Annotated in this window: 50 protein-coding genes and 4 pseudogenes (2 of these 54 cut by a window edge); 1 reads left to right on the plus strand and 53 read right to left on the minus strand. The window is 30.3% G+C overall.

Annotation, left to right across the window (positions count from 1 at the left end; translation table 11 throughout):
* The 46 genes and pseudogenes from ASHG_RS03055 to ASHG_RS03275 all read right to left on the minus strand — a co-directional run.
* Positions 1-6,835: the 5' portion of an SNF2-related protein gene (locus ASHG_RS03055; protein WP_392389269.1), read on the minus strand. The gene continues 2,411 nt to the left of window position 1, outside the view; only the first 6,835 of its 9,246 coding nucleotides appear in the window; it begins with the start codon at positions 6,833-6,835; the stop codon falls past the left edge of the window.
* Positions 6,836-7,218: 383 nt separating this feature from the next.
* On the minus strand, positions 7,219-7,677 hold the full coding sequence (locus ASHG_RS09565) for a TnpV protein (RefSeq protein ID WP_202502798.1): 459 nt from the start codon (positions 7,675-7,677) through the stop codon (positions 7,219-7,221).
* 1,027 nt (positions 7,678-8,704) lie between these two features.
* Positions 8,705-9,031: a type III toxin-antitoxin system ToxN/AbiQ family toxin gene (locus tag ASHG_RS03060; RefSeq protein ID WP_084689275.1), complete on the minus strand. Its 327-nt coding sequence runs from the start codon at positions 9,029-9,031 to the stop codon at positions 8,705-8,707.
* 341 nt (positions 9,032-9,372) lie between these two features.
* Positions 9,373-11,079 carry a DNA topoisomerase 3 gene (locus ASHG_RS03065; RefSeq protein WP_040397454.1) on the minus strand — a complete coding sequence of 569 codons (1,707 nt, stop codon included), beginning with the start codon at positions 11,077-11,079 and terminating at the stop codon, positions 9,373-9,375.
* Positions 11,080-11,148: 69 nt separating this feature from the next.
* Positions 11,149-11,988 (minus strand): nucleotidyl transferase AbiEii/AbiGii toxin family protein, encoded by an 840-nt coding sequence (locus tag ASHG_RS03070; RefSeq protein ID WP_040397455.1) that lies wholly within the window; start codon positions 11,986-11,988, stop codon positions 11,149-11,151.
* Positions 11,981-12,574: a type IV toxin-antitoxin system AbiEi family antitoxin domain-containing protein gene (locus ASHG_RS03075; protein WP_040397456.1), complete on the minus strand. Its 594-nt coding sequence runs from the start codon at positions 12,572-12,574 to the stop codon at positions 11,981-11,983. Before ASHG_RS03075 ends, ASHG_RS03070 begins: the two co-directional genes overlap by 8 nt.
* Positions 12,575-12,887: 313 nt before the next feature.
* The gene (locus ASHG_RS03080; protein ID WP_040397458.1) at positions 12,888-13,766 is read right to left on the minus strand and encodes a CD1107 family mobile element protein; all 879 of its coding nucleotides are present in this window, start codon (positions 13,764-13,766) and stop codon (positions 12,888-12,890) included.
* 15 nt (positions 13,767-13,781) lie between these two features.
* Positions 13,782-16,136 carry a leucine-rich repeat protein gene (locus ASHG_RS03085; RefSeq protein ID WP_040397459.1) on the minus strand — a complete coding sequence of 785 codons (2,355 nt, stop codon included), beginning with the start codon at positions 16,134-16,136 and terminating at the stop codon, positions 13,782-13,784.
* Positions 16,133-16,390 (minus strand): hypothetical protein, encoded by a 258-nt coding sequence (locus tag ASHG_RS03090; RefSeq protein ID WP_040397461.1) that lies wholly within the window; start codon positions 16,388-16,390, stop codon positions 16,133-16,135. Before ASHG_RS03090 ends, ASHG_RS03085 begins: the two co-directional genes overlap by 4 nt.
* 19 nt (positions 16,391-16,409) lie before the next feature.
* A complete protein-coding gene (locus ASHG_RS03095; RefSeq protein WP_040397463.1) occupies positions 16,410-19,376 on the minus strand; it encodes a C40 family peptidase in 2,967 nt (988 codons plus the stop codon).
* Positions 19,377-19,385: 9 nt separating this feature from the next.
* The gene (locus tag ASHG_RS03100) at positions 19,386-20,351 is read right to left on the minus strand and encodes a DNA-methyltransferase (RefSeq protein ID WP_040397465.1); all 966 of its coding nucleotides are present in this window, start codon (positions 20,349-20,351) and stop codon (positions 19,386-19,388) included.
* Positions 20,323-22,818 carry a VirB4-like conjugal transfer ATPase, CD1110 family gene (locus tag ASHG_RS03105; protein ID WP_019132982.1) on the minus strand — a complete coding sequence of 832 codons (2,496 nt, stop codon included), beginning with the start codon at positions 22,816-22,818 and terminating at the stop codon, positions 20,323-20,325. The genes ASHG_RS03100 and ASHG_RS03105 overlap by 29 nt, the downstream gene beginning before the upstream one ends.
* Entirely contained in the window at positions 22,815-23,153 is a 339-nt protein-coding gene (locus ASHG_RS03110; RefSeq protein WP_002838958.1) for a PrgI family protein, read from the minus strand. Before ASHG_RS03110 ends, ASHG_RS03105 begins: the two co-directional genes overlap by 4 nt.
* Positions 23,153-23,410 carry a hypothetical protein gene (locus ASHG_RS03115; RefSeq protein WP_019107263.1) on the minus strand — a complete coding sequence of 86 codons (258 nt, stop codon included), beginning with the start codon at positions 23,408-23,410 and terminating at the stop codon, positions 23,153-23,155. The genes ASHG_RS03110 and ASHG_RS03115 overlap by 1 nt, the downstream gene beginning before the upstream one ends.
* A gap of 17 nt (positions 23,411-23,427) precedes the next feature.
* Positions 23,428-24,291, minus strand: a complete 864-nt coding sequence (locus ASHG_RS03120; RefSeq protein WP_004838430.1) for a VirB6/TrbL-like conjugal transfer protein, CD1112 family — start codon at positions 24,289-24,291, stop codon at positions 23,428-23,430.
* Position 24,292: 1 nt separating this feature from the next.
* A complete protein-coding gene (locus tag ASHG_RS03125; protein WP_002838961.1) occupies positions 24,293-24,508 on the minus strand; it encodes a Maff2 family mobile element protein in 216 nt (71 codons plus the stop codon).
* Positions 24,509-24,832, minus strand: a complete 324-nt coding sequence (locus ASHG_RS03130) for a single-stranded DNA-binding protein (RefSeq protein ID WP_040397468.1) — start codon at positions 24,830-24,832, stop codon at positions 24,509-24,511.
* Positions 24,833-25,023: 191 nt separating this feature from the next.
* Positions 25,024-25,887 carry an Abi family protein gene (locus tag ASHG_RS03135; RefSeq protein WP_040397469.1) on the minus strand — a complete coding sequence of 288 codons (864 nt, stop codon included), beginning with the start codon at positions 25,885-25,887 and terminating at the stop codon, positions 25,024-25,026.
* Positions 25,888-26,038: 151 nt separating this feature from the next.
* Positions 26,039-26,854, minus strand: a pseudogene (locus ASHG_RS03140) (VirD4-like conjugal transfer protein, CD1115 family); the annotation flags it as partial.
* Between the two features lie 11 nt (positions 26,855-26,865).
* Positions 26,866-27,051 (minus strand): transposon-encoded TnpW family protein, encoded by a 186-nt coding sequence (locus ASHG_RS08975; RefSeq protein ID WP_040397470.1) that lies wholly within the window; start codon positions 27,049-27,051, stop codon positions 26,866-26,868.
* Positions 27,052-27,209: 158 nt separating this feature from the next.
* Positions 27,210-27,911 carry a hypothetical protein gene (locus ASHG_RS03150; RefSeq protein WP_040397472.1) on the minus strand — a complete coding sequence of 234 codons (702 nt, stop codon included), beginning with the start codon at positions 27,909-27,911 and terminating at the stop codon, positions 27,210-27,212.
* A 71-nt stretch (positions 27,912-27,982) separates the two neighbouring features.
* Positions 27,983-29,056, minus strand: coding sequence for a PDDEXK nuclease domain-containing protein (locus ASHG_RS03155; RefSeq protein WP_040397474.1), 1,074 nt, complete (start codon positions 29,054-29,056; stop codon positions 27,983-27,985).
* Between the two features lie 430 nt (positions 29,057-29,486).
* Positions 29,487-30,014, minus strand: a complete 528-nt coding sequence (locus ASHG_RS03160) for a PcfB family protein (protein ID WP_040397475.1) — start codon at positions 30,012-30,014, stop codon at positions 29,487-29,489.
* 183 nt (positions 30,015-30,197) lie between these two features.
* The gene (locus tag ASHG_RS09100) at positions 30,198-30,371 is read right to left on the minus strand and encodes a hypothetical protein (RefSeq protein WP_040397477.1); all 174 of its coding nucleotides are present in this window, start codon (positions 30,369-30,371) and stop codon (positions 30,198-30,200) included.
* A 73-nt stretch (positions 30,372-30,444) separates the two neighbouring features.
* Positions 30,445-32,079, minus strand: coding sequence for a MobQ family relaxase (gene mobQ, locus ASHG_RS03170; protein ID WP_040397479.1), 1,635 nt, complete (start codon positions 32,077-32,079; stop codon positions 30,445-30,447).
* Positions 32,080-32,413: 334 nt separating this feature from the next.
* Positions 32,414-32,704: a DUF3847 domain-containing protein gene (locus ASHG_RS03175; protein ID WP_040397481.1), complete on the minus strand. Its 291-nt coding sequence runs from the start codon at positions 32,702-32,704 to the stop codon at positions 32,414-32,416.
* Positions 32,705-32,783: 79 nt separating this feature from the next.
* Complete coding sequence (locus ASHG_RS03180; protein ID WP_040397482.1) at positions 32,784-33,860, minus strand: HAMP domain-containing sensor histidine kinase; 1,077 nt, start codon at positions 33,858-33,860, stop codon at positions 32,784-32,786.
* Positions 33,850-34,530: a response regulator transcription factor gene (locus tag ASHG_RS03185; protein WP_040397483.1), complete on the minus strand. Its 681-nt coding sequence runs from the start codon at positions 34,528-34,530 to the stop codon at positions 33,850-33,852. Before ASHG_RS03185 ends, ASHG_RS03180 begins: the two co-directional genes overlap by 11 nt.
* Positions 34,531-34,541: 11 nt before the next feature.
* Positions 34,542-35,309 carry an ABC transporter permease gene (locus ASHG_RS03190; RefSeq protein WP_040397484.1) on the minus strand — a complete coding sequence of 256 codons (768 nt, stop codon included), beginning with the start codon at positions 35,307-35,309 and terminating at the stop codon, positions 34,542-34,544.
* Positions 35,310-35,317: 8 nt separating this feature from the next.
* The gene (locus ASHG_RS03195; RefSeq protein WP_002839700.1) at positions 35,318-36,043 is read right to left on the minus strand and encodes an ABC transporter permease; all 726 of its coding nucleotides are present in this window, start codon (positions 36,041-36,043) and stop codon (positions 35,318-35,320) included.
* Positions 36,024-36,767 (minus strand): ABC transporter ATP-binding protein, encoded by a 744-nt coding sequence (locus ASHG_RS03200; RefSeq protein ID WP_040397486.1) that lies wholly within the window; start codon positions 36,765-36,767, stop codon positions 36,024-36,026. Before ASHG_RS03200 ends, ASHG_RS03195 begins: the two co-directional genes overlap by 20 nt.
* 241 nt (positions 36,768-37,008) lie before the next feature.
* Positions 37,009-37,299: a DUF3847 domain-containing protein gene (locus tag ASHG_RS03205; RefSeq protein WP_040397488.1), complete on the minus strand. Its 291-nt coding sequence runs from the start codon at positions 37,297-37,299 to the stop codon at positions 37,009-37,011.
* Positions 37,300-37,558: 259 nt separating this feature from the next.
* A complete protein-coding gene (locus ASHG_RS03210) occupies positions 37,559-38,983 on the minus strand; it encodes a sensor histidine kinase (RefSeq protein WP_040397489.1) in 1,425 nt (474 codons plus the stop codon).
* Complete coding sequence (locus ASHG_RS03215; RefSeq protein WP_040397490.1) at positions 38,974-39,636, minus strand: response regulator transcription factor; 663 nt, start codon at positions 39,634-39,636, stop codon at positions 38,974-38,976. Before ASHG_RS03215 ends, ASHG_RS03210 begins: the two co-directional genes overlap by 10 nt.
* Positions 39,637-39,760: 124 nt before the next feature.
* Positions 39,761-40,501 (minus strand): lantibiotic immunity ABC transporter MutG family permease subunit, encoded by a 741-nt coding sequence (locus ASHG_RS03220; protein WP_016648566.1) that lies wholly within the window; start codon positions 40,499-40,501, stop codon positions 39,761-39,763.
* A 5-nt stretch (positions 40,502-40,506) separates the two neighbouring features.
* Entirely contained in the window at positions 40,507-41,256 is a 750-nt protein-coding gene (locus ASHG_RS03225; RefSeq protein WP_040397492.1) for a lantibiotic immunity ABC transporter MutE/EpiE family permease subunit, read from the minus strand.
* Positions 41,249-41,959 carry a lantibiotic protection ABC transporter ATP-binding protein gene (locus ASHG_RS03230; RefSeq protein WP_040397493.1) on the minus strand — a complete coding sequence of 237 codons (711 nt, stop codon included), beginning with the start codon at positions 41,957-41,959 and terminating at the stop codon, positions 41,249-41,251. The genes ASHG_RS03225 and ASHG_RS03230 overlap by 8 nt, the downstream gene beginning before the upstream one ends.
* A gap of 199 nt (positions 41,960-42,158) precedes the next feature.
* Positions 42,159-43,948, minus strand: a pseudogene (locus ASHG_RS03235) (DUF4368 domain-containing protein).
* A 96-nt stretch (positions 43,949-44,044) separates the two neighbouring features.
* Positions 44,045-45,046: pseudogene (locus ASHG_RS03240) on the minus strand (VirD4-like conjugal transfer protein, CD1115 family); the annotation flags it as partial.
* A gap of 44 nt (positions 45,047-45,090) precedes the next feature.
* Positions 45,091-45,297, minus strand: coding sequence for a hypothetical protein (locus ASHG_RS03245; RefSeq protein WP_022620867.1), 207 nt, complete (start codon positions 45,295-45,297; stop codon positions 45,091-45,093).
* Between the two features lie 196 nt (positions 45,298-45,493).
* Positions 45,494-45,985, minus strand: coding sequence for a PcfB family protein (locus ASHG_RS03250; RefSeq protein WP_002838927.1), 492 nt, complete (start codon positions 45,983-45,985; stop codon positions 45,494-45,496).
* Between the two features lie 14 nt (positions 45,986-45,999).
* Entirely contained in the window at positions 46,000-46,857 is an 858-nt protein-coding gene (locus ASHG_RS03255; RefSeq protein WP_002838954.1) for an ATP-binding protein, read from the minus strand.
* Between the two features lie 14 nt (positions 46,858-46,871).
* Complete coding sequence (locus ASHG_RS03260) at positions 46,872-47,849, minus strand: replication initiator protein A (protein WP_002838936.1); 978 nt, start codon at positions 47,847-47,849, stop codon at positions 46,872-46,874.
* Positions 47,850-47,935: 86 nt separating this feature from the next.
* Positions 47,936-48,226: a CD1845 family protein gene (locus tag ASHG_RS03265; protein WP_000583243.1), complete on the minus strand. Its 291-nt coding sequence runs from the start codon at positions 48,224-48,226 to the stop codon at positions 47,936-47,938.
* 148 nt (positions 48,227-48,374) lie between these two features.
* Positions 48,375-49,493: pseudogene (locus tag ASHG_RS03270) on the minus strand (ABC transporter transmembrane domain-containing protein); the annotation flags it as partial.
* A complete protein-coding gene (locus ASHG_RS03275; protein ID WP_040397497.1) occupies positions 49,477-51,231 on the minus strand; it encodes an ABC transporter ATP-binding protein in 1,755 nt (584 codons plus the stop codon). The pseudogene ASHG_RS03270 and the gene ASHG_RS03275, both read right to left, overlap by 17 nt.
* 160 nt (positions 51,232-51,391) lie before the next feature.
* Between ASHG_RS03275 and ASHG_RS03280 the strand changes: the two genes are divergently transcribed.
* On the plus strand, positions 51,392-52,384 hold the full coding sequence (locus ASHG_RS03280) for a helix-turn-helix domain-containing protein (protein WP_040397498.1): 993 nt from the start codon (positions 51,392-51,394) through the stop codon (positions 52,382-52,384).
* A gap of 561 nt (positions 52,385-52,945) precedes the next feature.
* Here the strand turns inward: ASHG_RS03280 and ureC are convergent.
* The 7 genes in view from ureC to ASHG_RS03315 are tightly spaced (at most 9 nt apart) and all read right to left on the minus strand, a layout consistent with a single transcriptional unit that may run on beyond the window.
* A complete protein-coding gene (gene ureC, locus ASHG_RS03285; protein WP_040397499.1) occupies positions 52,946-54,667 on the minus strand; it encodes an urease subunit alpha in 1,722 nt (573 codons plus the stop codon).
* The gene (gene ureB / locus ASHG_RS03290; protein ID WP_040397500.1) at positions 54,668-55,051 is read right to left on the minus strand and encodes an urease subunit beta; all 384 of its coding nucleotides are present in this window, start codon (positions 55,049-55,051) and stop codon (positions 54,668-54,670) included.
* Positions 55,052-55,060: 9 nt separating this feature from the next.
* Positions 55,061-55,363, minus strand: coding sequence for an urease subunit gamma (locus tag ASHG_RS03295; RefSeq protein ID WP_015777661.1), 303 nt, complete (start codon positions 55,361-55,363; stop codon positions 55,061-55,063).
* Entirely contained in the window at positions 55,354-56,169 is an 816-nt protein-coding gene (locus ASHG_RS03300) for an urease accessory protein UreD (RefSeq protein ID WP_040397503.1), read from the minus strand. Before ASHG_RS03300 ends, ASHG_RS03295 begins: the two co-directional genes overlap by 10 nt.
* Positions 56,169-56,780 (minus strand): urease accessory protein UreG, encoded by a 612-nt coding sequence (ureG, locus tag ASHG_RS03305; protein WP_040397505.1) that lies wholly within the window; start codon positions 56,778-56,780, stop codon positions 56,169-56,171. Before ureG ends, ASHG_RS03300 begins: the two co-directional genes overlap by 1 nt.
* Before the next feature lie 8 nt (positions 56,781-56,788).
* Positions 56,789-57,493, minus strand: coding sequence for an urease accessory protein UreF (locus tag ASHG_RS03310; RefSeq protein ID WP_040397507.1), 705 nt, complete (start codon positions 57,491-57,493; stop codon positions 56,789-56,791).
* A protein-coding gene (locus ASHG_RS03315) for an urease accessory protein UreE (protein ID WP_040397508.1) crosses the window boundary here: on the minus strand, positions 57,486-57,671 show its end. 339 nt of this gene lie beyond the right edge of the window; only the last 186 of its 525 coding nucleotides appear in the window; its start codon lies off the right edge, out of view — the gene reads right to left on this strand; its stop codon occupies positions 57,486-57,488. Before ASHG_RS03315 ends, ASHG_RS03310 begins: the two co-directional genes overlap by 8 nt.

A 57,671-nucleotide genomic window follows, 5' to 3' on the forward strand; every position in this document is an offset into this window, starting at 1 on the left:
CTGCTACATTCCTCATTTTAGAAAATAGATAGAGGTTTTTGTATGCGTGGGCTTCATCTACAAATAACTTATCTACTCCCAGTTCCTCAAAGGTTACAACGTCATCTTTCTTATAATCAGCATTTAGTTTTTCTAACTTTGTCTCTAATTTTTTCTTTGTTTTTTCTAATTGCTTTACAGTAAATCTTTGATCCCTTTCTCTTTTATATTCATCTATATAGTCAATGATTTCATCAATTTGACCTTGCAATTCATATTCTTGTCTTTCTTTTGATATAGGAATTTTTTCAAATTGACTGTGCCCTATAATAACAGCATCAAAACTTCCTGTAGCAATACGACTACAAAATCTTTTTCTTCTATCTGGTGTAAAATCTTTTTCTGTAGCACATAATACATTAGCTCCTGGATAAAGTTCATTAAATTCTCTTCCAAATTGCTCTACAATGTGGTTAGGAACAACAAACATTGACTTATTACTCATTCCAAGTCTTTTTGACTCCATGGCTATACCTATCATTTCAAAGGTTTTTCCTGCTCCTACTTCATGGGCAAGTAAAGTATTTCCACCAAACAAACCTCTTGCTATGGCATCTTTTTGATGTGCTCTTAATTCTATTTCAGGATTCATTCCCTCAAAAGTAAGATTAGATCCATCATATTCCCTTTGTCTTATGGAATTGAATCTTTCGTTATAATCTTCTACTAATCTATTTCTTCTTTCCACATCATCAAATATCCAGCTTTTAAATTCTTCTTTTATCATCTCTTGCTTACTTCTTGCAAGCATTGTTTCTTTTTGATTAAGCACAGATTTTTTCTTTCCATCACTGTCTTCTACTTGGTCAAATACCTTAGTATCTCTTAAATTTAAAGTATCTTCTATCAATTTATAGGCATTTACCCTATTTGTACCATAGGTAAAAGAAGCAAGGTCATTGTCCCTATCAGAGCTTTTTCCTTCAACTCTATACTCTCCTGTAAAGTCAGAATACTTAATATCTATATTCCACCTTGATGAAACTGGTGTTTTCAACAAGTCAAACATAAATTTTTTGTAATCTTGTTCCGGTATCCATGTTGCGCCCATTCTAACTGTAATTTCACTTGCATCTAGTGCTTTAGGCATAACTTCCATTAGTTTTGCTTTTTGAAAATGTAACTTTTTTAACTCTTCTTCTAACACCTCTCTATCTGCTGAATTTTCTTCCTTTTCTAATTCTCTTTCAATATTTTTAATATAAGAGTCTACAACTTTAATTTTATCTCTTATATTTCCTGACAAGTATTCATCAGCACTTACGTAAGGTCTTGAAAAATCTCCTAGCTCATTAGCAGACTTAAATGGATTTATATCATTAGGTTCAAAGGAATCTAAATTTAAAAATATTTCTCCCTTTAATTCTTCTATTAATTTATCTCTTGTTTTTCCTGTCAATTCTTCCATATAATCAAAATTTATTTTACCTTTTTGACTAATAGAGAGTACCAGAGCATCTATTGCCCTATCTGTATGATCTATTATTACAGCTTTTTTTATAGTTCTCTTGTTAAAGATATCAGATTTTCCTATAAAGTTGCCTTCTTTATCTAATTTCTCCAAAGTTGAAATTAAAGAAAAATTGGCATCTTCTCTAAATAACTTTTTATTGGTTTTTGAATTTAGTCTTCCATGTTTGCTATTGAAATCATCGTAGAATTTATTTAGATTTTCTTGTTCTTTTTTTATATCTTCATCTGAATAGTCTTCTCTTTGATAGGTTATAACTTTCCTTAAACTTTCATTTAATCTTAAATATTCTTTTACCTTATCTTTATCCTTTTCGTTTAAAGATATTTTTTGCATAATTGAATTTTCTCTAAAATATATTTCATCATCCACTAAAGCAAAAGAATAGTTTTTAACACTATCATCAGCTGGTATTGTTTCTTCTCCTAAATCATCATTTATTTGAGCTTCTTCATACATACCTTGGATATTTTTAATGGCTTTTTTTAGTCCTTCTTCTAAAGAAATATCTTTATTTTCAATACATGCAAGGCTTGTCCCAAATCTTGACGGTATTTCTTCCATAGTCCCTATTACCATCTGAGGATTATCTACAAAGTATTTATTATATATTAGTCCTTTTTCGTTTTCATCTAGCTTTACCCAGTCTTCATCTAGCTTTAATAGCCTATCTCTCTTTTTTAAAAAGATTATATCTGAAGTTACTTCTGTACCTGCTACTCCTTTAAATGTTCTATTAGGTAGTCGTATTGCTCCTAAGAACTCCGCCCTTTCTGATATATATCTTCTAACATCTTCACTTTTTTTATCCATTGTTCCTGAAGATGTTATAAATGCAATGATGCCGCCATCTCTAACCTTATCTAAAGTTTTAGCAAAAAAATAATCGTGAATTAGAAAGTTATTTCTTTCATACTCACGATCTGCTACTTTAAATTCTCCAAAAGGAATATTTCCTATGGCCACATCAAATAGGTTATTAGAAAATTTGGTTTCTTCAAATCCTTTTATTTGTATATTGGCATTAGGGTAAAGTTCTTTAGCAATTTGTCCACTAATCCTATCTAATTCAACTCCATAAAAGTTTGACTCTTTCATTTCTTCAGGTAGATTTCCTATAAATCTCCCTGTCCCAGCACTTGGTTCTAATAAATTTCCTTTTTCAAAGCCAAGATTAGAAAGACTTTCATAGATAGAGTCTATAACTACTTTCGGCGTATAAAAAGCTGTTAGGGTTGATTCTCTTGCCCTATTATATTCTTCCCCAGTTAGATTTTCTTTTAAAAAGTTTCTTGCATCAAGCCATTGACCTTCCTTTTCTTCATCAAATACATCAGAAAGTCCTCCCCAGCCGATATATTTTGCCAAAATTTCCTGTTCATCTTTTCTTGCACTTCTATTTTCTTTTTCTAAAACCTTTAAGACATTTATAGCTTCAATGTTGTTTTTTAATCTCTGTGAAGGTGGTAGGTTTTCTTCTTCATTAATAATTTTATAGTTTTCTAAAGAAACTTCAGAAACCCCTTCTATATTTTCTCTATCAGTCCTTATTAAATCATTATTTTCTTTCCATTCCTTATATTCTTCTAACTTCTTATCAATAGTTTCTTTTCTATGAGTGGTTAATTTTAATGAATTACCATCTCCGTCAATTTTGTCAATTCCTTTGAGGTAAGAAAAAGGTAGAGTAAATTCCCTATAATTTTTTGGATTAGACGAACTATATACTAAAAATTCTTCCTTTTCATTATCTACTCTTACTATAAACTGATCAGCAACAAGAGAAGATTTATTATTTATTACATCAAGGCTTTTATGTAAAAGCCTTGAATTGTCTTTTTTAACTTTTTCTTCGTTATTATTGTCAATATCTTCAAAGCTAATTTGTTCTACTAATTCCTCTTTATTGATAGATTGTTTTTTACTTAATATATCTTTTTCACTAGATTTATATTCTTCTAAATCTTCCTTTCTTACAAAAATATTAGAAACAGGTCTTTCTCTACTATATATTACTTCAGTAATACCACTCTTATCTATTGTACTTAAAGCTAATCTACCCATTCCAGCTTCATTAAATTCATTTTCTTTAATTAAATATTCCTTGTTTCTAAATTGAACTGGTAAGCCTAAAAGACTATAATCTTCTATTTCTAACGGAATTAATTCCTCTTTTTTTATAACTTCCAAATCAAGATCTTTGTAGTCATTAAAAAGAATTATTTCGCTTCCGGTAATAAAACCATTCATTAGTCCTGTGCTATCTTCTAGTTCTATAGTTTTAGGACTTGTAGTATCGTTAATGGCAGTTATAGTGTATTCTTTTCCTTTGTATCTAACATTCATACCTTCTTTAAATGGATTTTCTTCTTGTCTTGTTCTATCATTTTCAATTTGCTGATTTAAATATCCATTTAAAAGCACTTCTCTATGTTTATCATCAAGTAAATAAGGTAAGTTACTTAATATGTCCTTATAACTTTTATATTTTATAGCTTGATTAGAATTTAAAATATACCCATTGTATCGTAAATTTTGTTTAAGAGATTTCCCCTTAACATCTAAGATTAGCTCTACCTTATACCCTTCTTTTCCATCTATAATATTTTCTGGTTTTTTTAATAATCCATCTTCTATTTTCTTTGATAGTAGTAAGTATTCTTCATTTTGAGGATCAAAATAGTATTCTCTTTTTTCTTTGATATCCTTATCTATTAACTTGGAAATAACTTCTTTTTTATCTCTTATTTCTTCAATTTTGGATTTTTCTTCTTGCGATAAATTTATATTAAAAGTAATTTTATTTTCTTCATTTATATGTGCTAAATTTTGATATGCTCCATTGATTTCAAGATTTTTATTAAAAACATATATATCATTATAATAATCTGGAAATTGCTGATTAAAGCTTTGAACATCTATATCATAGCCTTCCTCAAATTTTGTAACTTTATCATCAGTAATTTCAAATAAACCTTCCCTTTCCAATTCTAATACATCATTTAAATTTGTAAGGTTTGCTTCTTTCATTTTGGCAGTAATTTCATCAAACAAACTGTCTATTTTTTTGCTATCTTCAAAAGATTTCCCTTTATATAAAGTATAGATCTTTCCTTGTGAGTTTTCCTTTCTTGGATAAACTCTAATTCCTGTCTCTTCTAGTTCTATATCCTTTGTTTTCTCTTTATCTACTAAAGCGTAATAAATTCCTACTTTTACTGCTATTTTATCTTCTACTATCTCTTTTGTTAATTTTTCTTCTACTTCATTTCTTAATACTTCTAAAGCTTTTAAATCCCTTTCTTTAAAGGAATGTGAGAATAGTTTTAAGTCCTTATCAAAATAGGCATCATATGAATAATATGTTATTTGATTATGGTTATTATCATATCCACTGGAAATATTTTTTATTTTTAAATATTTATTATCCTCTGTTTTAACTATATCTCCCACTTTTATAGAGAGTATCTCCTTATCATCTTCTATATTGTTTTCAAGTGAATTATTTAAATATTCTCTATATCTATGTTCTATTCTAATGCCTAATTCTTTAACCTTATCTATTGACTTCATATCATCTGGAAGATTTCCCTGCTTATCGGCAACTTCTCTCATGATTTTCGCATATTCTCTTTGAAATACAGAATTAAAACTTGCTAAGGTATTATTTCCTAAGTTATCTCTTGCCTTTATAATTTCATTTTCTAAAACTTTATCCTTAACTAATACATCGAAAAGTATATCTTCAATTTGGTCTATGGAAATTATTTTTTCATCTATCTTATTTTCTTCTATAGTTTGATTAAGTTCTATCTGATTTTTTCCTATTTGTTCATAAAGAAATTCAAAGTCTCTTTGGTTGATCTCGTTCACATCACCTATGTCCATCTTATAGTGATCAACTATTTCTCCATCTACTATATGGTTAAAATAGAATTTGGAATACCCCTCCCACTTATCAGTCATCTGACCATACTCATCTTCTCCTAAGGTCTTATTATGAAGTCTTATCTTTTCATCTATTTCCCTTATTTCATCTAATAGTTCTTTAGTCAGCCTTTGTCCTGCATAATCTTTTTCTATTAGACTTGAACCCTCTTTAAACTCAATTATCCAATAATCATCTTTTATATGGCTATCTAAATCAAAACCTATATTCTCTTTATTTTTATTAGTATAAAATTCCTTAAATTCTTCAAACCCATTTACTATATCATCATCTATAACTTCTTTGTTAGAATTAACTACAATATTTGGAATATCATCATATCGACTTTGACTTTCTAAAAGGTAATATTCTCTTCCTTCTATTTCTTCCTTTTCTTTAATATAAAAAGTGTCATGTATTCCCTCAAGAATAATTCCATCGTCTAACTGGTCTAATGGTATATCTAATTGTTTTTCAAAGGCTATGGAATATATATCTTCTTTTAAAAAGTTTGGTATAAATTCATCATAAATGATAAGTTTTCCATCATCACCTATACTTGCTACAGACTGTCCTTGATAATAATATATAGAACTATTATTTGTTCTTTCTATATATACATCATTATCAGTTGGAGGCAAATCATCTTGATAATTTATATACTCCTGGCTTTCTTTTTCTGTTTTATTGATTTCCTGATCTGTTTTTTTCTCCCTATTTTCTTCAAAACTTTCTTCATCTATATATCTATTCTTTTTAATAAGGTCATTAATTCTTCTTGAAACATTAGACCAAGATAGTAGTATTTCTTTTGCATTACCTTTATTATATTTTATTCCCTTCGCATCGTGCCACTCACTACTTTCTCTTGCAGCAGATAGTGCATGAGAACTTCCACCTACGCCATATTCATTTTTCAAGAAGTCTGCTTGTTCTTTCAAATCATGCTTTTTAGTGAAAAATTCATATATTCTTTTCTTTCCATCAGAAAACCCACTTCCTCTTTTTAAGTTTTCATCTATCTCATCTTGTGTTATGAAACTCTGAATAGGTGCAATATCCTTTAAATTTGACCTATATAATTTTCTTTCTATTTCTAGATCATTGATATCATTGTAGATTCTAGATAATTTATAATGATGAAATCTTAAAATATCAGGATTAATCTTATATTCTTCTAAAAATACCTCGTATTCTTTTCTGAGTTTATTTATAAAATTTTTATCTTCAAGTTTTTTCCCGAGATTTTCTTTTTCATCTGGGAAGCCTCTTCCTTTTATATCATTAAGAATCGCTAAATATCTGTCCTTAGTTTCATCAGAAAGATCTCTCTTTAAATACAATAATTTTTCTGCTATTTTTTCTCTTTCATATGTGGCACTTTCTATAACCTCCACGTTGCTAGCAAATTCTCCTCTATTTAATAAATCATTAATATTATTAGCTAAATGTTTCCAAGAAACTATTTGCCCTTCTCTATATCTTGCCTCATCTCCATCTTTAAAAATTGCTCCTTCCTTTCCAAACCATGCAGATATCTTTCTTCCTTCAATTTCAAGACCATTGGCTCCCCTATATATTTCTTTCAAAAAGTTTGCCTGTTCTTCTAAAGATTTACCCTTAGAAAATTCTGCTATTACTGCCAATCTTCCATCTTCATGATTTCCTCCATGAATTAAAAATGTATCTATTTCTCTTTGACTTATTGGATTTGAGAAGGATATTTGCTCTCCCTGATTTTTAGCAGAAAAAAAGGAAGTAGACTCTACTTCCTCTTTTTTTAGATTAAGATTATCTCCTTTTCCCCTATTTCTTGTAGGGTCATATCCATGTTCTTCTTCAATCTCAGATATTTCAGATAGTCCTCTTCTTTCAGTTCTTCTGTCAGACCCCAAGTTTCCATCATTTTGACTTCTTCCCTCGTTATAAAGTCCTCTATCTCTTTTTCCTTTGATAGAAGATGATCCATCAATGTCCCTTGCAAATACATTATCTGATAATCCTCTTCTTTGTTCTCCTTGAGAAAGTTCAATCTCATCCTTCCCCATCTGTTGAGTTTCTTTAAATCTATTTCCTTGGGAATTGCCATATTGGGTATTAGGACTTCCATGCCTTCCTCCAATTCTTCCATCTTGTATGTCCCTCCCTGTCTCTCGAAGGAATTCTCCTTGACGATTGGTGTGTAAATCCCCTCCTCCATGAGGTATTCCTTGCCTGCCAATGTTAATTTCTCTTTCATCTTCCAAGCCTCCTTTAAAATTTATTTCACCGTTTATATCAGAACTTAATTTATTATAACGCTCCTTAAGCTCTTTTGTCTGCTCCAAATCTTTTCTTTCTTGAATTTTCTCTAAAATTTCTAACCTTTTTATTTCACTTCCCAAATCAAGTAAGATATTTTTACTTATATTAGAGCTTATACTCAATACTTTGTCTATGTCCGAACTTGATATTTTAGACAGTAAAGATAAGTTTTCTTCTTTTAGCTGATATGAGACCTCCATTCTCTCGCTTATGGAAATTTTTACGGATTCTTTTAACAAATTAAAAAGGTCTACCTTTTGAATACTTTTTAAACTTTCATCAGATAGACTTTCTAAAATTTTATTGAATTTTCCTCTAACATTACTCTCTACTAAGGCATCAATTTTATCTTCTTGGCTTAATAGAAGCTTACTATCTTTTTCTTTAAACTTATCTATCAGTTCATCTAGTAAGTTTAAATGCTTTTTGCTATCATATTTCCATAACTTTACCTCAGAAATATTATGATTAATACTTACTGTTTGTCTTATGTCGAAGATATATTTTATCCTTCCGCTATCTATATCTAAAAGTGGTATTCCTTTTTCGCCTCTTTTAACGCTTCTACCTATACTTTTCCAATAATCAAATTCTGCACAGGCTGTTGCTTTTGGATCCATATTGTATATAGATATTTGATGTATATATGGATACTTATAGTTATTGCCTGATACCTTTAAATATTCCTCATATTTTTTTATATCTTTCTTAAATTCTTCTTTTGCAAGATAGATTGTTCTGCTTAAATCTACTATATCATATCTTGGCATTTTATCCCTCCTCATTATAGTGATAAAAATGAACTAAATTTTTATATATTTATTTATTAAACTTTATTTCTTTCTATTTTTTTAATTTCTGTAAGCAAAGGATAACTTTAAATGTCATTTACGCTATCTTGCTATTGCAATAAAAAAACGATTAGATTTTTTACTTTTCTAATCGCTTTAACTTCCTTTATCCTATTGTTTCCAATCCAACATTGCTTTTTCTAACTTTGAAAAATTGCAATTTGCTCTTCTTATAATTCCTGTTTTCTTTTGATTTTTGTATATTTTTTCTACCTTTATCAAGATCTTTGTTTTTATTTTTAAACAAAAAGCATATTCTTTTTGAAATAAGTCTTTATATCTGATATCTTCAAGTTCGTTAAAATCAATTCTTTCATAACAATCAGTCGGTACAGGAATCATTTTCTTAATATCCAATATAGATAATATGTGCATTTTTTCTTTATCAGAATAATATCTGTAAATATCTCCATCTATAGTAATACTATCATCGATCACTTCATAAATTAAAAAATGCTCATCAGAAACATTCTTTCATTTTTTGCGTTTTCCTTTGCAGAAGAAATTGGAATAAAAAAATAGAAAGGTTTTAACCTCTCTGTTTGCTTTAATATTTTACCTTTGGGATGTAGGTAGTGATACACCTTCTTTAATGCTCCACCTTTAACGGTAGCGGGACACCATCTTTATCTGATAAGAGTATAACGTATATTTATAGTAATGTCAAATAAGCAAATTTCCTAATGCCTACTCTTTTATCACTTATATTATACCCTATTTCTTTCATAAATCATTCCTTTCTTCATTCCTATAATTATATTCAAGTTTTTATAATCAATTTACTTATAATATTTACCTATAGTATTTTCTATTTCTTCTTCAATTTCTTTTAAAAAATTCTCTTTATATTCCTTACCCTTTGCTATATCACTTAATCTCATTTCCCATTTTGCTGTTGTCTTTGGAGATTTAAACTCATCTATAACTATAGTCACTAGGTTTAATCCCTTTCTAGTTGATATTAGATTTTTCTTTTCTCTTTTTATATAACCTTTGTATATCAAATTTTCTATTATTCCCGCTCTTGTAGCAGGAGTACCAAGTCCTTTTCTCTCAACTTCAACATCCTTAACTAATTCATCATTCCCAGCTATTTCCATTGCTTTTAAGAGTGTGTCTTCAGTGAAGTGTTTAGGTGGATTTGTATACTTCTCTTTTATATCTTTATTTTCAATATATAAAAAATCTCCTATTTTTACATCAGGAAGTTGTATATCTTCTTTCTTCTTTGATTTATATTCTTCTAAATATTTTGTAAATCCTTCTTCAGCAATTATTTTATAAGTGTTTATAAATTCAAACCCGTCAAATTCAGCCACTATCTTTGTTGTATTTTCTACAAGAGGATATCCAAAACTTGCATAGAGTTTATTTGTTATAAGTCTATATACTTTGGCTTCACTTTCCGGGAGATTTGAAATATCCTTATTTAATGAACTTATCGTTGGAATTATTGCATGATGATCTGTAACTTTTTCAGAATTAAAAACTACCTTAATTCTTTCTGTGTCAAAATCATTTTTCCCTATAATATTATTTACAGTGCTTTCTATCATGTCTACTGTCAAATATCTTGAATCTGTTCGTGGATAGGTAATATACTTCTTTTCATACAGGCTTTGGGCATAATCTAGGGTTTGTTTTGCACTGTATCCAAAATACTTATTACATTCTCTTTGAAGTGTTGTTAGGTCAAGGGGCAGATTAGGCTTTGTAATCTTTTCTTTTTTAATTACATCGGTTATTTCAATTTTTTCTCCGATTAAATTTTTAAGCTGCTCTGCCACTATCTTGTCATCAATTCTATCTGTCGACAGTGTAAATCCATTCATGGAAATCTCCACTGTATAATATTTTTCTTTTTTAAAACTATTTATCTCATCATCTCTATTCACAATCATTGATAAAGTTGGTGTTTGTACTCTGCCTACACTATAATTTTCATTATATAGACAGGAGTAAAGTCTACTTATGTTCATTCCAACAAGCCAATCAGCTATGGCACGAGCCTTAGCTGAATCAAAAAGATTATCATAATTACTTCCATCTTTTAAGTTGCTAAATCCTTCTTTTATGGAAGAGTCTTCCATTGAGGAAATCCAAAGACGTTTCATTTTCTTCTTACAATTTGCCATCATATATACAAGTCTAAAGATAGCTTCTCCTTCTCTACCAGCATCACAAGCATTAATAATGGTGTCAACTTCATTACTATTCATTAGTCTTTTAAGAATATTAAACTGTTTTTTAGTTGTCTTCGTTACCTCATACTTGTATTCTTTTGGGATAATAGGTAAATCTTCAATTCTCCACTTCTTATATCTTTCATCATACACATCAGGATTTGCCATTTGTACTAAATGCCCAACACACCATGAAACAATGTATCCATTCCCCTCATAATATCCATTATTTCTATTTTTTGCTCCTATAACTTTTGCTATTGATGCTGCAACACTTGGTTTTTCTGCGATTACTAATTTCATTTTTCCTCCTTTAATTTTTTAATAAAAAAATGAGAGATTAAATTTTCAATCCCTCATCTTTTTATAGCTCTACTGATTTTTTATTTTTTCTATAATATTTATTCCATTATCTATTACATCTTCAAACTTTATGTCTCTAACATAAAGATTTTTCTTCGAATAAGAATTCCATCTGTATAAAAAAGCTTGATCCGTTTTTAGCATTCTCATTAAACTTATGATTTTATCTATATCAAATTCCGTTTTTCTATAATCAAAAGTTCTAATACATGCTTCTTTTAATATCTTGGTATCAATTTCTTTATCTTTTAATTTATAAATTATATAAAGATCATAGTAATCCTTACTTCTACTATTTAAAAACCCCCTAGAGTATATTGTTTGAATTTTTTCTGCCACAATTGTTTCAATAGGATAGGCTTTAATTAAAATATCTTCTTGCCCAAAAGCACTTATATATTTATAATCTATGGGATGTGGTGTGATAACATCACCTGTTGCAATATCAAGAGGTACAATTTGTCTTATATTCTCCATCCTACAAAGTATACTTACACGAAACCCTCCATACTGGTCATCTTCCTTGATTGTACTTATTCCATGTACTTTATAGGATATATCATCTGAATGACTTGCTTCTAGTAATTCTTGTATTATTTTTAATACATTTTCTTCTGATAAATGCATATTTCTTAAAAGAAGATCTATATCTACTGTGCTTCTTGAATCTATGCCTACTACATTAGATAAAAGAAAACCTCCTTTAAAAATAAATTTTTCATGATACTTACTCTGTGCTAATTTTTTTAATATGCTTTCCAAAAAATAATATAACATTACTGAATTAAATGGGAGTCCTGATTCTTTACTTATATTATGACAAATGGCGGTTAACTTTGCTTTATTCATATACCACCTCCATAACTTCCCTTACTTTATCTTCTATTCCCATTTTTCTTGCTATTTCATATAGAGAATGTATATCCTTATCCTTATATTTAAAATAGGAACGAATGAGTTTTATATAAACTTCAGTATCCATTTTTTCTTTGTTGGAAATAAAATCACAAAGTATTCTTTCGTAGGAGTAAACATTCACAGTGTTTCCAAACATTGTCTTTTTCTGTATAATTCCTAGATTATAAATAGATTTTTTTACATAATTGATATTAAGTGTATCTTGCTTCTCATTAAATTTATATCCATTGTATACTGTAACATCTATTCTCCATGGAATTTTGTCCGTTACCCCAAGTAGAAACAAAGCTGTCTCATAGGAAAATATCGCCTTTCTATACTGATATTGGAAAAAATAATACTCATCGAAATCACCATCTTCAATAATATATATTCCTTTTTGAACTCTAAACAATTTCCCCTCTTTTGCTAGTCTACTTAAATATACTGTAGGTATGTTATTTTCTCTGCAATAAGCAGATGTTATAATACCACCTGATTTTTTTAGATGTATTTCAATTTGCTTTCTATAATTCATTATATTCATCCCCTTGTTGTGTTTACACTTATATTATATATTTTTATAAGTGTAATTGCAACAAAGCTTTGAATTTCTATCCCAATTTGTTTCAAAAATTATCAAGAAATTTCATATCATCAAATTCTTAATTATACAATCAATCATTTCTACTTAGCTTTCCTTTTATATTAAGTTTGGGCTGTCGTTTTGTTCATCGTTTTTTATTAAAGTTCCAGAATTCTAATTGTACTTTTCTATCGTATGTTTATAAATTTGCACGATAATTAAGTTTATTGTTGTCCTTAATCTACTGCTTAAATCATTGAGAAGATTAAAATTCATCTTCATCTGGAATAATTTCTGTATCTTCCTTATCTTCAAGATCATAATCCTCCCCTTCAGATTCATAATCATCTTCTAATTCATTATAATCTTGCTCATCTTCAAAACTTGCTTCTTCATTTTTTTTATAGATTTTGAAGTAATATCCTGCACCCATTACACCAACAATAATTAAACCCATAAATAAATAAAGTCCTATCCCTGATTTCTTTTCTTCTTTCTCCTCTTTCTTCGGTTTTTCCTCCACCGGTTCTTCTTTTTTCACTACTTCTTCTTTTGGCTTTACTTCACTTTCTCCTTCAATCATATTTAGTAGATCTTGTTCTCCAACTTCTGTTAGTAATTGTACATTTTCTTGATTTTCGGAATGATCTACAATGAGGTGCATAGTTTTTCCACTCTTTGTTTGAAAGGTTAAAAATTGTCTGACATCTATTGGATTTTCCTTCTTTTCATCTCTTGATGTTTGATCTTCTACTTTCGGTGTAATATCCTGTCCATTTTTATCTACATTTTCTATAACTGTTCCTCTTGCCTTATTTTCTTCTGTGGCTAATGGATTAATTGCTTTAGTATTGCCACCTTTAACAAGCTTAGATGGCTTTTCTTTTTTATCTACTTGCTCATTTTTTATGTTATTTTCTTGTATTTTCGGCACTTCCTGATAAGGAATTTTTTGACTCTCATTAGATGGTTCATATATAGCTTCATCAAATAAGCTTTCTAATTCTTTACTTTTTTCTGGCAAATAAATATCATTTGACTGATTTTTTATTTCATTATCATTGCTCTTAGCTATGGATATGCTTGGCATACTTAATAGTAAAAGGAGTAGCACTAAGGCTACCCCTAATCTTTTTTTCTTCATAGTTATCTCCTTTTCTTACTTTATATTCTTAAAGACATAAACTGCCTTTCTGCTATTATCCCATTCTATACTTTGATCTTTTTCATCTCTTATATCCCCACAGCTTGCATTAAAAGCTTTAGCTATATTGGAAATAGATGCGTGAATTCTTCCATTTATAATTACAGGTTTAGTGTCAGAATGATAAATGTTTCCTTGACTATCTTTCATAACACCAGTATCTATATTTAATCTTAGAGTTTTTTTAGGTAAGGCTGTATTTTCTTTATTTGAAAAGATAGCCTCTCTCTTACTATCATCATATTCTACATTAAACCCAAGAGTATAGGCTGCATATCTAACAGGTAGCATAATGCGATTATCCTTAATATATGCTTTTACATCCATATACACAGTAGTTTTCTTTCCATCTTTTATAATGTTATAAAAGTTTTTGTCTACTTGAAAAACTGCAAATTCTTTTTCATCTTTAACTTGTTTTTTACCTTGTTGTTCCTCTTGCTTTTTCATCTTGTTAAGATCAATTTGATTTAGAATGTTCTTGTCATCAGCTTTCAAAAGCTCGTCCAACTTCTTATCTTGAGATTTCTTATCTTCTTTCTTCTCTTTGTTTTCTTTTTGGAGTTTTAAAAGTTCATCTAATTTCTTAGATAAGTCTTGGTTTAGATTTTTATCTTTTTCATCTTTAGCTTGTTTTTCAAGTTCTTCTTTTGCTTTTTTATTTGCTTCCTCGATTAACTTTTTTGCTTCTTCAATTTTCTTATCTAACTCTTCTTTTAGCTTTTTAATTTCTTCTTCAGAAACTTTTTGTTTTTCTTCTAGTTCTTTAATCTTATCTTCTAATTCCTTTTTTGTATTTTCAGAAGATTCTTTTAAGCTATCAATAGCCTTTTGAAGCTCTTCAATTTTTTTACAGCATTCTGACTTAGAATTTTCTATTTCTTTCTTCTTAGACTCTAGTTCTTTTATCTTAGTATCTTTTTCATCAAGCGCTTTTTCTAAGTCCTTAATTTTATTATCTTTATCCTCTATTTCTTTAGTCTTCTTTGCAAGTTCCTCTTCTAAAGACTCGAGCTTTCCTTGCATTTCTTTGATTTTATTTTCGTTTTTATCTGTCTTTTCTTTCTCAGCCTCTAGCTCCCATTTTGTAGATGAATAATCTTCTTTTAGTTTTGCATTTTCATCTTGTAATCTTTTTAATTCATCTTTAAGCTGAGTAATTTCTGCTATTAGTTCATCATTATTAGAGTTTTTAAGATTCTCAATTTCTTTATTCAATTGAGCAATCTTATTGTCTTTATCTCTAATCTCTTCTTCTAGCTTAGCTTTTTCTTGCTTTAGTTTCTCTCCATTATCTTTGCAAGATTCTAACTTTTCCTTTAATTCATCTATCTTTGATTGGTCTTCTTGTTTCTTATCATTTAAGTCTTTGATCTGATTTTCTAAATCCTTAATGTTTTTAGTTAAATCATCAATCTTATTGTCCTTTTCATCAATATCTTGCCCTGTTAAATCTGTTTGAGTGTCAATGGAATATTTATTTGGATTGTATATAGTCATCTTTCCTTGATACATATCATTGTTATAATCAAATTCAAGTTCTACACTATCTACATTCTTATCAAAGATAAACTCTCCATTTTCAAACCTTAATCCATTAGGAATAGATTTGAATCCTTGATTTCCGTTGAAACCAAAATGATTTTCGTAAAATGGATTTTGTTTTGGTCTATATTCAACTTTTTGATTGTGGAATACTCCCTTACTGTTAATATTTGGATTGCCTAAAACTTTTACAGTGTGCAGTTTATTTCTTGAAAAAGCATACTGTTCAATTGTTTTCACAGACCTCGGTATAGTTATTTCTTGAAGGTTATTTCTTTCAAAAGCATTATGTTCAATATTTACCAAAGTATCAGGTAAAGTCACTTCTCTAAGTCCACAATTGAAAAATGCTAAACCACCAAGATAAGTTAGACTATTTGATAGTTTTACCTCGTCTATACTTGCATCGTAAAAGGCAGCATAACCTAAATGCTTAACAGAATCAGGAATAATTACTTTATCCCAATGTTTGCCACGTCCAAATTCTCTTTTATATCTAAGTTCATCGTTTGAATGACTTAAAGAATAATTTCCATTTATAGATTTCGTTCCTTCAGGAAATACTAGAATATTTGTCTTTTCTTTCTTTTCTAAGCCCTTATCACTAAAGGCAATTATATTACCCTCAGAGGAATACATAAAATCATCTTCCGTCCACTCTACCTTATAATCTGTACTTGCATATACAGGGCTTACAGCCACTATATTCACTAAACTTACAAGTAGCATTATCACAGCTAAAATTCCACTGGTTATTTTTTTCATAAATTTTCCTCACTTTCATTTGTATCTTCTCTTTTAAGTTCTTGTCTTTCTCTATTTTCTTCTTCCTTATTTTTTCTAACAATAAATAAAAATTCATCAAGAGATATTTTTCGACTTCGAAATTCCTTGATGACCTCTAAATTTTCTATTTCTTCTTGTTCCTCTACTAATAACTGAAGTTCTATTTCAATTTCTTCTTTTTTCTTTCTTAAATTCTTCTGTTTTTCTATGTTTCTGATTAATTTTTTATTCATAGATTTTTACTCCTTCCCCTTATTTTGGTCTACCAAAGGAATAAAAGTGATTTTTCCAATACCTTGAGTTTATACTGGCATATTGGATAGGATCTCCTGCATGGAGCATCATTCCATTTCCGGCATATATCCCTACGTGAGAAATTGGCGTACCGGAATTATATGTGCCTTTAAAGAAAATAATATCCCCAGGTTTTGCCTCGCTTGGAGATATTGGATTACAATAGTTTTTATAAATAAGCCAAGCTGTAGTTCTTGGCATTCTCTTTACACCAGACTTTGTAAATGACCAACATACAAAACCTGAACAGTCAAAGTTAGATGGTCCACTTGCTCCAAACACATATCTTTTGCCTATGTGTTTTTCTGCTTCATTAAATAAGGCTTTGGCAGTTTCAGAATCAAAAGCAAGACCGGGATTTCCAAAGTTTGGATTGTCTATAATCTCTCCCAAGTTCCCATAGCTTGATCCAAAATATCCACTCATATTTCCCTGACTATCAAGTAATGCTAAATAATGAGCCATATTTGTTTCATAGTTTGCAAATTCTTCTCTTGCTATTTCATCAATACTTTTCTTTTTTATAGTTAATGTTAGAATTCTATAGGTATATGGATTTCCTTCACTGTCATATTTTGTAATAGACTTTGAAGTATATTTTTTCTCATACATTTGATTAAATAGTTTTTTTAATTCCTTTTGTATCTCTTCAGCTGACTTAATCTCTCCATATCTTGCTGTTAAATAGCTAAAAAGCTTGTGTAGATCATGACCAACAGAATCTCCTTTTATATGATATTCATCATAATTTGGATAATTTTCTTTAATACTATCTATTTCATCTTGTAATGCATATTCATAACTTGTAAATTCATTATTAATATCCATTAAAACTTCTTCTTTTGATAGATAGCTTGTAGCTATAACATTACTTGTTAATCCTGAAGTAAGACTGCCAACATTGCTAATTCCTTGAAATAGCATAAAAAAAAGTCCTAAAATACAAAGGGCAATTAAAATTTGCTTATATCCTTTGTTTTTTAAAACTTCCAATGTTTTCTTTCCAATATTAGCGAAAGATTTCTTTATTCTATTTACTAAACCTTCCCCGTGTTTCTTCCTAAAATCTCTCTGAAACTTCTTTTTCATAAAAAATCGATTCAATTTATTAGAGTTTTGATAAGCTTTAGTCTTCTTCAATTCTTCAAAATTTCTTTGAAAGATGAGTTTACTTTCTTTCTTATAAATTTTTCCTTCTAAAGATTTTATTTTTCTTTGAGTTTTTAAAGGTTTTTTTCTTCTAAAATAGCTAATTTCTCTACCTACAACTTCGGTAGTTCTACTAAGCTTATAAGCAGCGTTAACACCTGCATTATCATCTTTCCCACTATATAGATAGTTTGCCGTCATAGCACTTGCAAAAGTAATCGGTTTTTCTAAACCCGCTTTTTTCGACTTTTTCTTATCCTTAATTAACTCTTTTTCCTTTTTATTCTTTTTCTCATATAGTTTTGATATTTTATCTTCCTTTTTATAAAACTTATCTTTTTCACTTTTGTTATCTTTTTTAGAATGGAATTTAGTTTTATTTTTTGTATCTACCTTATTTTTTTCAGATACATTTTTAGAATCCTGTACTTCTTTTTTTGTCCTGGTGTATTCTTTCTTTGGATCAAAGTTGCTTTTCTTTATAATATTATCAAAAGCGTCTTTTATTTGTCTTTTCTTTCCCTTGTTTTTATTAGAAATTCCACTATGATTTAAATCAAGTTCATCTACTTCAAGATTCTCATTTTTTATTACGTTTTTTTCCTGTTTGAAGATTTCTTTTTTCGTGCCTATTTTTTCTTGATTCTTTTTATTTATATTATATTTATCTTTATTTTTTTCAGATTCACTTTTAAATACTTCAGATAGGCTATCCTGTCTAAATTTCCCACTAGAAACCCTCCCCATTAGCATATTTTTTTCTTCTAAATTTCTAACTTTGCCTTTGAAATATTTGCTATTTTGTTTTTTATTAGTATTCAGATCTTGAATTATTTTTTTATCTTCTTCATTTGCCTTATATGATAAGTCTTTTCTTCTAAACTTCCCATTTAAAGATTTTAATTCTGCTTTTTCCCCTTTGTCCTTAAACTGACTTTGAGATTGATAAAGTTTTTTTAAGGTGTTTTTTTGAAAGCTTTCTTTCCCTTTATTACCAAGAATAGAAGAACCATCCCAATTTTTTCTTTGCACATCAGAAGATGGTAAATACTTATAGTCATCTCTTGTGTCCCTATATGATACATTGCTATCACTAAAGTTCATGTCATAGCGATCTATGACACCATCATTATCTGAGTCCTGCGATAAGGGATCATATGTTGAACTTACCTCTATATTAAAATTCTTATCTTCTTCTTTTCTAAATCTCCTTATTTTTTTCTCTGGCACATCATTAAAACTTTCACTCTCAACGTTTTTCTTCCATTTTAAATTACTATTCCCCTTGCAATTTTTTTGAGGAGAAATGCTACTTTTTATATTAGAGTTAGTTGAAATTACTCCACCATTAAAATCTTCTTTAAAATTACTTAGCCTATATTCTCTTTCTTGCCCGTGATATTCACCATATCTACTTTCCTCATTTTCTTCCATTTTTCTATGCTGCCGTTGCGAATATTCCGGCTGATATTCATTATGATATGAGGCTTCTGCAAGTTTTTCCTCATGGATTTTTCTTTGTCTTCTTTCTCTATTTGGCTTTTCTTTTTCTTTGAATAAATCCTGACTATTTTCTTGCAAATGATCTGAGTAATATTTAGAGTTTTCAACATTATTGTCTATGTTGTTCCTGCTTTTTACTTTATTTATTTCTTTTTTTGAAAAATCTGATGGTCTCTCTGTATTACTGAATTTTTCATTACTTTCTTCTTTCTTTTCTGATATAAGCTTGGTCTTTGGTACATCTCTTGGGTTTACTTTCCCTTTCTTTTTCATATACACCTCCTATTTCATGTTTTTCTCAATCCTTTCTTTAGCTATTTGACAGTAGTCTTTGTTTATGTCAATTCCAATATATTCTCTGTCCATCCTAATAGCTACCATTCCAACAGTTCCTGAACCCATAAAGGGATCAAGAATTAAGCCTTTTTTAGGACATCCTGCTTTTATACAAAGTTCTACCAGTTTTGGTGGAAATACCGCATAGTGTTTTCCTTTAAACGCACTGGTGTTAATAGTCCAAATATCTCTATTGTTTCTAAACTTAGGGACATTATCTCCTATATATTCTCCATACTCTCTTGCTTCATTTATGCTCTGTCTTTTAGCTCCTGTGCCTTCTTGTAAATACTTATTATCTTTTCCTCTTGCCCTCATATATCTTTTCTTGCTTATTTCTTTTATTGGTTCTTTCATAGCGTCAAAGTTATAGAAATACTTTCTTGCTTTTGATAGTAGGAAGATATGTTCATAAGACCTTGATGGTCTATCCCTACAAGACTCAGGCATGGCATTTTCCTTATGCCAAATAATATCGCTTCTTAAATACCAACCATCCTCTCTTAATTTTAAAGCTAGTTGCCAAGGTATCCCCATTAAGTCTTTTGCCTTGTAGCCACTGAGTTTTTCTGTAATAGACTCTTTTTGACCACTTCTTCCTTCTATGTTTTTAGGATCTTTATATTTTTTTTTGCTTCTTGTCCCTGCATAAGAATCTCCAATAACTACCCAAAGTGTTCCTTCTTTTTTTAATACTCTTTTTACTTCTCTAAAGACTTCAATTAATTTATTTAAATATTCCTCCGGACTTTCTTCTCTTCCAATTTGTCCTTCTGCTTTATAATCTCTAAGTCCATAATATGGAGGAGATGTAATACAGCAATCAAATGTTTTATCTGGAAATTCCTTTAGAGCAGAAATTGCATCTAAATTAATAATATAGTTAGTTTTTAACTTCTCTCTGTCTATCAATTTCTATCCCTTCCTTTAATTCTTCTGGTTTAGTTGTCATTAACTTATACAATTTTGTATCTTTAGGAAATCTATCTACAAAAGGTACTATTGTGTTTCCGTAGAATAGTAATCCCTCTCCCTCATTGGAATTTGTGACGTAGGATAACTGATAAAGAGATATATTTAACTTGTTAGCTAAAATTTCCCTATCACCACTAGCTTGATTAAGCATTAAGATAAAATCAGTGTTATCAAATATATTTTCTATTTCAGGACTGGCTAAAAGGTCCTTTACATTTTGTGTTAATCCTGTTGGAATTCCTCCCCATTTTCTAAATCTCTTCCAAATTTCTATGGAATATGAGGCTGTTTGTTCTTCTCTTAAAAGCAAATGGAATTCGTCACAGTAATATCTGGTTTCCTTCTTATTTCTATTAATAGTTACTCTATTCCACACTTGATCTTGAACAATTAACATACCTATTTTTCTAAGTTGCTTTCCTAATTCCTTAATGTCATAACAAAGAATTCTATTTCCTGTATCTACATTAGTCCTATGGTTAAATACATTAAGACTACCTTTGACATAAATTTCCATTTCTACCGCTAATTTTTTCCCTACATTTTCTTCTTGTTTTAAAAGTAAATTATATAAATCTTCTAAAATTGGCATATTTTCAGGAATGGGATTGTCGAAGTAATCCTTATATAATATCGGAAGACATCTATCAATTACTGAAGTTTCTTCTGCACTTAATCCTTCCTTTCCTACTACAAGTTCAAACAGTGAAAGAATAAAGTCAGACTTTAAAGATAAGGGATTGTCTTCATCGGCATAGTCTACATTTATATCCAACGGGTTTATATAATCCTTACTTGTTGGCGATATTTTTATAACTTCTCCACCTAGTGCCTTAGTTAAATTTCCATACTCACCTTCCGGATCACAGATAATGATGTCATCTTGTGTAATTAAAAAAGCATTGGTAATTTCTCTTTTAGCCGAAAAAGATTTACCACTACCAGGCGTTCCAAGTATTAAACCGTTTGGATTCTTTAAAAGCTTTCTATCTGTCATAATGATGTTACGACTTAAAGCATTTAATCCGTAGTATAAGCTCTCTCCTTCTAAGCACAACTCTTCTGTTGTAAAAGGAATAAAGACTGCTGTAGAGCTAGTTGTAAGTCCTCTTTTTATTTCGATTTCATTTTTCCCAAGTGGTAGGGAGGAAATTAGTCCTTGTTCCTGTCTATAGTTAAGATTTTTCAATACACAATTATGCCTACCTGCTATTGAATTTAGTTGAAAGATTATATTACTCAATTTCTTTCTACTTTTTTCCATATTTGTAAACAAAATAGTTATGACAAACATTCTCTCATTATGATTTTGAAGTTCTACCAATAGTTTCTTAGCATCATTACCATAGGTAATTAAATCGCTTGGAAGAATATCAATATCATATCCTGATCTTATAGCCTTCTTATTTTCTTCAATTTTCATTTTATCCAAGTCCGTTATTTTTCTTTTAATCATCTTTATAGCTTCTGTTTGATCAATGGAATTTATGTGAAATGTTACAATCATATTTTCTTCAACCCCTAAAAATTCTGATAATAATCTATCTGATAATTCAGGTGCTAGAATTTGCAGAAAGTTTACTTCTCCAAAGTATTCTCCAATTTTAAATTGATTGTGAGATGAAAAGTTAAATGATGCTGGTACTATATAATCCTTAGTAGATAGTCCACTATATTTTAGGTCTTCAAAGGAAAAAACAAAATTCTTATTCGGATTTAAGATATCGTGAATAACCTTTAACCTTTCATATCCACTTAATACATAAGCTTTTACTCCCATCTGCTTAAAGTTATTTAATATATCCATTTCCATTCTTTCAAGTCTTGTAGTTGCCTCTTTTAAATCTTGTGCTTGTAAGCTAAAGGTGATATACATATATTTAGTAAGTCCATTATTTCCTTTTTGACTCTGGTTTTTTAGCATTTCCCTGTACTCTTTTCGTATTTCATTATATGAATCGTTTCTATCCGGAACATTGATATTTTTTTCTACTTCTTCATTTTTTCCTATACGATTAATATATGAAAGTTCTATATCAACACTTGGATCAAAATAGTTTAAAAAACTTGAAAATTCATTAAATATACTTTCCTTATCTTCTTCTGTTGAAAGCTGGTAGTTAATATCTAAAAAACGTATCATTTTATTAAATTTGTTCTTCTCAACTTGGCAAATCCCATTTCTCAACATTCTTAAATAAGGGATTGTTTCCTGAACGCTCTTTTTCTTCTTCCCACCAAAAAAGGAAAGCTTCTTTTTGGGCTTTCCTTTTTCTTTAGAAATATTTGCTTTTTTCATCTTTTTTTGACTTATACTAATGCTTTTTAAATCTTCTTTTTGTTTTTTTAAATTTCTTTTTTCTTGATTTAATTTTTTCTGTTGTTTTTTCTGTATTTGATTCATTTACTCCTTTCCTTTCTTTGTTTCTTTATATCATAAATACATTCTGTCTTGTATATCCTTATACTTGTCTGTCTTTTCTTATCTATAATATACTTTAAATATTTTTCAAAATAGATCCCGTCCTTTTCATAAAGAGTTGCAAATATTATAGGAAAAGACACACCTATCATAATTAACATAGATAGGTCATTAGGCAGCACTTTTTTTACCATTAAATATACTGGAAAGCCTATTAGACCTGCAATTGTAAAGCCAATTAATTGTCTTTTTGTTAGATTTAGAGCTACCTTTGTTTTTACTTTTGTTAAGTCCTTTGGGACATTTACATAAGCCATTATTCTAAACCCTCTAAGTAAAAGCCATATATATCTTCTCTGTTCAGATCTTCTAATGATTTTCCCATATTCACTGCTATTTCTAATACTTTTTCATTCGTTTCTTCTCTATTATCTAAAACTTCCGATGTTTTTCTTATAATCATTCTATTTTGTATTTCTCTTGTAATATATCCCCCTATTAAAAGTATTGGGAGTCCTATTGTTCCAAGTGTTTTTAAATTAATTTTTTTGTCCTTTTTTCTTCTAATTTTCATCATCTTCTCCTTTTTTATTAATGAGCATTTAAAATTGATTTTGCAATACTTCCTGATTTCATCATAGTTATACCAAGTATTAAGGTGTATCCTAGTAATTCAAAAATACTTTTGTGTATGTCTGATATATTTAAAGTCTTAACAAGTACGGCATAAATTCCTACGCATATAAGTAGGAATAAACCTTGCAAGCCAAGTGCGAAGAGCCCTCTTATATAGTTTGTTCCAATACTTCCCCATTCTTTATTGCCCATTGTGGCAAAAGGTATGGCGCAAACTGAAGTATAAATATATATTTCTATCATCCTGCCGTATAGAATAACTGTAATTAGTATTGATATCCCTTGAATTATCATCTTTACAATTGATGTCTCTAGTACTATAGTCATTAATTTTCCTATTGACTCTCCTTTTAGGCTATCTACCATATTAGCTATATCACCTGGAGAAACTTTTGCACTAGCATTTGCCACACCTGCTGCCTTTCCTATTAAATTCTGTGCCACATCAAATACTGCCATAGAAAAGTCAAAAGCATGAGATACAAGCCATACTGCTATCCACATTTTTATCATATATTTAAAAAAATCAAAGGTATCTGTGTCATGCATATTATTTTTGTTCATTACCATTTGAATTAATTCAATACATAGTACAGCCGTTATGATAAGACCTGCTATGGGAAGTATAACATTTTCTGAAATAGACTTTATGAAGTGGAAAACCTCCGAGTTCCATCCACTCGGAGTCTTTCCTACCTCATTTGCTATCGTTGATACTTTGTCATTTATATCAAGGAGCATTCCGCTTAAATTTTCCTTGATCATATCAATAAGTATCTCCGAAAAAAACTCTTTGATCTTATCTACTATATTAAACATTTTATTTTAACACGTTTGCTAATAGCGGTATTAGTTTTAAACCTATGAGTACAATTCCCCCTCCAGCCATAAGCTGCTTAATACCTTGAGATTTAGCACCAGGGTTGTCATTCCCATAACCTTCCATCAGGTTGATAACACCCCATGCTCCAAGCCCTGCACCAATTGCTGTAACTAATATTTTTAATACATTTACTGCTTGTGTAAAAAATTCCATTTATATTTCCTCCTCTTTTTCTTCTTTTTTAATTTTATTTATGTGCTTTACGATAAAATTTTTAAATGTCTTGTCTTCTTTTTTTGTTTCCTTAAAATATCCAAAAATATGGATGTATTCTCCACTTTTAAATTCCTTCACACTTTTTGCCTTTTCACCGTAGAGATTACAGTAGATATATTCTTTTTTAACCTTTCCTTCTTCTTTGTTCTTTCTAACTATTGTGAAGTTAGCTACCTCTTTTTCTCCTTCCTTTGTATCTATTGCAGTTATTTTTATTTCTCCTACTAGATTTCCATTAATATTTAGCATGTCTCTTTCCATTTGTTCTATCTCCTTTATTCCATAAAAAAAGCGATAGTTTTCTCTATCGCTTCTACTTCTAATTCATTAATATTTCATTTTTCTCTGTATCTTATTTTTTCGGCTCATCTCTTATATATTTCATTCTTCCTCCTTTGGGCATAAAAAAACACCGAAATGTTTTTTTTCGGTGTAAATTTCTCTATTTAATTTTATGGTTTTAGTAATTCTTTCCAGTTTTCTATAAAACCAACATGTCTTAATTCAATATTTTCATATCTTGCTATTAGTTCCGTTAGATCATGATAAAATTTTTTGTAATTTTCTTCTTCAGAAACTATTTTAAGATTTACTAATGTAGCAAATATTGTGTTGTTTGAAATATTCTTTTTTAAATAATCTTTATATAGCTTTGGTGATTTTGTAAGCTTTGCTCCATATAGCCTGCCATAATGGGCACATATATTTCTTATATAGGCAAAATTTTCTATCCAAGATTCAAAGTAATGGTAGTCTGTATGAAAGACTTTTGCAATTTTACTTTTATCTTCATTTTTCATATTCTTATACATTTTAGATAAAGTTCCAAAACTTGCTACTTCTATCACTGCATAGAGTGGAATTTCTCCACCTTCATAATTGTCTTTAAAGTTTTTTATAAATGGTGAGCGTCTATTTCTTTTAACTTCCCTTGCTAATTCTTCTAGTACCCTTTCTTGTTCCTTTTGTTTCTCAAAATTATTCATATCTTTATATGAAAAGTTCCCATATCTTAAAGAAAAATAGTTTGTGATAACTGCTCTTAAAGAAACCTCAATATGCTCTATTGTTTCAAATATAAGCTGTCTAAGTTCTCTATCAAATTTATATAAACTTACAATATCTTCAAAACTTATTCCTGATATATATCTTCCATCTTTTTTTAATGTGATACTATAAGCTTTAATCAGCCTGTAATAGGATATTCTTCCAAGAATTTTCTTAGCATAAGTTTTATCTTCTACTAAAAGTCCTAAGTCTATTAAGTTTTTTACTTGATTTTCTATACTAATCGGTTCTTGATGAATTTTTTTCATTTTTTCTCCTAAAATCAAATGACCCGACTTGGTCCGCATTGTTAAGAGGCGTGTCGGGTACTGTTGACATTATTATATGTTATAAAATATTTTTTGTCAAGTATTTCCTTTTAATCTTTCCTAAATAGCTATCTTACTTCTAATTTTAAATTTATTCATCTAATATTTCAACTACCATACTCTCTTTTAACTTAACCTCATCTTTTCTCTGCAGGTATTTCTCTATGTCAAATATATTTCTCTTATCATAATCTTCAAGGAACTTATAATTCTTATGTTTGGTTATGTCAAATTTATCTGAAAGAAATGGTCTAACTCCTCTTAATTGGTAGATACATTTCCCACCATCCATTACAGTTATTTCATCTTGACTCATTAATTCTTTTCCAGTTTTTTGATAGTTTAAACCAAAACTCTTTTGATTTGATCTTGTTTCTGATGTGTTATATAGGTCTATGGTTTCTTTGCCTAGGCTTTCAGATAATTCTTTTAATGTTGTTCTTTCTTTGCCTCCTAAAAATAACGTCGAATCACAATTGCCAACTATGGTATCTGCATTATCTTTATAGATACTTTTTAGTTGTGATTGTGCTTGTAATATTATACAAGCTGATATTTCTCTACTTCTAATAGTTGCTATCAGCTTTTCAAATTTAGGAATTAAGCCGATATTTGCGAATTCATCAAGTAGGCATCTCACATGAACAGGAAGTCTTCCGCCATATTCATCATCTGCTTTATCACATAATAGATTAAATAATTGTGAGTACATTATTGATACTACAAAGTTAAATGTATCATCTGTATCCGATATTATTACGAATAAAGCTGTTTTCTTTTCTCCAAGTGTATCAAGCTCCAGTTCATCTTCTTTCATTAAGTCCCTAAGTTCCTGAATATCAAATGGAGCAAGCCTTGCTCCACAGGATATAAGGATTGATTTGGCAGTTTTTCCTGTAACAACTTGTCAAGGACTTTTTAATCATTTTTTATCGCTTTTTGATGTTTTTCTCTATCCATTTCTCTAAGAATTATGCGTTTTAATTTGTCTTGCATTGTTTCCGTTGCATTTTCATTAAAGTGAACAACAACCTCATAGGTTGCTTTACCAATTTTCTTTATAGTTTTTGTTCCTGTATTCTGTTCATTTTTATTTTCGTGCATATATTTTTCCTCCTGTTTGTTTCGATAAAAAAGACGATTAGATTTTTAATTTTCTAATCGCCTTTTAAGTGTCATATTTACATTTTTATTATCTCTGGCATACTTTTATACCTTTTCATACTTAAAGTCTTTAATAGTGGCTTTCCACCTCTTTTTATCTATAAAGATTCTCCTACATCATAGTTCATTTTTTTATTTCCTCCTTGATGTCTTAGTTTTTCTTTATCTTCTTCATACCATTTTAAGATTGTTGCATAGTGGTTTTGATAGGTCTTGCCACTACTTTTCATGTATCTTGATAGTTTATTTATCATTATTTCTGTGTGTGAGTTTAATTTTTCTTTAAGGTTCTTGTATTCTTCTTTGCTTAACCTTACATTTTTGAATTCTCCATAAAAGATGGGGGTGGACTGTTCTTCTCTCCCCTTATCTATACTAACCTTATCTAATCTACCCTTATCTATACTGGGTTGACCACTTGACAACCTTTGGTTAACCAGATGACAACCAACTTTTTCTTCTGAAATATATGCTCCATTTTCCGTCTGATAAAGCTGTTGTTTCTGCTCTATATACATTGTTGGCTTATATCTGTCTTTTCTAATATAGTTATTTATCTTCCAATGAGTAATGACGATAATTCCCTGATCAAAGACTATCACAAAGCCTTTGGCAATAAGTATTTTTAGGTCATCTTCATTAGCTCCGATAATTTTGATGATTTTCTTAGGATTATTTACAAAACCGTCATCATCTGCCCTCATTGATAAATGAAAATACAGGCATTGACTACTTAGTGGCATATCCAAAAATAAGTCGCTATCCACTATCTTTAGTGAAAACATTCTTTTATCTGCCATGCTATCCTACCTTTCTTCAAATAAAAAAAGACGATAGTTTTTACTTCTACCGCCTTTTGTTAGTTCATATTTTATTTTTCTGAATCTAATTCTTTTATAGACTCTTCTATTTCTTCAATAGATGGTAAGCTACTTTTATATTCCTGCTCAAGTAATTTGCTAATTTCATACTTACTTATTCCTATAGGCTGTGAGATATTTTCAAGCGAATATTCAGCGACTACATTATCTTTATCTCTGCAAATTAGTATTCCTATAGTTTGATTATCACTATTTGATTTCATATTCTTATTTACAGCTGTTACATAAAAATTGAGTTGACCTGCAAATTCCGGCTTAAATTTTTCTGTCTTTAATTCTACTACAACATAGGAGTGTAGTTTAACATGATAGAAAAGTAAGTCCATATAAAAATCACTTTCTCCAACCTTGATATGGACTTGCCTACCCATGTAAGAAAATCCTGTCCCAAGTTCCAAAAGAAAAGAAGTTATTTGATTTACTAATGCTTCTTCCAACTCTCTTTCATCATATTTATCCCTTATTGTTAGAAAATCAAAGTTGTATGGATCTTTTATTGTTTGCTTAGCTAATTCAGATTGGACAGCCGGTAATCTATTATCAAAATTAGTAACTGCATTCCCAACCCTTTTATATAAATCTCCATCAATCTGATGTTCCAAAACCGTCCTGCTCCATCCATTTTCAATAGTCTTATCTATATAAAACAAAGCCTCTTTGACATCTTTACACTTATACATAATCCTTTGATTATGTCCCCAAGGAATACTTTTTATTCTTCTTTCAATATCCGATAATTGGGTTACAGCTTGTAACCCAATTAGGTAATCATTATAAAAGTTATACCAATATCTTATGTGTTTTAAGTTTACGGCTGAAAATCCTCCCATGTCTGGAAATTCTTTTCTTAAATCACTACTCAATAATTTTAGAAAACTATCACCCCAAGAATATTGCTTTTGTTTTTCAACAATTTCTTTACCTAAGTTCCAATACAAATCAAGCAACTCATAATTAACTTTTACTGCTGCTTTTAATTGACTGCGTCTAACTTTTTCCTTCAAATCTGAAAGTAATTTTTTATATTCACTATCTCCTATAATAGCTACATCTTTTTTATCCATTCTAATCACTCCAATCTGATTCTTTATTTTATTCTGTTTCTAACGCCAATGGTGGGAGTTTTAATATTTTTATCACAATCAGCTTACGGTAAACAAGCTCATTTTATCATTACACATTTAGTTTAATTAATGTGATTATACCAAAAATGTTAAATCTTTTCTATCTCTCCCTCTCTCTCTTTATCTATCTCTTTATCTATCTCTATATCTTTCTCTATCTCTTGTCGGACATGGGTTGGACTCATTAAGGACAATGTCCTCTGTTTATTTTATCTGTGAAAAATTCCTCTTTTAATTTTATCCAATAATATCTTTTGTTTGTTGCCATATCTGCTCCTCTCTTGATTTTCGATAATCGAAATTCTTGATTTCCGATTTTCGGAAGTCTTGTTATTGTGGTTATTTAAGGGTGTAACTTTTCGTTACTCCCTTAGATTTCTCTGGTCATATCTTTTTTGTTTGGTTTTACTTTTTCTTTTACTTTCCTTTTGACTTTCTCTTTTGTCTTATCCTTGTTCTTGGATAGGTCTTTGTATTTCTTTATTTGTTTTAGGATACTTTCTTTTTCTTTTTTATTTTCTTTGGCTATGACTTGTTTAAAGGCATATTCCATTACTTTTATGTCTTTGGCTTGGAAGAATACTTCATAGTTTTGGGTTTCTTTGTTTTTAATTACTGAAAAGCTTACTCCAAGTTTGTTTAGTTCTTTTTTTAAGTCTTTGAGGTCGCTTTGATCTATGCTTATATTTTCTAGTTGTCCTTTCTTGTATAGGTCTTTTATTTTTATTTCATCGCCCATAAGTCTTTTTAAGTTTCCGTTTGCTTTTTCTAAAGTTTCATTCATCTTTTTTCTTATTTCTTTGTCTAAGTTGATTGATTCTTTTGCTGCCTTTATTGTGTATGTTATTATGGTTTGTGCTGCTTGCCCTGCTTCTTTACTTATTTCTTCGTTTATCATGTTTTATCTCCTTTGTTTGAATTTAAAAAAGGGAAGTATAGGTTTTAATTTTTCTATACTTCCCTTTGATTGTTTTTATTTGATTGTTTGTGGTGGTGGAATGCTTTATTTTGATGTTTTTATATATTTCTTAGGTCTTTGTACCTTTTATACTTTTAAATAGCTTACAATACCTTTCCACCTTTAGTAGTTTGTGTGTGTTCTTTTGTCTGATAGATAGTTTTTCATGTTGGAATATATAATCTGTATTTCTTCATTGCTCATCGCTTTTATTTCTTCTGTGCTTTTATATGTTTTGTATGTTCCATCTTGATCTGCTTTTATGAGTTCATCTATTAGCTCTTGCCTTTTATTCATCTCTATTTCCTCCTAGATCTGCCTTTATTTTCTTGCTCATATTATAGCTTGGATAAGATATTTTTACCAGGTCTTATCTTTCTTGATTTTTGTAGTAGTCTTTGGTCATTTGTCTTTTTTTATTAAACTTATCACTATCTTGCTTATACTCTTTAATCTTTTCTATGATACTTTCTTTTTCTCCTCTCTTAATCGCCTTGTCAATTTCTATGGATAGGTCGATACCATATTCTTTATTCACTACTTCTACTGCATATTTAATATGATTTATTTCCTTGTATCTTTCCCTTATCTTTTCTGACTCTGTATTTAGTTTACTGATTTCATCTTCTAAGCTTTTAATTTCTCCTAACCATTCTTTTTCTCTTAAAGTTTTCTTTCCACTAATTTTTTCAATTAAGGTTCTTGCCCTTATATGTTGGTCTATTTCCTTTTGATTATTCTTGTAAAAGCTTTCTTTGAATATTTTCTTGCTTTCATAGTCTTGGTAGGTTGCTTTTGTTTTTCTTACAGTCTTTGCATAGGCTAAACATTTGTTAAGGTCTTCTATCTTTTGACTGTTTTCTTTTATGGTCTTATATATTTCAGAGTTTTTGCTTCTTAGGGTGTTTATATGTCCTTGTAGGTCTGATATGGTTTTTATTTTGTTTTCTCTTAGATAATTTATTCCACTTGCATATCTTTTTAGATCATAGATTGCTTTGTTTCTTTTGCCATAAAATGATAAGTCAGCTCTATTGTTTTCTTGCATTTCTTGATAGAAGCTTAAATATTCATAGAGGTTAAAGAGTCCTGATTCATTTTCTATTTGCTTTTTACTTTGGTCTTTATATTCCTTGTATGATTCTTTTAGCTTATCTTTGAAGCCTGCTAACCATGATGTTATTTTCTTTATTTCATTGCCTATATTTTTTAATAGTTCATTCTGTCTTTTTATTTCTCGATTTATATCTCCTTTTTCTGTCCTTATTCCTTTTCTTTCCATTGCACTAGCACTTGCCCCTAGATGTATTGTTGGTATTTGTTTTATGCCTTGCCTTTTAAAACTCCTATGGTCTACTCTTTTTTCTGCTCCTGCTCTTTCTAAATATTTGTTACAAAGATCTGAAAAATTTTCTCTCCATTTTTCTACATTGCCTTTATCGTTCCAGGTTGTTAGTTCTACTTTTCTTGTCTTAGGTTTTCCATTTTTGTTTAATACTTTTTCTCCTTTTTCATCTAGGATATATTCTTTTTTACTTTTTTGCCCCCATGTTCCATCTTCATTTATTGGTCTTACTATGGTCATTATATGGGCGTGAATGTTTTGATTTCCCTCTCTACTTTCATCATGAATTGCTAGGTCTACTATCATTCCCTCTTTTACAAAATTGTTTTGAACATATTCTTCTATCATCTTTTTATTTTCTTCTATGTTTAACTCTTTTGGTAATGATATGATAAAGTTTCTTGCAAGTTGGGCATTAGAGTTTTTCTCAAATAGTTCTACCGAGTTCCACAAGGTTTTTCGGTCTTTATATTCTTCTGGTGCGTGATCTGGCAAAAATATTTCTTTGCTAATTACTCCTTGTTTTTTGGTATAGTCATGGGTTACTCCGTCCCATTCATTTTTTATTTTTTCTCCACTTATATATGCTGCACTTGCTACTGCACTTTTGCCTTTTCCTCTTGATATTATGTTTACTGAAAAATGAAAACTGTCTGCCATTTTTATCACTTCCTTTCTTTTTTTGTTGTTTTAGGTGGAGGCTTAATAGATTTTTTATATCCACTTTGTGAATGAGCGTTTTGAAATGATAGAATAGAAAAAGCCGTCTACTGAATTAATTTTTTGTTGTTTCAGTATGTCGGCTTAATTGTTTTGTTCATTTCAAATTTTAAAAGTCAAGGGCGAGCCTTAGCGAGTTTATTTACCCTTGATTTTTAAAAAGCGAATGGTTGTTGGTCGCTTCAGGGTTTGGCTCCGCAAGACGCAAGCACCCTTTAGGGTGTATAATTGCGCCCTTAGAAAATCTAAGGGAGATTTGATTATTTTATTTTCCCTAATTTTCTCTCATTATTTTTAGTGTTTCTTTAAATTCTTTTGTCTTTGTTGCTTCTTCTAGTAGGATTTTTATTTCTTCATCTGTTAGTTCTTCTGCATTTTCTATAAGGCTTTCTAAAATTGCTCCTCTTGTTACTAGCCTATGAGTTCTTTCTTTTCTTCTTTTCACTATGTCTTGTTTTAATATCTTCTTTTCTTGATTTTTTAGTTGCCTTAATCTTTCTTCTGTATGGTCAATTTTATCTTTTATTTCTTTTGATTCTTTTCTGATTTGTTCTAATTTTTTCATACAAAACTCCTTTCTTGTAATAAAAAAAGACGATAGAGTTTTTAATTTCTATCGCCTAGGTTATTTCTCCTATTTATTTTTATTTTACACCCTTTTCAATTTTGCAAGCTATAGGTATCTCTATAAAAAATACTGTATATTGTCCAAACTCACTTGTTGCTCCTATGTCTCCTCCCACATTATTAAGTATTTTTTTTACTATTGATAAGCCTAATCCCATTGATTCTTTATCAGTCGTCCTAGCTTTATCCACTGTGTACAATGGATTAAATATTTTATCTAATTCAGATTTCTCTATGCCCTTTCCATTGTCTTTAAATTCTATTATAACAGTATCTAGGTTTTCTTTTGCAATTATATCAATTTCCAATGGGTTTTCCCCTCTATATTTTATAGAATTTGAAAACAGATTTTCTAATATGATTTCAAGCATCCTGTCAGATAAACCTATCACTGTACTTTCTTTTATATTATTTTGATAAAATAAATTTTCTATTTCAATTGTAAATGATCTATTTAATTCATCTACAATTCTATCTAAAGATTCTCTAGCTTTGATATGATTTATTTTTTTGTCATATATATCAAGTAATGAATAGTCTTTTAGTTGTTTGATTCGATTATTCAATTGTTTGATCTTTTTGTTTATTATCCTTATATATTCGTCTTTTTTTTCTTGGCTATCAGCAACTCCGTCACTTATTCCATCTATGTGGGCTTGTATTACAGATAAGGGAGTTGATAAATCATGGCTTATAGAGGCTATCAGCTCTTCTCTTTCTTCTTTTGCTTTATTTTCTCTTTCCCTATATGATTTTAAGGACGCTACCATTTTATTAAAATTATCTAATAATTCTCCTATTTCATCCACCCTATCATTTTCTATATATAAATCATATTCCCCTTTAGATAGCTTTTTAAAATTATCTAGCAAATCATATATAGGCTTTATAATAATCTTATCGACGTAAGCTAAAAATATAGTCGATATAATGACAATTACTATAGCTATTAATATAGAAATTGATGTTAAAGATAACAAAAGACTTTTAGGTTCTTTTTCTGGTATTCCTAAGACCAACAAAAATAAAATTGGTATTAGAATGATTGATATGACAAATACTATTAAGTTTTTTTTAAGTGATTTAGATTTCAAATTTATAACCTACTCCCCAAACTGTTAATATATATTTTGGATTCTTTGGATTATCTTCGATTTTTTGACGGAGTCTATTTATAGTAACGGTTACAGTATTTAAATCTCCATAACTATCGAATCCCCAGATTCTCTCATATAGTAGTTCTCGACTAAAAACTTGTCTTGGATTTTTAGATAAAAATACTAAAAGTTCAAATTCATTTCTACTTAAATCAAGATCCCTACCATTTTTTTCTACCTTATATTCTTTAGTATATATTCTGATATTTTCTATGTCTATTATTTCAAGAATTTCCTTATTAAAAACTTGGCTTCTTCTAAGTTGAGCATTAACTCTTGCAAGTAATTCTCTTGGTCTAAAGGGTTTGGTAATATAATCATCTGCTCCAAGATTAAGTCCCTTTACCTTATCAAATTCATCAATTTTTGCTGACAAAATCAAAATCGGTATTGTAGATTTCATTCTTATATTTTTGCAGATTTCATAACCATTCATACCTGGAAGCATTAAGTCTAGTATTACTAAGGACGGCTTAAATTTATCAAAAATTTCTATTGCCTTATCTCCTTCTGTACAAATTTCTACCTCATATAGCTCTTTTACTAGATAATCTTTTATTATATTTGCTAAGTCAAGTTCATCTTCTACAATTAAAATCCTACTCATCCTACAATCTCCTATTTTAATATTTCTACCCTTTTAAAATAGGAAATATTGACAAAATATAAGATTAAAATACCTATTAATGAAGTAGCAATATACAAGCTAAGTTCAATACCAAATTCCCCTTTGATTAATAAAGATGGTATTTTATAAACATGTCTTACTAAAAATAAATATTTTAATTTTTCAGGACCTATTAAGCTTAGAATATAATATAAAAATCCCATTCCCATAACACTTGAAGCATTTTTTAAAACAAGACCACCATACACAATAATCATAGCTAAACATATTAGTGGCAAAATAATAGAAATTTCACTAAAAAATACACTAACAAAGGCTCTTATTCCCTCTAACTTTACTCCTCCAAGCAAAATAGCTTGCCCATCAGAAATCAAAACTGTTCCATCATTAAGCATTATTTTTCCAACCAAAAAAGATGAAATTATATCAAAAATCACTAAGGCTATTAGCCACATGATTATAGTTAATATTTTTGCTTTTATAAATTTTTTTCGATCTCCATTTACCATTATTGGTAATTTGATAAGACCTTTTTCATACTCTATAGCTGTTAAGTCTGAGGATATATAAATCACAAATAAGACCAAAAACAAAACTGTATCTGGAACTGAAACTAAGGGCAATGACATCCAATTCATATCTGTATGAATAAATTGATTCGCTTTTATTATATGAGAAATTAAAATTATTAGAAAAAATAGATAATAAAATTTATTTTTCCTTTGTTTGTATAACTCAAAATCTATAAACTTTTTCATATCTCACCCTAGTATAAAATATCTTTCTTTTCTAAATAAATATTGCTTATTATTAAAAATAAAGCTAATAATATCCCGCTTGCTATTATTAGAATACTAATTTCATTAGCAGACACATTTTTTATCATTGTAAATTTTTCTCCCATACTTGTATTAAAGAAAAATATAAGACCAACAATAGAAATGATATTTGCTAGACTTACATTTTCTATAAATAATCCTATTGACATACTTAATAATCCGTAGGTAATTGTTGGAAAAAGAATCTTCCCATAAGTTAAGAATGTATAGATTAAATCACTAGCTTTTGTAAATCCTGGTCTTATTAAAGATAAATCACTCATATTTTTAAAATATAGGATTCCAAATAAATAGCACAAAAGAACAAAAATTGTAGTTGCCATTATACAAAATATTATAAAGGCAATTTGTTTGCTGACTAAATTTTTAATTCTTGACGGTTCTTTCAATATGCTCAATTTCATTGTGCCTGCTACTAGGTCCTTAGTTACTAAGGCATTTGCTAAAATTGGTATAAAAAATATTAATATTTGCATATAAATATCTAAAAGGCTTGCAGGAAAAGTATAAAAACTATCAATATTCCAAACGCCTTCTTTTGGATCATACATGGTAATATTCATCCAAATTAAGAGTCCGGCTGACAATAAAAATACATATCCTATCTTTGATTTAATGATTTTCTCTAATTCATTAATAATTAATGCTTTCATTTTTCCCACCTACTTTATCAAAGAAAAGTTCTTCAAGATTAGATACATTATTTTCTGAAACTAATTTTTTTACATCACCTTCTATACATAATTTTCCGTCATGTAAAATTCCAACTCTATTGCAAATACCTTCCATTTCATGAAGAAGATGGGATGAGATTATAAATGTTTTATTAGAAGTTTTTGCCAAAGATACTATAAGTTCATTTATATCCCTCATTCCATACGGATCTAGTCCATTAGTAGGCTCATCTAAAATTATTAAATCTGGATTTCCTAATAAGGCGTTAGCAATGCCAAGTCTTTGTTTCATACCCATGGAGTATGAGGCAAATTTATCTTTGCCCCTATCTTTTAAACCTACTAATTCAAGTAATTTATCAATATCTTTATCACTTGTACCATCAATTAGTTTTGCCATCAATTTTAAATTTTCATATCCAGATAGATTTTCATAAAACTTAGGAGCTTCTACCATAGCACCTATATTTTTAATTGCTTGATCTCTATTTTTTATTACAGACTTCTCATTTATTAAAATTTCTCCAGAATCAGACCTAATTAATGATGTAATCATTCTAATAGTAGTTGTTTTCCCCTCTCCATTTGCTCCAAGAAAACCATAAACATCTCCTTTAAACACAGTCATATTCAGATTATTTATAATCTTTCTTTTACCATAAGATTTACATAAATTTTTTATTTCAAGTACTTTTTCGGACATAATTTCCTCCTTTGATGATTCTATTATAAGAGGTAAATATAACAAAACTATAAAAACAACATAATTTTTAACTAATTTTTGAATAACAATCAGTAATATTATTTTAATTGGTCTTTAAATTTCATATTAATGAATACGAAACTCGTACCATTATCTTCACAAGCCATAGTTATTGCAGTGGCATTATTACAAGTCCTGCTATTGTTATTCTTAATAAAAAGATTTGGTTATTTTATTTTTATTAATTTTCTCTCATTTTTTTTAGTGTTTCTTTAAATTCTTTTGTCTTTGTTGCTTCTTCTAGTAGGATTTTTATTTCTTCATCTGTTAGTTCTTCTGCATTTTCTATAAGGCTTTCTAAGATTGCTCCTCTTGTTATGAGTCTATGAGTTCTTTCTTTTCTTCTTTTCACTATGTCTTGTTTTAATATCTTTTTTTCTTGATTTTTTAGTTGCCTTAATCTTTCTTCTGTATCGTATATTTTATCTTTTATTTCTCTGGACTCTTTTCTTATTTTTTCTAAATCTTTCACACATAACTCCTTTCTTGTATTAAAAAAAGACGATAGAGTTTTACCTTCTATCGTCTAAGTTATTTATCCTATTTATTTTACGCCCATTTCAATTTTGCAAACTATAGATATCTCTACAAAAAATACTGTATATTGTCCAAACTCAATTCTTACTACGATGTTCCCCCCACATTATTAAGTATTTTTTTACTATTGATAAGCCTAATACCATTTATTCTTTATAACAGGAAAATGTATCGCTTATATTGAGTTTGAAGCCTTAGCTTTTTTTAACTACTGGAATTATAACTTGTACACAGGCATATCCCTCTGGAGTGTTAGATAGATATAGTTCTCCACCATTTTCTCGTATTACTCTTGCTGTGAAATACAATCCGACACCTTTTATATTTTGTGTGTAATTCTTTTTTTCAGAAAAGCCTTTGTCAGTTGCGTGGACTAAGGCAGCATCTGAAAAATGTGATCCAGAATTTGTGATTTTGTATTCGGCTTTCCCGTTTGAAACGATAAATGTTAGATGAATTGATTGGGGTGAATGACCATGCTCACAGGCATTAAGAATAATATTAGTTAAGGCTTGATGAATTGCACTTTCCTCTGTGGTTGTATAATCATCTGTATCTTGAAATTGGCTTTTCCACTCATTCCCATATTGCTCACTTAATATATGTCCTTCTTGATTTATTTTGAGATTTAAACTATCTAATGGCAATGGTTCCTTGACAAGTTGGTCGTTATTTTCATTACTAAGTTGTAGTTGCAATCTATCTGCTACCTCTTCCAATCGATTCAAATTAAAAATAATGGATTCGGTATATTTCAATAGATTTTCATTCATTTTTTCTTTATCATCGTCAGATAGGAATAGAGTTAATTGACTAAGATCTTCTTTCATAAACTCAGCATTTGCACGAGCAACGGTCAACGGAGAACGATAATCATGTAGCATTTGGGTTGTTTGTTCTCTTATTTTATGCTCACTATTCCAAAGTTCTTCTAATGTTGCTTTTAGATCAACACGCATGTGGTCCATAAGGTTCCCTAGCTCTCTAAACTCTGATATTGATAGGGAGGAAGGGACAGGTATATTTAGATCTCCATTTCCTATGGAAACAAGAGCTTTTTGTAGCGGTAATACATCTTTATAAATATGTCTGGTAACAGACTTTGCAAACCACATGGTTGGAATAAGAAGCGTAAGAGCAATTATGAAAATAAAAAGTGATTCTACTCTTGGAAGATGTGCATTTGCCCAATCTGAAGAATATAACACACCTATCCTGTATTTAAATACGCAGACTCTATTATTGTATACAACCTTTGAAAAATAGCCTTTAGAAAAAGGGATTTGTTTTCCATCTAAATAGTCTAAAGCATTCTCTTGATCCTCTATCTTCATATTTGAATTAATAACTTCATTTTCATTATTTAGCTGAATGTAGCCAATATTATCAGGTACCCAAGTTGAGTTGAAATTTTGGCTAGAAATGATTTTTTCCCTTAAGATTTCAACTTGTTTTTCTTCGTGGTTGGCAAAAGTATATAAACCATGCCTAACTCCATAGTGGAAACCGATAACCAATAAAAGAAAAAGAAAACAAATGATACCTATGAACACTAAGGAATATATAGATAATATTTTCCTTAGTGTATTTTTCTTAGAATATATATTTTTTATTCCCATTTGTAACCGACTCCCCAAATTGTTTTAATTGGATCAAGTTGATAAGTTGAAAATTTTTTTCTGATATTTTTTATATGTTCAACTATAGCTGCAGACTCAGATTCTGTCCAAAATCCACCGACTTGTTCGAGAATATGTTCTCGTGAAAAAACTTGTCCCTTATGTCTAGCTAAGAGTTCGCAAATTTCATATTCCATTTTTGTGAACTTGATAGTTTCTCCCTTTATTTGTATTTCTTTGGCATTCAAGAGAAAACGAATATCTCCAAAAGATAGGTAAGAATGATGAACACGCTCTTCCCTTCTTAGATGTGCTTTTACTCGACTGACTAATTCCAATGGTGTGAAAGGCTTGCGAATGTAATCGTCCCCGCCAAGCGCTAATCCCTCAGCGACATCTGCTTCTTTGGATTTGGCTGTAAGAAATAATATTGGACAATCTACTTTTTCACGGACATTTCTGCAAAGTTCAAAGCCATCTATATCGGGCATCATCACATCGAAAATCATCAAATCAAATTGATCGAGAGATAAACTTAAAGTTTCTTTTGCTGAGGCACAAGTATATACAGAGAATTGAGCACGCTTTAAACTTGTTTCAATAACAGATCTAATTTGCTCATCGTCATCAACTACAAGTATGTTTTGACCCATATATTCACCTCTCCTTTCATTAAATTTAGCCTGAGCCAAAAAGAGTACTTATATTATGAGAGCACTCTTATCATTCAAAATCATAGTATGATATGGAGATCTTGAACTTTTAAATAATTTAATATTATTCATCACTATTATCGGCTCTACCATCCCATTTATTAAACCATATAGGAATTAAAGTAACAAGTGCAATGGTTACTATGATACATATCAATAGACCATATCTCAGCTCAGCTGCAATCTTAAGAATATAATCTGTATGAAAAGTATCTAGAATCATTAGAGATGAAAATCTAGCTGCCCATGTTGGCGGAAGGTAATACCAAAACTTATCCAAAAGTCCAGTACATCCTAAAGCCCCAACCAGAATAAAAATGACTCCAGAACCTATTGACCATGACGTACCAAATTTAAAAGCGATAAATAGATGGATAAAAACTAGGCAAATAAGTGGAATAAGCATAAGAATAGTAGTCAAGACGTAGGATATGGTAATCATCTTTCCATACAGCAAAGCAAACCCAGCAACAGCAATGATTAAACTAAGACCTGTCATAATAACCAATAAAATAACAAGTGATATTAGCATTTGAATTCTTGATTTTCCAACACATAAAATATTAAAAGAAGAACCCGCACGTTGTTCCTGCTGAACAATACCAGTACACAACATGACAACCAAGCAATCCATAAATAAGGATAAGGCTTGAAAAAATCCAGATATATTTTGCTCATTGCTCCATGAAGAAACGGAATAATAAGCGATAAAAAGTCCTACACAAATAATTGGCCAAAGAATGGTTATATAAAATAGCGGACTTTTTACTATTTTATAAATATGCGAATGTAAACATTTCAACATCAAAATCACCTCGCTTCTGATTTTTTATAAAGGGTGGTGGAAACAATGGACAAAACCATCGTTAGTACCACAGATGCAACAATTGCAATTAAAACATCATAAGATTGTGTATAAATCAAATCTTCTTCAACAGGCAAACCATTAGGTAAAAGCCCTAAAATAGAAATCATGGAACGATTTACCCATGCCCATGGGCAAAACATCCAATATGGTTTTAGTGCTAAAAACACACCTGAAAAAGAAATAGCTAAATTGACCACTACCGAAAAGATCACCCCTAATTTTTTTGAAATTATAAAGCTAAAAGGGATTTGCCACATGGTTGTGATAAACATGACTATAATCCCTAAAAATATCGAAGCAATACTTAATTGCTTAATTTGATTAATTCCAAACAAACTAAAAATAAATGGTATACAAACCACAGCAACACTTAATAGAAAACAGGAAAGAAGAGCATATCCTAATACAACCAAAAGTTTAGAGCTCCATATTTTTCCTTGAGAAACTGGTAGACAACGGATTGCACGAAGTCCGTGCTTTCCGTTATCTATATTAACAGCTGTTGCACTGATTAATGCGAATGTAGCAGGTAAAAAAACTACATAGTACCAGTTGAATAAATTCAAGGAAAAATAACCTTGTTGAACAATAGCCATTAGTGCTAAGCAAAGAGGACTAGCAATAGCAATTCTTCTTGTTGCAGTTCTTTTTGTTTTCAAGAACTCGGCCATTAATATAGTTGAATTACTCATTGAAACCTCCTTGCTGATTACTAACAACTTTCATAAAAAGTTGCTCCAAATCCATTTTTGAATCAAATGCACCTTGATAACCTAAATGTCCTGATGCAATGATTCCAATATGATCTGCAATATGTTCGACTTCAGATAAAATATGAGAAGACAGAATTACAGTAGTTCCTTGTTGTGAAAAACCTCTAATAAGTTCTCTCAATTCCTTTATTGCAATGGGATCAAGACCATTCGTTGGTTCATCTAGAATTAAAAGTTTTGGATTACTAAGTAAAGCCAAAGCGATTCCTAATCTCTGCTTCATTCCCATTGAAAATTGTCCAGTACGTTTTTTCCCTGTATTAGTAAGACCTACAATCTGTAAAACTTCTTGAATTCGCTCTTCTTCAATCCCTAAAGCTATTGATCGTACACGACAATTTTCATAGGCAGTTAAGTTTGGATATAGTGGTGCATTTTCAATCAATGCACCAATTTCAGAGAGATTTGAACGATTCCAAGGATTATTATTGAATATGATTTCACCAGATGTAGGTGTAATCATACCGCAAATCATCTTGAGAAGAGTAGACTTTCCGGCTCCGTTTGGTCCCAATAATCCATAAATTTTTCCTCTTGGAACATTGATATTAACGCAGTCCACCGCTTTTTGTTTCCCAAACTGCTTTGATAGATTTCTAGTTTGTAATATAAAATCATCCATAGTATATTTCCTCCTTATCATTTCTTTACGTATGTAATTTTAGGAGAAAAAAATAAGGAAATTATAAGGATTTAAAAATTTCCATAGTAGGTAGTAAGTGAGCCTTTTATTTTTCGACATATGATCATCATATAAACTATATAGTAAACGTATCACTTTTAATCTTCTCATAATAGCTGACTAATATACCTATTTTTTTCTAAACCTTTAATTTCTCCTGTTTTTCTGCTCTCGTCTTGCCTTATACCTTTCCTCATACTCCTGTTGTTTTCCATTTGCTTTACGCTTTAGATAATTTTGATGAAGTCTGTCCCTTCTCTCATTAATTTTTCGTTCTTCTTCCTCAAGTTTTGATCTTTCTTCTTCGCTTAATTCTTCTTTTGGAACTTCATAATTCCCTATGAAGTTAAAATATATTTCTATCTTTTGTTTTGATGTTTGACTGCCTTTCCTATCCCTTTCATGAATGATGATCTTCTCTACAAACTCATTTATCATTGAGTTTGTGAGTTCATCAAAGTTTTCATAACGACTAATAAGGGATATGAATTTTCTTACCTTATCTGTTTCATTCTCATATCTTGATATTTCAAGCTCTAAGTCTTCAATCTCTTTACTTAGGGCTCTTTGCTCTGTTTCGTATTGGCTATTAAGTATCTCATATCTACTACTTGGTATTTTTTCTAGTATCATATCCTCGTAAATACGGCACATAAGCCTTTCTAATTCTTGTATCCTCGACTTATTATTAATTAGCCTTACTCTTTGTTTTTCTATCTCTACTTTTTCCATTTCTTCCATTTCATTTTGAATGGAACGGGTAAAGGCTTCATTATCTTCATCAAGATAATTTTTTATATCTTTTAATGTTTCTTGGATAAGGTTTAAGACTACTTCTGCTTTTATCCTGTGAGCTGATGGACAAAGTGTCCCGCAAGGTACTTTCTTATAATTACTGCAAACATAATAAGGAATATTCTTATAGTTATTTGTCCTATGAACATACATCTTGCTCCCGCAATCTGCACAATACATCAATCCTGTTAGTGGGTGATATTCGCCCCAACCATCAGGATACCTTTTTACATTTCCTCTTATCCTTTGCACATTATCAAAGGTTTCTTGGTCTATGATTGCTTCGTGAGTATTTTCAAAGATGAGCCATTTATCTTCGGATACATATTTACTTTTCTTATCCTTGAAATGCTTTCTTGTTTTAAAGTTAACTGTATGCCCTAAGTATTCTTTTTTCTTTAAGATACTAGCAATTGTGGAACTACACCAACGATAAGGATATTCAAAGTTTTTGCTTTGATGTAATCCATATCCCATTTTTTGCTGATGATAAGCGGGTATATCTATCTTATCTGCTTCCAGTATCTTTGCTATTTTGTATGGTCCTGCTCCGTCCATTGTAAGATTAAATATTCGTCTTACTATCTCGGCTGCTTTTTCATCTACAACCCACTTATCTTTGTCTTTTTCATCTTTGATGTAGCCATAAGGTGGAGTGCTTGCAGTATGCTTTCCGCTTTCTCCTTTTGATCTAAATGTAGATTGTATTTTTCTTGAAGTATCTCTTGCATACCATTCATTCATAATATTTCTAAAAGGGGTAAAATCATCTTCTCTGTAAAAGCTGTCTACGTTGTCATTGATAGCAATAAGTCTTACGCCCTTTTGTCTTAATATCTCCATACATTGACCGACTTTGAGATAATCTCTGCCGAGTCTACTCATATCCTTTACGATGATACAACCGATATTTCCAGTATTTACTCCATTCATCATTTCCATAAAGCCTGGTCTATCAAACTGTGTCCCGCTTATTCCGTCATCTGTAAAATGGATGATGTTGGTTAAATTATTCTTACTTGCATATTCTTCAAGGATTTTCTTTTGATTAACGATTGAATTACTTTCTCCTTCAAGTTCATCATCTCGACTTAATCTTTCATAGAGTGCTGTTATCTTTTCAAAATTCCTCACTTTTTCCTCCTTCCTCTTAATTTCTTAAATAAAAAAGAATTAAGAAGTACATATTTCACTAAAACAGTGATTAAGTGTTCTCCTTAATTCTATTACTCCTGCTGCTAGTTTGTATTTCTTATATTGTTTTACTGCAAAATGATTTGGCTTTTCTTTTTCTAATGCTTCAAACATATAGTCTACTGCATTTTTAAAATTTTCATCTTCTTCTCTTACCTCACTTGCATCTATCATAGCAAGTAAAGTTGTAAAGTTCTGTTCTTCTTTAGGAGCTTCATACCAGATATATCCTATAAGTGCTGTGTAATAGAGTTTTTCAGCTTTCACCCAAAAATCCTCAGTTGATTTTTCTCCTTCTCCCTTAGTATTTGCAATTATTGTTTGTACTAATTTCAAAATATCTTTTTCACTTTTCAAGTATGCAAAGGGATTATATCTCATGGATTTTTTAAAGTTTATTGTGTTTAGTATTTTTATCTCATATCCATTTCTTTCCAACATTTTCCCACATTCCAAGACTAATGTTCCTTTTGGATCGGTTACTACATATGAAGAGTGCATTTGCATGAGATTTGGCTTTACAAAAAACCTTGTTTTACCACTACCAGAACCTCCAATTACCAATACATTTTTATTTCTCGCATATTTTGGATTTTTAGGTCTATTGTTCATGGTAAGTCTTTCAGTTTGAGTTAATAGCACATTGTTTTCAAACTTCTTGTCAATGTATGGCTCAATATCTTTTTCATTTCCCCATCTTGCCGATCCATATTCTCTGCCCTCTCTAAACTTTTTTGCTTTTTTCTTTTTCTGTATAAGGATTAACTTAATAACTACTGATAGAATTAGACCGGGTATCAGATTTTTTATTTTTAATGATGGAATATATTTTAAAGTATCTATTTGACTAAAAGCTACTAGAATTCTATCTATTATATCTCCTCCTACATAAGAGTTGACATGGCTTGCAAAGATATTTCCTATATAAAAAAATAAGAGGTAAGGAAGATTTTCTAATACAAATTTCTTCTTATCTCTTATCTTAAAAACATTTTTTATATCTTTTATTATTTCATTTAGTATTTTCGAATTAATCACTTCCTCTCCATAAAAAAGAGTAGATTTCTCTACCCATTAGTATCTTATTTATCTTTTTTATATATTATTACTGGAACTTGTTTTATTTTTTTACCTATCTTTTTTCTTTCCAAGACAAAAATCATATTCTCATTTCTTTTAAAATATCCTAAATCTCTATGATAGCTTATACCACACTTGCAATGTAATAGACCTATAAACTGTTGCTTCATCTTTGAGTTACATATGGGACATATTCTTTTATTTGTCATTTTAAACCACCATTATACTTATATTTTACTTTCAAAGGTATTTTTTAGTTTTTTCCCTAATGCTTCTGTTCTCATTTTTTATCTATAGATAAGAGAAATTCTTCTACTGGATGATTCCATCTTCTTTTTCATAGTATTCAACAATAAAGCTATTCATGCCTTCTCATCATATATATTATATATCTAAGTGCTTTTATTATAAACTTTGTTCCTGATGCTTATGTTTAACCTTATCTCTGTCAATAGTATCTTTGACTTTATCCTTGAAGTTATTAAGCCTTTCTATTACAGATTTTCTTTTTCTTGACTTATCTTTAGTAAATTTCTGGACTGTCTTTTTAAAAGCTTGTTCCATCACTTTTATATCTTTTGCTTGAAAAAAGATAATGTTGTTTCCATTTTCTAAATCTTTCTTTATGGAAAATTTCACCCCATATCTTTTTAATTCTTTTTTCAATGCTTTTAAGTCTATGTCATTTAATTCTAAGGTTTCTACTTTACCTTTTTTTACAAGATCTTTTACTTTTACTTTTTTAAATTTTTCTAAGGGTCTTGACTGTTCTGTCTGCGCTTTATGTTTATTTATTTCTAATATTTTCTTCATCAAATTTATAACTTGCTTGGCTGTAACTATCCCCGCTTTTTTTACTATGGCTATTGTTCTGCTATTTATATCATCATTTTGCATTCACTCACCTACTTTCATTCTTTTTTTAATATTTCATAGGCTAATTTTGATTTCTCCTTCATTTTTTCTATTCTTCTATTTTCTCCTGTAAATATAATGGGACTGCATATTTCAAGTATCCTTGAGTAAATTCTTTTATCTTTTATAGTTTCAGGATTAGTTAAAGCTGATATATTTAAGTTTGTTGTTATAATTAGAGGTTTCCCACTTCTATATCTACTATCTATTATGTTAAAGATATGCTCAGCTGCAAAATCTGTATCTCTTTCCATTCCAAAATCATCAATAATTAATAGTTTCTTATGATTTAGGTTATCTATATACTTACTCTTATCAATCTCAAAGTTAGTCATATCATTTAAAATTACTGAAAAATTTGTCATTTTGACTGATATTTCTTTTTCTAGTAAAGCATTTGCTATAGCACTTGCAAGATATGTTTTTCCACATCCCACATTCCCTATGAGAATTAATCCTATATTATTTTCATATATTTCATCAAATTTTTCCACATAATTTTTTGCTACTTTTTCATGCTCACTATCTTTGTCCATATTTTTAAAATTCCAATTTAATAAGATAGGATCAGAAAAACACTCTTTTTTTAAGTGTTCAATTTTTAAAAGCCTTTTATTTTCTTTTCTTTTTTCTTCCTCTAATTTTTGTCTTTCTTTTTTACATTGACATAAAATACCAACTTTTTTTATTTCTCCAAAGAAGTCTATTTCTTTTTCAATTGGTGTTTTACATTTTGCACAATATTTTAATCCTGTTTCTTGATCTATATAACTCCTATTTTCTTCATCTTTTGATGGACTATTTGTTTCTGCATTTTTTATTTTCTGTTCTAGGATTTCTTTTATTAATTCCATATGCTCCTCTCCTATCAAGTATTTAAAATTTCTCTCCATATATCCTCATCGTTACTATAGTCATAGTTTTCTCTTTTCTGATCTTCTCTCTTTATGACTTCTATGTTTCTAATATTTTCATCTGCATTGTATAAGAGAGTCAGTAGATAAGCATTAATGTTTCTAATATCCTTTGGAGCATTTTCTCTTAGGTATTTCAAAACATAGTCTATGTGTTTATAGTTAAGACTTAGAAATTTTTCTTTAAAATTTTCATTGGATATATGCCTCCCTCCTATTTTAATGTTTGTAAAGCTAGTTAAGGCTTTTACAAGTACATTTATCATTACATCTACTTGCTTCTTTTCTTCTATTCTTACTTTTTCAAAGATTTCATAAGATATATTCTTTTTTATAGTTTCTTTTAATTCTTCCTCCTCCAAAGTTTTTTTTGATTTTTCTCCTAGCTTTTCTAAGGGGGATATGGGGGTGGTATTATTAAAATCAGTATTATTAGTTTCAGTATTATTAATATTAGTATTATTAGAGTCCTCTTTTGAAACTTCTTGAGGTTTGTTTTCTAAACTTCCTGAAGTTTGTTTTTTAAACTTCTTGAGGTTTGCTTTTGAAACTTCTGTAGTTTTATTATTTTCTGTGTAAATAAAGTTCTTTACATAGAGTAAATTTGGCTTTCCAAGTCCTAACCTCTTTTTTTCTAATAATCCTATCTCTTCAATTTCTTTCATTACTTTGACCGATTTATTTCTCCCCCAATTTAATACTTCCATAATTTCTTCTATGGTATAGATAATGTATACCTTGTTTTCTTCATCTAACCATTTATTCTTAATTGACAAGCTCATTCTATCGAGTAGAATTCCATAAAGAATTTTTGCTTCTACGGATAGTTTTTTAAAATTTAAGTCGGTGAATAAAGTTTTGGGAATCCTAAAAAATGAATATTGTTCTGATTCATTGCCATAATAGTATTCAAATTTAACTATTTCTTTCATCATAACCCCCTTTCTTTTCATATAAAAAGAGATAGCTTTGATTTTGCTATCTCTTTTTCATCGTTTTAATCTATTTATTTTTATATTTAAATTACTTTTATTCTTTCATTCACCCCTTCTATCACTTCTATAATAAAATATCCTAGCACTGGTAAACCATAAGGACTAAAAAGATATGCTAGTATAAACGCATCTATAGCAAGTGCTTTTTCTCCATGATAAACAGATCCTAAAAATCCCATAATAGCGATAAATGAAATCAGTTTGAAAAATATTGTGCTGAGTCCTAATACAAACGTTAAAAATAGAATTATGATACTTAACGCTATCCTAATAGGAAACAATATGATTTTGAAAAAAACTCTAAATATTATCATATTCTCTTCAATCCTTATTACTTATGTTTTCTTTTCTTTTTTGTTAATTTAATAAAAAAGATGACAGACTTAATCCTAAATCGTCTTGTTTAAAAGTTTTGTGGAAGCCTTTAAACTTTGATTTTAATGGATTTATTGTATCTGTCATCATTATATCACTGTCCCCGCAGCCGCTTGCTCCTACCAAAGCAGTAACCTCTCCCTGCTTTGCTTTAAAGCTTAGGCCATTTAAAACTTTTGCATCATTATTATAAGCAAATCCAACATCTTTTAAATCAATATCAAATTTTTTCAAATTATAGTCTTCGCCCTTTTGTAATTCTTGATTTTGAATTTCTTTAATCCTTTCAATCTTTGGTGTTAAATAAAATATCTCCATCATGCCCTCTTTAGATGCATCTAAAGAGTCTTTTAACTTCATAGCAGCTAGTAAATATCCTACAAGGTAGAGTGGGCTTATTTCTTTATTAATAATTAGATTTACGCCAACAAGTATTACGACAGCAAGGGATATAAAGCTAAAAATTGATGAAAGTGACATAGTTAAAATAAGTCCTATTTCTGTCTTTAAGTGTACTTTTTCACTTTTATCCATTTTTTTATAGAGCTTTTCTTTCATTTCCTCTGCTAAGCCATAGGCTTTGATTTCCATTTGCATCTCGATATTTTCTTGAAAACTTTCTGAGTTTTCTCTTAAGACCCTATAATATTCTTTCTCTCCCTTAACTGAATGTTTTTTAGATAGTGGTATAAATATAAAGCTTAGAACCGTTGGAATAATTACAGCCAAACCCATTTTAACATTGCTAACTAGCATCATGATGGATATTAATGGGAAGAATAATACCATGCCGCCCACTTTTGGTATTGAATGGCTCATTGCATGTTCTATACCTTCAATATCAGCCATGATTGTTTGCGCTAGATCTGAAATGTCATGTTTAGAAAAGTATGAGAGAGGTAGTTTTGATAAATTCTCCGCTGTCCTTATTCTTAAATCTGCACTTTCTTGATAGGTTGCCCTATATAATTTATCGTATTCGACAGAAAGCAAAATATACATTGCTATCAAGGTCAAAACTGAGAATACTATATAAAATCCCTTGCTTCTACTCATATTTTCTAAAACTTCTTGTGCAAAAATCATTAGTAGTATGGCAGGGACCATGTTTATACAATAAACGAAAAATGAAGCCAGTGTTGCTTTAGATAAATTTCTCGCTCCTTTATCTGTAAGAGCAAATCTTTTTTTATAAAATTCCTTCATTTGAAACCCTCCATTCATTTGCACTGTTAAACATCTCTTGCAGTCTCTTGTAGCTTTTGTCTTTTGACATTAATTCTTTGTCAGATCCTCTTTCTATAATTTTTCCACCATCCATCACAAGTATTTCATCAAGATCTTTAATTGTAGATAGCCTGTGAGCAATCATGATAACTGTTTTATCTTTCATAAGATTTTTGAAAGCTTTTTGTAGTTCAAACTCGTTATCTGGGTCTATGGATGCTGATGCCTCATCCATAATAATAATTTTGGAATCCTTTAAAATTGCTCTAGCAATTGCAATTCTCTGTTTTTCTCCACCAGATAAATAAACGCCTTTTGAGCCTATGATTGTATTTTCTCTGTCTGGGAATTTTTCTAATATCAAATCGCATCCAGCTAATTTTAAGGCTCTCATAACCTCATCTCTGCTAGCTTCTTTATTAGCTAAAGCAACATTATCATAAATACTTTTCTTGAATAATTTTGAATCTTGAAAAACAAAGGAAATGGCTTTAATTAAAGCTTCGTCAGAATATTCACTTATTGGAATCCCGCCTATCTTAATCCTTCCTTCATTAACATTGTAAAAACCTGATATAAGTTTTGCTACTGTTGATTTACCTGATCCAGATGAACCGACAAGTGCATAGGACTTGCCCTCTTCTAATTTAAAGGATAAATTTTCAATAACAGCCTTATCATTGTAAGCAAAGCTTACATTGTCAAACTCAATATTATAATTTTTAAAATTATTGACATTACCATGGACCAATTTATCTTTTTGCATATCTTCGTAAAGTGCCTCTAAGGTATCTACTGCATAATTTCCTTGAGAAATGTACATGGAGTACCACATCATTCTCATAAATGAAACAAAGAGAACTCCCGATAAAAATAAAATCATGATAAGCTCAAGTAAAATTACCTTTGCACTGCCTAAGCTAGTCATAAAATAAACTATAGGAATAATTAAAATTGCAATCAAACCAAAAAATAACCATTGGTACAAAACATAAGGTTTTTTACAAGATAGGGAATAATTATAAGCATACTTAGAGTAATCTTTTATCGCCTTGTAAAAACTTTTAAATGATTCGACATTTGCTTTAAATATCTTTACTACCTGCATTCCTCTAACGTATTCAACAGTTTCAGCACTTAGTTTTGATAGGGCTTCTTGGTATATCTTCATAAATTCTTGCTCACCCATCATCGCCCCTAAAATTAAGCACCCAATTATTGTAAGAGCAAGCAAAGTGATACCAACTCTTATACTTACTATAAAGCCAAGCACAAGTACAAGTATAGGTGTAATTATTGCCTGAGAACTATCGGGGATCATGTGCGCTACAACCTGATGAGTCTGTGCTGCATTGTCATCTATAATCTTTCTTATTTGACCAGATGGATTTAGGTCGAAGAACCTAAAACTAGCTTTTTCCAGACCATAGATTCCCCTTTTCCTCAAATTTGTTTCAAGCCTAAATCCCAAGATGTGTGAAAATGTTCCTGAAACAAAATAAAATATCGCCCCACTTGTTAGTGTAATAACAGATTTTAACGCTAAACTCTCTGCACCAGATAAATTTGAATTAATTATTAACTTATCTAAAAATTTGTAGATCAAATAATATCCATATACTGTAAGTACAGCAGATATAGCAGAAAAAACTATAGCTAAAAAGCCAAGATATTTTTTATCCTGTACATAAGCAAATAGTTTTTTGTAAATCTTCATAATGACATCTCCTTTCTTTGATATCCCTTTTAGATATAAATTCGCTTATTTGATAATAACTATCATTGTGTTTTTATTATACATCGGTTATAATTACTAATACAATAGTTTTAAATTAATAAGGCTAATTGGAATATTGTCTAAAAGGGATATATGTATTTTGACTTATTTTGATTTTGTAAAAGATTATATGAAAGTAGATGAATGTAAGAATAATAAGAAGTATTCAAGTGCAGGCCACACTTTTTGTTGGAAAAAAGAGGACTCTACTTATGGAAAAGGCCTATATTGGTTTTATGAAGGAGACGTCTTCATTATCGATATACATGATTTTTATATCAGAGAGGAAGTAGTTCAAAATAACACTTATAGTATGGCAGACTATGTTTCAATTTATTCAAGCTACATTGTCAGCGCAAATGGAGAAAAGTTTAGTCCTTATCAAACTTTGACCGCAAACTCCTTATGCACTCTTGATTTTGATAATATAAAAGATGACTTCCTATTTTTATTACACGAGAATTCATATTATCTTTGTGTTTCTATTGGATTTAAAAGAGAACTTTTGGAAAAGCACCTATCATCCATTAATATTGATCCAGAATCATTTTATGGGGCTTTGCTTGAAACTAATCAAATAATACTTACAAAGTCTTTAGAAAAAGTAGCAATGGAAATTTTAAATTGCAAGATGGACCCTCCTGCTGCGGATTTTTTCTTTAAAGCCAAAGCAAATGAATGGGTAAGTATAGTAATTGATACCTACTTAAATAGAAGGAAATATAAAATTGAGTCAGACGATAATAAAGCACTTGAAGATGTAGCAAAATTCTTAGATGATCATTTCGCCATGAATGTAAATCAAGAAACCCTTGAAAAAATATCTAAAATGAGCGGAACAAAATTAAAAAATTTGTTCAAAGAAAAATATGGTCGAAGCATTACAGAATACACTCAAAGAAAAAGAATGAATGTGGCTGAAACTCTTCTCTTAAATACTGAACTGCATATAAAAGAAATTGCTGAGTCTGTTGGATACACATCACATAGCAAATTTTCCATTTATTACAAAAGATACAAAGGAAAACTTCCAAGTGAGGTTCGTAATTTAGTTTGCAATGATCACAAGTTAGAATGTGATTGCAGTGATTAAACTATTTTTTTATTTCTTGTGTTAGTTTAAATAGATATACATAGATATCTGTGTTGGTGTGTATGAATTTGATAAAATATTATCAAAAAAAAATAAAGGCAGTCCGAAGACTGCCGATATTTACCTCTCTGCACCTTTGCTATGGTATTTTTTGTTTGATTTAGTTTTATCGTCTGTATTATGACTTTTTATTTGCCTTAATATAGACATTTTATCCTTTAATTGATACATTTTCAAGTATCATTTGTTATTTGATTTTCTTTGTTAAATTTCTTGTTTCAAGCATAATTTCCATATATTATTCCTCCATTTCTTATGTAATCAATTCTAACAATAAAAAATAACCAAATTATAATTACGGTATTTTTTGAAAAAATATATAAACTTTGAAAGGAGCTTTAAAAGAAGCAAGCACAGTAAGTGTACGGACACTTACGAAAAAATTAATGGAGCAGACCTTTACGGAATGCTCCATTAATTTTAACCTTGTTAGGGAGAACCCTAAGACCCTTACACCTCTAGTAAGGATTTTGGGATTCTTGTTAAGCTCTAATATTTATTTTAAAATAGATTGTATAATTGACCTAGAGCGACTTTGTCTACTGGGTCACATGTTATTTTCTTTTCTTCAATTGTTACTTCGTAAGTTTCTGGGTCTACCTTGATATTTGGTGTTTCTAAGTTTAGTTTCATGTCTTTTTTGCCGATGTTTCTACAATTATGAACAGGTAGTACCATTCTTTTTAGGTCTAGTTTTTCTTTTATGCCTGCTTCATAGGCTGCTTTTGAAACAAAGGTCATGCAAGAGTTTCCGATTCCTCCGCCAACGGCTGCATACATTCTTCTATATATAACAGGTTGTGGTGTTGGTATGGATGCGTTAGGATCTCCTGATGGTGCCATTATTATTAGACCATTTTTTAGGATTTGTTTTGGACGAACTCCAAAGAATTTTGGCTCCCAAAGAACAAGATCTGCACGTTTACCGACTTCGATTGAACCAATATATTCAGATACTCCGTGGGCTATGGCTGGATTTATAGTATATTTGGCTACATATCTTTTGGCCCTAAAGTTATCGTTATTATTTCCTTCATCTTCTTTAAGGGCTCCACGTTGGTCCTTCATCTTTGAGGCTGTTTGCCATGTTCTCATAACAACTTCGCCAATCCTACCCATGGCTTGAGAGTCTGAAGACATTATTGAGAACACTCCCATATCTTGGAGGACATCTTCTGCAGCTATTGTTTCCGGTCTAATCCTTGAGTCCGCAAAGGCTACATCTTCTTCTATGGTTTTGTCAAGATTGTGGCAAACCATAACCATATCCAAGTGCTCATCTGATGTATTTATGGTAAAAGGCATAGTTGGATTTGTTGATGCTGGAAAGACATTGTTAAAGCCAGCTGCAACTATTTGATCTGGTGCATGTCCTCCTCCTGCTCCTTCAGTATGGAAGAAATGTATAGCCCTTCCGCCTATGGCATCTAGGGTATCTTCGATTGTACCGCCTTCGTTAAGGGTGTCGGTATGGATTGCAACTGCTATATCGCACTCATCAGCAACTTCAAGGCTGGCATTTATAACGGCTCTTGTTGCTCCCCAGTCTTCATGAATCTTTAGTCCGCAAGCTCCTGCTTTTATTTGTTCATAAAGTGGCTCTTTGCTTGAGCAGTTACCCTTACCTAATAGTCCAACATTTACTGGATATCCTTCTACTGATTTTAGCATAGCTTCTAGGTGGTTAGGGCCTGGAGTACAGGTTGTAGCATTTGTTCCATCAGCAGGGCCTGTTCCGCCTCCGATTAGGGTAGTAGTTCCTCCTGCTAGAGCGGTATTTGCTTGATCGGCTGATATAAAATGAACGTGAGTGTCAATTGCTCCAGCAGTTACGATTTTATTTTCGCCTGAGATTATTTCAGTGCTTGCCCCTATTACAAGACCGGGATTTACATTATCATTCATATCTGGGTTTCCAGATTTTCCTATTCCTGTAATAATACCATCTCTAATGCCTATATCTGCCTTGTAGATGCCAGTATAGTCTAGGATAATTGCATTTGTAATTACTGTATCACAAGTTCCTGAGGCATAGCTTGCAGTTGAAGATTGATTCATTCCATCTCTTACAGTCTTACCACCACCAAATATTGATTCATCTCCATAAATTGCATAATCTTTTTCTATTTCTATTATAATATTTGTATCTGCTAGTCTAACTTTATCGCCTGTTGTTGGCCCATACATAGAGCCGTATTTTTCTCTTGAGATTTTAAATGACATCTATTCCTCCCCATCACTATTGATATTAGCATAGCCTTTTTGAATTAGGTTTTTCATGGCTTCCTCTTTTTTGATATCATGGGTTATACCATTTGTAAGTCCATTAAAGCCTATAACCCTTCCATTTCCGCCGATATCAATTAATCTTACCCTATGGGTTTGACCTGGTTCAAATCTAATAGCATTTCCTGCAGGAATGTCTAGTTTTTTGCCAAAGGCCTTTTTACGATCGAATTTCAAATATCTATTTACTTCAAAAAAATGAAAATGAGAGCCAATTTGTACAGCCCTATCGCCAGTATTTGTTACTTCTAGTTCTATAGCTTCGAAATCTTCATTTAAAATTAAATCTTCATCTTTATAAAAAATTTCACCTGGAATCATTTTTGCCTCCTATACGATTGGTTGATGGACTGTTACAAGCTTGGTTCCATCAGGAAATGTGGCTTCGATTTGTACATCCTTAATCATTTCAGGAACCCCTTCCATGACATCTTCCCTTGTTAGAATCTTCCTGCCTTCTTGCATCAAATCTGAAACAGTCTTGCCATCACGAGCCATTTCATAAAGCTCTGCACTGATTAGAGCGACTGCTTCAGGATAGTTTAATTTAAGTCCACGTTCTTTACGCTTTCTGGCAACTTCTCCAGCTGTAAATATCATCAAGCGTTCAATATCTTTTGGTACTAAATGCATATCCTTCCCCCTTTTTCAATCAAATAATCTATTATTTCTTTTTCACATTCTATTAGATCCTGGCCCATCTTGCCCAAAATCCTGATTTGAATATCATTTCTAAAACTTAAACTTGCCCCACCTTTTAGGCCTCTTTTTTGGCTATGCTTTTCAATTATTTTTCGGATTTCGCCAATGTTATCTTCATTGGAAAAATTTATAGCAACCATAGACAAAAAGTGGTCATAGCCTTCCATCAGGCCAAGTTCATTTATCTCTTGTTCTCTTGGCCTTATGAGGTTTTTTTCGGTGTAGATAAGTTTTTCATCAAGATTGATATCTAGATTAGTCTTGTAGCTTTTAAATTCAAAACTTTCACCTCTGCCAACTCTACCAGCTACAAAGCAGTTAGAAAAAATAAGCCTGGCATCTTTTTCTAAATCGACCTTGATAACCTCCCTAAAATCTGCATCCTTGTAGAGAATCATGGGTAAAAGTTTAAAAATAAAGTCAGATTTTTCTTCTCCACGAATTTCGACCCTACGACTTGCGAAAGAATCCTTGTTCATCTTATAAACTTTTTCATATGATTGAGAAGAAAGCAAGACCTTGCTATTCTTTTTTGCATAGAATTTTTCTTCTTGCATATCGCCTTCCAGGATACCTGGGCTTGAGCTCATAATCATAGCCTTGGTAAAGTCTCCATATTTAAATGTATGCATAAGTAGAAATGGTGGCGAATTGTAGATATCTTTTAGGATTGTTGTATCATCCTTATTTTCAAACTCTAAATATAATCTGCTGGCTCTAGCGTATGTTTTTTTCATTATTTTAAATCTTCTAATAAGACTTGCTTTCTTATCCAGTCATAGACCTCATTTAGGCCATCGTCATTTTTGATATTAGTAAAGATAAATGGACGATCTCCTCTTTGGGCTAGGGTATCCTTTCTCATAGCATCAAGGTCAACGCCAACATAATGAGCTAAATCTTTTTTGTTTATGATAAGAAGATCTGATCTTAAAATTCCTGGGCCTCCTTTTCGTGGTATATCCCCACCTGCAGCTACATCTATTACAAAGATGGTGGCATCTGCAAGGTCAGGACTAAAGGTTGCTGATAGATTGTCTCCACCACTTTCGATAAAGATTATTTCTATATCCTTAAAATTTCTGACTAAATCCTCACAAGCTTCAAGGTTCATAGAAACATCATCTCTTATAGCTGTATGAGGACATCCTCCAGTTTCTACTCCTCTTATCCTATCTCTTTCAAGAATCCCCTGATCTTTTAGGTAGTTTGCATCTTCTTCTGTATATATATCATTAGTAACTACTGCTACCTTGTAATCTTTTTTGAATTCTTCTACTAGTTTTTCTATCAAATGTGTCTTTCCGCAGCCAACAGGGCCTGCGACACCGATTTTTACGTAATCCATAAGCCTCCCTAAGACATATAAAGTCTTGAATATAATACTTCATGTTGCATTGAAGCAACTTCTACACCTGGATATGAAGTAAAATAATACTCCTCATCCAATTTATCTATCTTTGTAACTAAATCTATTATCAAGTCATAGATTTCATATAAGATTTTCTGCCCATCAAACTGGCTGATAGGAACAGTCTTAACCGCTGTAATAACTAGATTCTGTGCCATATTAAAAGCAAAACTCAAAAGAGATGCGGTCAAATCAATATCAAGACTTGCTGTAATTAGAGCATAGGCGACTGAGTGATGGATGATAATGTCATTTTTCTTATGATAATCTAGGTAGTCATAGTATTGTTCTGACATAGCTATGTCCATCTTATGAACTGTCGATATAAGTCTTGAGCCTAACTTCTCTGAAGCTTCCCTTAACTCTTTTTGGCTTTTTTGAGCCTGTAATCTTATATTTAAATCTAAAAGCTCATCTTTTTTTCCTTCTATAAAATAATTGTAAGCTAGATATATAGCTAAAAGGTCATTATAATAGAAGCTAGTTTTTAAATAGTTAATTAAATATTTTTTTATATCTTTCGAATCTTTAATCAAATTCTTTAGGATATAATTTTCGAGTCCATAAGAATGAGAATAAGAACCTATAGGAAATTGACTATCATTTAATTGAAGGAGGATGAGCTCTTCTTCATATTTTTTTCTATTCATGGTGATGGTGGTCATGATTGTGGTCGTGATGGTGACTATGGTGATCTACTACTTGACCTTGAGGTAGAATTGCCATCAAGTTGTTTTTTGGCAATAATTTAGCCATGACCTTATCAATCTTTATCCCTTCTACAGTCTTTAGCATATCTTCAAGGGTCTTCTCATATGGCGTAATTAA

Origin of the sequence: Anaerococcus senegalensis JC48, assembly GCF_000321005.1 — a bacterium.
GTDB lineage: Bacteria > Bacillota > Clostridia > Tissierellales > Peptoniphilaceae > Anaerococcus > Anaerococcus senegalensis.

Excerpts from the sequence above, each read along its gene's own strand:
- ASHG_RS09565 (WP_202502798.1), bottom strand. The coding sequence starts at position 7,677 with ATGAAAGAGAAATTAACATTGGCAGGCAAGGAATACCTCATGGAGGAG.
- ASHG_RS03065 (WP_040397454.1), bottom strand. The coding sequence starts at position 11,079 with ATGAAATTAGTAATCGCAGAAAAACCAAGTGTTGCAGCATCAATAGCA.
- ASHG_RS03070 (WP_040397455.1), bottom strand. The coding sequence starts at position 11,988 with ATGAATAAAGCAAAGTTAACCGCCATTTGTCATAATATAAGTAAAGAA.
- ASHG_RS03075 (WP_040397456.1), bottom strand. The coding sequence starts at position 12,574 with ATGAATTATAGAAAGCAAATTGAAATACATCTAAAAAAATCAGGTGGT.
- ASHG_RS03080 (WP_040397458.1), bottom strand. The coding sequence starts at position 13,766 with ATGAAGAAAAAAAGATTAGGGGTAGCCTTAGTGCTACTCCTTTTACTA.
- ASHG_RS03085 (WP_040397459.1), bottom strand. The coding sequence starts at position 16,136 with ATGAAAAAAATAACCAGTGGAATTTTAGCTGTGATAATGCTACTTGTA.
- ASHG_RS03090 (WP_040397461.1), bottom strand. The coding sequence starts at position 16,390 with ATGAATAAAAAATTAATCAGAAACATAGAAAAACAGAAGAATTTAAGA.
- ASHG_RS03095 (WP_040397463.1), bottom strand. The coding sequence starts at position 19,376 with ATGAAAAAGAAAGGGAAAGTAAACCCAAGAGATGTACCAAAGACCAAG.
- ASHG_RS03105 (WP_019132982.1), bottom strand. The coding sequence starts at position 22,818 with ATGAATCAAATACAGAAAAAACAACAGAAAAAATTAAATCAAGAAAAA.
- ASHG_RS03110 (WP_002838958.1), bottom strand. The coding sequence starts at position 23,153 with ATGGCTTATGTAAATGTCCCAAAGGACTTAACAAAAGTAAAAACAAAG.
- ASHG_RS03115 (WP_019107263.1), bottom strand. The coding sequence starts at position 23,410 with ATGAAAATTAGAAGAAAAAAGGACAAAAAAATTAATTTAAAAACACTT.
- ASHG_RS03120 (WP_004838430.1), bottom strand. The coding sequence starts at position 24,291 with ATGTTTAATATAGTAGATAAGATCAAAGAGTTTTTTTCGGAGATACTT.
- ASHG_RS03125 (WP_002838961.1), bottom strand. The coding sequence starts at position 24,508 with ATGGAATTTTTTACACAAGCAGTAAATGTATTAAAAATATTAGTTACA.
- ASHG_RS03130 (WP_040397468.1), bottom strand. The coding sequence starts at position 24,832 with ATGGAAAGAGACATGCTAAATATTAATGGAAATCTAGTAGGAGAAATA.
- ASHG_RS03135 (WP_040397469.1), bottom strand. The coding sequence starts at position 25,887 with ATGAAAAAAATTCATCAAGAACCGATTAGTATAGAAAATCAAGTAAAA.
- ASHG_RS08975 (WP_040397470.1), bottom strand. The coding sequence starts at position 27,051 with ATGCACGAAAATAAAAATGAACAGAATACAGGAACAAAAACTATAAAG.
- ASHG_RS03150 (WP_040397472.1), bottom strand. The coding sequence starts at position 27,911 with ATGGCAGATAAAAGAATGTTTTCACTAAAGATAGTGGATAGCGACTTA.
- ASHG_RS03155 (WP_040397474.1), bottom strand. The coding sequence starts at position 29,056 with ATGGATAAAAAAGATGTAGCTATTATAGGAGATAGTGAATATAAAAAA.
- ASHG_RS03160 (WP_040397475.1), bottom strand. The coding sequence starts at position 30,014 with ATGATAAACGAAGAAATAAGTAAAGAAGCAGGGCAAGCAGCACAAACC.
- ASHG_RS09100 (WP_040397477.1), bottom strand. The coding sequence starts at position 30,371 with ATGAATAAAAGGCAAGAGCTAATAGATGAACTCATAAAAGCAGATCAA.
- mobQ (WP_040397479.1), bottom strand. The coding sequence starts at position 32,079 with ATGGCAGACAGTTTTCATTTTTCAGTAAACATAATATCAAGAGGAAAA.
- ASHG_RS03175 (WP_040397481.1), bottom strand. The coding sequence starts at position 32,704 with ATGAAAAAATTAGAACAAATCAGAAAAGAATCAAAAGAAATAAAAGAT.
- ASHG_RS03185 (WP_040397483.1), bottom strand. The coding sequence starts at position 34,530 with ATGAGTAGGATTTTAATTGTAGAAGATGAACTTGACTTAGCAAATATA.
- ASHG_RS03190 (WP_040397484.1), bottom strand. The coding sequence starts at position 35,309 with ATGAAAAAGTTTATAGATTTTGAGTTATACAAACAAAGGAAAAATAAA.
- ASHG_RS03195 (WP_002839700.1), bottom strand. The coding sequence starts at position 36,043 with ATGAAAGCATTAATTATTAATGAATTAGAGAAAATCATTAAATCAAAG.
- ASHG_RS03200 (WP_040397486.1), bottom strand. The coding sequence starts at position 36,767 with ATGTCCGAAAAAGTACTTGAAATAAAAAATTTATGTAAATCTTATGGT.
- ASHG_RS03210 (WP_040397489.1), bottom strand. The coding sequence starts at position 38,983 with ATGGGAATAAAAAATATATATTCTAAGAAAAATACACTAAGGAAAATA.
- ASHG_RS03215 (WP_040397490.1), bottom strand. The coding sequence starts at position 39,636 with ATGGGTCAAAACATACTTGTAGTTGATGACGATGAGCAAATTAGATCT.
- ASHG_RS03220 (WP_016648566.1), bottom strand. The coding sequence starts at position 40,501 with ATGTTGAAATGTTTACATTCGCATATTTATAAAATAGTAAAAAGTCCG.
- ASHG_RS03225 (WP_040397492.1), bottom strand. The coding sequence starts at position 41,256 with ATGAGTAATTCAACTATATTAATGGCCGAGTTCTTGAAAACAAAAAGA.
- ASHG_RS03230 (WP_040397493.1), bottom strand. The coding sequence starts at position 41,959 with ATGGATGATTTTATATTACAAACTAGAAATCTATCAAAGCAGTTTGGG.
- ASHG_RS03245 (WP_022620867.1), bottom strand. The coding sequence starts at position 45,297 with ATGACAAATAAAAGAATATGTCCCATATGTAACTCAAAGATGAAGCAA.
- ASHG_RS03250 (WP_002838927.1), bottom strand. The coding sequence starts at position 45,985 with ATGCAAAATGATGATATAAATAGCAGAACAATAGCCATAGTAAAAAAA.
- ASHG_RS03255 (WP_002838954.1), bottom strand. The coding sequence starts at position 46,857 with ATGGAATTAATAAAAGAAATCCTAGAACAGAAAATAAAAAATGCAGAA.
- ASHG_RS03260 (WP_002838936.1), bottom strand. The coding sequence starts at position 47,849 with ATGAAAGAAATAGTTAAATTTGAATACTATTATGGCAATGAATCAGAA.
- ASHG_RS03265 (WP_000583243.1), bottom strand. The coding sequence starts at position 48,226 with ATGATAATATTTAGAGTTTTTTTCAAAATCATATTGTTTCCTATTAGG.
- ASHG_RS03275 (WP_040397497.1), bottom strand. The coding sequence starts at position 51,231 with ATGAAGATTTACAAAAAACTATTTGCTTATGTACAGGATAAAAAATAT.
- ureC (WP_040397499.1), bottom strand. The coding sequence starts at position 54,667 with ATGTCATTTAAAATCTCAAGAGAAAAATACGGCTCTATGTATGGGCCA.
- ureB (WP_040397500.1), bottom strand. The coding sequence starts at position 55,051 with ATGATTCCAGGTGAAATTTTTTATAAAGATGAAGATTTAATTTTAAAT.
- ASHG_RS03295 (WP_015777661.1), bottom strand. The coding sequence starts at position 55,363 with ATGCATTTAGTACCAAAAGATATTGAACGCTTGATGATATTTACAGCT.
- ASHG_RS03300 (WP_040397503.1), bottom strand. The coding sequence starts at position 56,169 with ATGAAAAAAACATACGCTAGAGCCAGCAGATTATATTTAGAGTTTGAA.
- ureG (WP_040397505.1), bottom strand. The coding sequence starts at position 56,780 with ATGGATTACGTAAAAATCGGTGTCGCAGGCCCTGTTGGCTGCGGAAAG.
- ASHG_RS03310 (WP_040397507.1), bottom strand. The coding sequence starts at position 57,493 with ATGAATAGAAAAAAATATGAAGAAGAGCTCATCCTCCTTCAATTAAAT.